This is a genomic window from Arthrobacter oryzae (assembly GCF_031454875.1).
GTDB lineage: Bacteria > Actinomycetota > Actinomycetes > Actinomycetales > Micrococcaceae > Arthrobacter > Arthrobacter oryzae_D.
Genome location: NZ_JAVDRQ010000012.1, coordinates 1 through 57671 on the forward strand (window position 1 = coordinate 1; position 57671 = coordinate 57671).

Genomic DNA, 57671 nt, shown 5'->3' on the forward strand with positions numbered 1-57671 from the left:
GGTGCCGAGTCCGAGGTCTACGACGGCGGCGAGGTCGGTTCCGGTTGTCGCGTTGCCGTTGCCGAGTCCGAGGTCTACGACGGCGGCGAGGTCGGTTTCGGTTGTTCCGGCGTTGCCGGTGCCGAGTCCGAGGTCTACGACGGCGGCGAGGTCGGTTCCGGTTGTCGCGTTGCCGTTGCCGAGTCCGAGGTCTACGACGGCGGCGAGGTCGGCGGTGGTGTTGTCGGTTCCTGCCGTTCCGACGTTGCCGGTGCCGAGTCCGAGGTCTACGGCGGCGGCGAGGTCGGCGGTGGTGTTGTCGGTTCCTGCCGTTCCGACGTTGCCGTTGCTGAGGTTGACGTCCACATCTGCGGCGAGGTCGGTTCCTGCCGATCCAACGTTGCCGGTGCCGAGTCCGAGGTCTACGGCGGCGGCGAGGTCGGTTCCTGCCGTTCCGACGTTGCCGGTGCCGAGGTTGGCATCAACAGCTGCGGCGACGTCGGCGGTGGTGCTGTCGGTTCCGGTTGTTCCGGCGTTGCCGGTGCCGAGTCCGAGGTCTACGACGGCGGCGACATCGGCGGCGGTGTTGTCGGCTCCGGCGGTGCCGGTGCCGAGTCCGAGGTCTACGACGGCGGCGACATCGGCGGCGGTGTTGTCGGCTCCGGCGGTGCCGGTGCCGAGGTTGGCATCCACAGCTGCGGTGACGTCGGCGGTGGTGTTGTCGGTTCCGGTTGTCGCATTGCCGGTGCCGAGTCCGAGGTCTACGACGGCGGCGACATCGGTGGCGGTGGTGTCGGCTCCGGTGGTGCCGGTGCCGGTGCCGTTGCCAAGGTTGACGTCCACAACTGCGGCGACATCCGCCGTGGTGTTGTCGGTTCCTGCCGTTCCAACGTTGCCGTTGCCGAGGTTGACGTCGACGATTGCGCCTAGATCGGCAGTGGTGTTTTCCGGCGTTGAGTCACCCAGTAGGCCCAACGACGAGTTTGCGGCAACCGCCGCTGAGACCGCGGCGGTAGCGCCGGATGTGAGACCATCCGACCCGCTCGTTGTGTCCGCTGCGCTGGCAGCGGTGGTGCCGAGGGCTAATAGCCCTCCGGCAAAGAGGGTGCTGAGCAGCCCTCTGCGGATATGTGCGTGCATTGTGATTCTCCTGAGAGTTGTTGGTGGGCGCCCAAGGCAGCCCGAATGGCCGTTTTCCGCGCTAAGGCGCAGGGAAGGCCCAACTAGTCAGGAGATGAACCGGGGTCGAAAGACACCGGTGCAGGGGGACTTTGCAGGGGGCCACTGACGGGGAATATGCCGGTCAGTGGAACGTTCAGCAGGAAATTTGAGAGCCAGGCGGAGCCGCCGGGGCCGGCGCCTGACGATTGGCTGCTCGCCGAACCTGAGCCCGGCACAGCAGGAAGCTCAAGGATGCCCGGGGTGCCGTCGCCGTTACCGGGGGATTCACTAGTGCCGGCAGGCACGGAGGAAGAATGCGCCGGGCCAAGATTTGCGACCGGCAGTGATAGCGCGGACTTCGGCGTCAACAACAGCCCCGAACTGCCCTGGACAGCGCCTAACTGCGCCACCGGGGCTTGCCCGAGCTCGGTGCCGAAACCGCCGTCGAAAGCAGAGGAATCCGTGACCGCTCGAGCATCTGATGCCACGGCTACATTGCCCGGAAGAGGGAGCGTATCCGTGCCTGTAATCAGTTCATCCACCGGTTCAAGGACCGGCTCAAGAACCGGCAGGACCTCGCTTGCGGCGGGCAAAACGGCCTGAGTCGCTTCTGCCACAGCTGAGTCGGCTGCCGCGACTACCGGTGCTGTGACCGTGCCGACGGTGCCGCTGGGCACAATCTGGTTCACTGCCGGAACAGCTTGGATGACGTAGTCCACGGTGCCGGTGACCGTCGCGGTAACCGGCTGAAGCAAGCCGGCCGGATCGGCGGCCACTGGCTGGGCCGGAAGCACGGCGGCAGGCGGTGCCCCGGCAGCAGCAGGTGCCGGCACCGCGTCGGGGCGGACAGCGTGCGCCACCGAGGCCAGGGTGTCGTTGACGGGGCCTGCCGCTGCACCGGTCATTGAGGAAGCTGTACCGGTTACCGAGGAAACAGACGAGCTAACGCCGCCTAACAGCGAACCTGAATCTGATGGTGAATCGGCGCTGGCAGCAGGGGCTGAAAGTGCCAGCCACGCCGTTGCTGCCGCACCGGCAAGAAACAAGGGACGGAGCGTGCGCCATGGAAAACGGGCTGATTCCATCCGCAACACCCCCCCGATGCTCCTCGAAAAATTCGACGATTGCCTACAGCCTAAACATGACCGAGAGCAGGAGTCCAGAGTTTTTTGCCAATAGTCCGGCGAATTGACTATTTTCCGACGCCGGCCGACCGGCTTAGTGTGCGTCGTTCGGGTAGGTCACGCCGAGCTGGGCACGCACGCCGTCGAACAGCCTCATGACGTTCAGCGAATCGTCAAGCGGCATCACCGGGCTCTCCGTCAGACCCTGCTGGATGCATCGCGTGACCTCGCGGAGCTCGTAGGTGTAGCCACGGCCCACTACGTCGAAATGTTCAACCCGCGGTTCAGCCATGCCGATTCTTACCCGCAGTTCCCTGGGGTTATTGATGGAACCGACCGACTGCAAATATCCCAGGTTCCCGGCGACGGTGGCTGTTCGCGGACCGTAGGCCATGAGCGACGACGTCAGCTGGGCCTGGGCACCGTGGTGGTATCCGAGCGTCAACGCGTTCTGGGAATCCACGCCGTCGTCGTTGACAGTGCCAGTGGCACTGACGGACTGGGGCAGGCCCAACGTTCCCAGCGCCCACAACAGAGGGTAGACGGTCAGGTCAAGGAGTGCGCCGCCGCCGTCCTTGAGGGCCCAAATGCGGGCGGTGGGGGAGTAGGCCGCCGGGAAACCGAGATCGGCGGTAACCCACTGGATGGTGCCGAGTTCCCCGGACGCCGCGATGTCGAAGGCACGCTGCATGCTGGGCAGGAACCGGCTCCACATGGCCTCCATGAGGAAGAGCTTCCGGGACCGTGCGAGGGCCACGAGCTCGCCGGCCTCCCGCGCGTTGATGGTCAGCGCCTTTTCGCAGAGCACGTGCTTGCCGGCATTGAGTGCCGCCAGCGCGACTTCATAGTGATGAGCGTGCGGAGTAGCCACATAGATCACGTCCACCGCGGGGTCCGCCAGCAGCCGCTGGTAGCCGATCCCGCTGTCACCTTCACCGTATGCCTTGGCAAAACCGTACTTGGCCGCGAACGCATCCGCCGTCGCCTGGTTCCGGGAACTGACCGCGTAGAGTTCCGCATCGGCCAGGTGGACGAGGTCCTGCACCACGGACTGGGCAATGCCCCCGGTAGCAACCACTCCCCACCGCAGGGTGCGTCCTGTGGCGGAACGGGGATCCTGATCGGGCTGGCTGAACAGCCACGGCTTCGCGATGGGGGCACTCATTGTGCCATCCTCTCACCCGGCTGAGAGAGCGTTCGGGAAATACGCGCAAGGGCTGAGAGAGCGTCCCGGTATTTGGACCCAAAAGTGAGAGAGGATCGGCGTAAGAGCGGCAGGAACTGAGAGAGGGTTGAACTACCCTCCCTCCGCTCCCTCCGCTCCCGACCTCCCTCCGCTCCCGCCGCTCCCGCCGGTTCTCCCGCTTACGCAGAGGCTCCCGCTGCCACGCGGTTGCGTGCCGGCTCTTCGGTGAGGCGCCCCTGCTGCAGCCGGAACCGGCGGTCCGTCTTGTTGGCGAGCTGGCGGTCGTGCGTCACCACCAGGATGGTGGTGTTGTGGTCCCGGCTCAGCGAGCTGAGGAGCTCGATGATGTGCTCGCCGGTCTGCTCGTCCAGGTTTCCCGGCGGCTGGTCCGCGAGGATGAGCTTGGGCTCGTTGGCCAGGGCCCGGGCAATCGCCACACGCTGCTGCTCGCCGCAGGCGGTTGATGCGGCGCAAGTGCGGCGGGATGGCCGGCGTGCTGATCCCACAGTGGTGCGTGCGGCTGTGCGGAGGACGGGCCGAAGCTATCTTTGAGCTGTGAACGCCGGTGGGTGGGGTCCGGGGAGGACCGGGGAACGCAAAGGCCCCGGTCCCACCCTGTCGGGTGGGCCGGGGCCCATGGCTAGCAGGCGCTAAGCGCGGATTACGCAGTGACCGTTTACGCGGTGGCCGTCTCGCCAGTGATCTACTACTTGGTGATCGGGCCGAGTACCGGATCGTCGACGTAGGCCGTCTTGACGTTCTCCTTGGTCACGATGACCGGATCCAGCAGGTAGGCCGGAACGGTCTTGACCGTGTTGTTGTAGGACTTGTCATCGTTGATCTCAGGCGTCTTGCCGGCCTGGATGTCCTTGACCATGGTGATCGCGTGCTCAACGAGCTTGCGGGTGTCCTTGTTGATGGTGGAGTACTGCTCGCCGGCCATGATGGACTTGACGGACTCAACCTCGGAGTCCTGGCCGGTGATGACCGGAAGCGGCTTGCCGGCAGCCTTGACGGACGTCAGGACGGCACGCGCCAGGGTGTCGTTCGGGGACAGGACGCCGTCCAGGGAAGCGGTGCCGTAGCTGCCGGTCAGCAGGGTGTCGGCCCGGCGCTGGGCGTTCTCGGCCTTCCAGCCCTGGGTAACGGCCTGTTCGAACGTGGTCTGGCCGGAGACAACCTTGAGGGTGCCGTCGTCGATCTTCGGCTTCAGGATGCTCATGGCGCCGTCGAAGAAGACCTTCGCGTTGGCGTCATCCGGGGAACCGGCGAACAGTTCGATGTTGTACGGGCCCGAAGGCTTCTTGGCCTTCATGCCGTCCAGCAGCGCCTGGCCCTGGAGTTCACCCACCTTGAAGTTGTCGTAGGCCACGTAGTAGTCCACGTTTTCGGTGTTCAGGAGCAGGCGGTCGTAGGCGATGATGGTGGCGCCGGAGTCCTTGGCCTGCTTGAGCTGGGTACCCAGCTGGGCGCCGTCGATGGCACCCACGATGATGACCTTTGCACCCTTGGTGACCATGGCGCTGATCTGGTTCTGCTGCTCGGAGACGCCGCCGTTGGCGAACTGCACGTCGGCCTTGAAGCCGGCTCCGTTCAGGCCGTCGTTGAACAGCTTCTCTGCCAGCACCCAGTTTTCACTGGTCTTCTGCGGAAGCGCGACGCCGATCGAGGAGTTCTTGGGGAATGCCTCGCCGCCCGTGTTTCCACCCGTGGTGCCGGTTTCGGAGCGGCCGCAGGCTGTCAGCGCCAGTGCCGCAATAGCAGCGATTGCTGCTGCCTTTCCTGCTTTACCAATCATTTGCATTGCTTGGTTCACTTTCTATAGATGGTGTGCGGAGATTCGTGGGGAAACGCTCAGGCTTCCTTGCGGATGACGTCCTTCGTGGCGGTGGTCTCGTCCGGCTGGAGTTCGGTGCTCTTGCCGCCGAAGTTCTTCATCATCATGCCGATGATCGACTTCTTGCCCTGGGTCTTGTTGTAGACGTCGAAGGCAACGGCGATCAGCAGGACCAGCCCCTTGATGATCTGGGTCAGGTCGGCGCCGACGCCCAGAAGCTGCAGGCCGTTGTTCAGTACGGCCATCACCAGGCCACCGACGATCGAGCCGATCACGGTGCCCACACCGCCGGTCACGGCGGCGCCGCCGATGAACACGGCCGCGATGGCGTCCAGTTCCCAGCCGACGCCGTCGAACGGGCCGGACGCGGTGGAGCGCCCCACGAAGATCATGCCGGCCAGGCCGGCCAGGATGGACATGTTCATCATCACCAGGAAGTTGACCTTCTTGGACTGGACTCCCGAGAGCTCAGCGGCGTGCCGGTTGCCACCGACAGCGTAGATGTGGCGGCCGACGATGGTCTTGGACGAGATGAAGCCGTAGATGATGACCAGGACGGCCAGGATCAGGCCGGGGATGGGGAACGAGGTGCCCGGACGGCCGGTGGCGAACAGGTACGTTGCGTACAGGATGGCGCCGCAGATCAGGACCAGCTTGAGGATCATCACCCAGGACTCGGGGACCTCGGCACCCAGTGCAATGGCCCGGCGGCGTGAACGGACTTCGCTGAAGATCACGAAGGCTACCGCCAGCAGGCCCAGCAGCAGGGTGAGGTTGTTGTACCCGGTGCTGGGTCCCACCTCGGGGAGGTAGCCGGATCCGAGGTACTGGAAGTCGCTGGGGACCGGGATGGTGTTGGACTTGCCGACAAACTGGTTGAAGCCGCGGAAGAGCAGCATGCCGGCGAGGGTCACAATGAAGGCCGGAATGCCCACATAGGCGGTCCAGAACCCTTGCCACGCCCCGATCAGCGCCCCAAGGCCCAGGCCCAGCAGCACACCGGCGTACCAGGGGATGCCCCAGTCACGGATCGCCAGGGCCACGGTGACGCCGACGAAGGCCGCCACGGAGCCGACGGAGAGGTCGATGTGGCCGGCAATGATCACCAGCACCATGCCGATGGCCAGGATCAGGATGTAGGAGTTGCCGTTGAAGAGGTTGATGACGTTGCCCGGGGTGAGCGTGCGGCCCTCAGTGAAAATCTGGAAAAAGACGATCAGTGCAACCAGGGCGAAGATCATGCCGAATTGGCGGGTGTTTCCGCCAAAGAGCTTCTTGAGCGCGTTCATTGTTTCGGTCCTTGTGTCTGGAAGGTTCTGGAAGTATCCACAGGGTCAGGCGGCGGTCTTGCGGGCGGATGTCATGAGCTTCATCAGGCTTTCCTGGCTGGCATCATCCTTGTCCAGGACACCTGTGATGGCGCCTTCGAAGATGGTGTAGATCCGGTCCGAGAGGCCAAGCAGCTCAGGCAGCTCGGAGGAAATCACGATCACTCCCTTGCCCTGGTTGGCCAGCTGCTGGATGATGCCGTAGATCTCGTACTTGGCGCCAACGTCGATGCCGCGGGTGGGTTCATCCAGAATCAGCAGGTCCGGGTCGGTGAACATCCATTTCGCGAGCACCACTTTCTGCTGGTTGCCGCCCGAGAGCTTGGCTACGCCTTCTTCCACCGAGGGCGTCTTGGTCCGGAGCGATTTGCGGTACTGCTCCGCAACCGTGAACTCCTTGTTGGGATCCACCACGCTGTGCTTGCTGATCTTCTTGAGGTTGGCCGCGACAGTGGTGGTCTTGATGTCGTCCAGGAGGTTCAGGCCCAGGGACTTGCGGTCCTCCGTGACGTAGCCCAGCCCGGCGTCGATCGCCTGGCGCACGGAGCGGAGCGTAAGCTCCTTGCCGTCCTTGTAGATGTGGCCCGAGATGAACCGTCCGTATGAGCGGCCGAAAACGGACCGTGCCAGCTCGGTCCGGCCGGCGCCCATCAGCCCGGCGAAGCCGACGATCTCGCCGCGACGGACGAAGAAGTTGGAATTCTTGCAGACCATGCGGTCCTGGATCTGCGGGTGGCCCACATTCCAGTCCTTGACCTCGAAGAACACCTCACCGATCTTGGGTTCGTGGTCCGGGAAACGGGATTCCAGCGTCCGTCCCACCATGCCCTTGATGATCCGGTCCTCGTCAACGCCGTCGGCCTTCACATCCAGGGTTTCGATGGACTTGCCGTCACGGATGATGGTGATGGAGTCGGCGATCTGTTCGATCTCATTGAGCTTGTGGGAAATGATGATGGACGTGATGCCGCGGCCCTTGAGCCCGAGCATGAGGTCCAGCAGGTGCTGGGAATCGGATTCGTTCAGCGCTGCCGTCGGCTCGTCCAGGATCAGGAGCTTGACCGACTTGCTCAGTGCCTTGGCAATTTCCACGAGCTGCTGCTTGCCGACGCCGATCTCCTTGATGGCGGTGTCGGGATCTTCCCGCAATCCCACCCGGGCCAGCAGCTCCGTGGAACGGGTCCGGGCTTCGGCCCAGTCGATCACGCCCCGCTTGGTGGGTTCGTTGCCCAGGAAGATGTTTTCCATGATGGACAGCTCGGGGATAAGCGCGAGCTCCTGGTGGATGATCACGATGCCGGCATGCTCGCTGGCGCGGATGTCCTTGAACTGCTGGACTTCGTTTTGGTAGACGATGTCGCCGTCGTAGCTGCCGTACGGGTACACGCCGGACAGGACTTTCATGAGGGTGGACTTGCCGGCGCCGTTCTCACCACAGATTGCGTGGATCTCGCCGGCCTTCACCCGCAGGCTTACCTCGGACAAAGCTTTAACGCCGGGGAATTCCTTGGTGATGGACCGCATCTCGAGAAGGATCGGATCACTTTGCGTGGTCTGGGACGTCATATGCCCTTACGCCTCCAATGCATGACTTCGTTGTCCGCCCCGCAAACCGCAGGGCCGTCTGATGAAAAAGTAAACTGGATCACAGCCCTTGTCGTCAAGTCTTTAACGCAACAGCCAGATAACGAAACGGTTATGAACGGCGTATTCCCGCGTGCTGGAAGACGAGTGCAGCCGCTCCCAGCGCCTCCGCCCGGTCGCCCAGCGAGGACATGGTCAGCGTGGTGGTCTCGCCGATCACGGGCACCGCATGCCGGACAAGCCCGCGTCGGATGGGGTCCAGGAGCAGGTCTCCCAACCCGGCCAGCGGACCGCCCACCACAATGACTTCCGGGTTGATGAGGTTGGCCACGTTGCCCAGGGCCCGGCCCACGGCAAGGCCTGCGTCGTCCACTACCCGCAGGGTGGCGGAGTCCCGCTCCAGCGCCTTGCGGACGATGTCTTCGGCGCTGAGCGGCTTCTCTTCGCCGCGGCCGAGCAGCTCGACCATGGTGGTTGTGGAGGCAATGGTTTCAAGGCATCCCCTGTTTCCGCAGCGGCAGATGAGGCCGTGCTCATGGATGGTGGCGTGGCCGATTTCGCCGGTGATGCCCACGTTGCCGTAGTACGGGGCACCGTTCAGGATCAGGCCCGCGCCGATGCCCGAACCGATCTTCATGAACATCAGGTTACTGATGCCACTGTGGGGTCCCCAGGTGACTTCGGAGAGCGCGCCCAGATTGGCGTCGTTGTCAACAAAGACGGGGAAATTCAGGGTTTCCTCGAGGTGCTGGAGGATGTTGATTCCCACCCATTCGGGCAGGATCGCCCCCTGCGCAACGGTGCCCGTGCGGCGGTCGATGGGACCGGGAATGCCGACGCCGGCGCCCACCACGGCGCTGCGTTCCACGCCGCTTTCGTCAAGCAGTTTGGCCAGGAGGTCGACGGCGGCGCGGATGCCTTCGTCCGAGTGGTGGCCCAGTGGCAGCAGGACCGACTCTTCGGCGATGATGTGGTAGCTGAGCGTGGCCAGGACTACACGGAGGTGGCGCCGGCCGAAGTCGATTCCCACGGCGACGGCCCCGTTGCTGTTGAGCCGGACGTTCAGTGCGCGGCGGCCGGAACTGGTGATCGGTTCCGTGGATGCCAGCCCGGCGTCCTGCATGATCTTGACGATGTTGGAGATCGTGGCAGTGGACAGGCCGGTCTGGCGGGCGAGTTCAGCCTGGGTCGACGGGCCGTTCAGGAGGCACTCGATGATCCGTTGCTGGTTCAGGTGCCTCAATGCGGACTGTGAACCGGGGTTCTTGGTTCGGCTCCTCGTTGAGCGCGGTGTTGAGGGCATGCAAAGAAGCGTGCACCATCTGCACCGTTGTAGTCAAGAAGTTAACGCAAGGTGCAAGCACGATGCCGCACCTGCGGCTGCGGACGTTCCGCACCGCCGGCCACGGGCTGCGGGTGGAAATGCACCTGGGGCACTGCAGGCAGCGGTGGCTAGGCTGGTAAGTACAGAGAGTCCGCGGGTTCCGCGGGCATCCCCGGAGACGTCTAGAGGTGGTAATGGTGCTGCTGGCCCTGATGCAGGCGAACTCCGCCGTGCTCGATGTGGAAGCCAACTGCAATGCAGTGGATAACGCTGCCCGGGCGGCCGCCGCGGCCGGGGCAGCGGTGCTGCTCACCCCGGAACTGTTCCCCGTGGGTTACGCGCCCCTTCGGGTTCGGGAGGAACTGGACCCCGCCAGGTTGCCGGCCATCCGCCGGGCACTGTCTGACGTTGCCCGGCGGAACGGCATCGCCCTGGTGTACAGCCTGCCGGCCGTGACCGGAGACGGCCGGTGGCAGATCACCTCCACGCTGGTGGACCAGGAGGGTGCGGAGCTGCTGACCTACGCCAAGGTGCACCTGTTCGGCGCCGAGGAGCGAAAGGCCTTCAGCCCTGCAGCCGAGCCGCCGGCCGTGGTGGATTTCCACGGCATCAGGACCTCCATGGTGATCTGCTACGACGTCGAATTTCCGGAGGCCGTGCGTGCTGCCGCAGTCCGCGGCGCGGAGCTGCTCCTGGTTCCCACGGCACTGTCGCAGGGCTTCGATTCCGTCCCGCAGGTCCTGCTGCGCGCGCGGGCCCTGGAGAGCCAGCTGACCGTGGCCTACGCCAATCACTCCGGCGCGGAGGACGGCTGTGAGTTCCTGGGCGGCAGTGTGATCGCCGGGCCCGACGGCTCGCTGCTGGCCGCGGCCGGGGCGGCCCCGGAACTGCTGTTCGCCGAGGTCTCCGCAGCGGCCGCCCGCGAAGCGCGGGATGAAGTGCCGTACCTGCGGGAGCGGCGGCCGGACCTCTACGGTGAATGGGATTCGTCCACGTACTGAAGGGCAAACCAGAGTTCCGCGCGCACCTGCGCCTGGTTGAGGTCGGTGTCCAGCAGCTCGGCCAGGGCATTGATCTGCCGGCGGACACTGTTGCGGTGGAGGCCCAGGGCCTTCGCCGTGGCATCCCAGCTGCCGTTCTCGCCCAGCCATGTCCGCAGGACCGCCAGTTGGGCGGACCTCCGCTCGGGTTCCTCTTGGCTGAGCACCGGCTCCAGGAGCCGGCTTGCAAGCATGGTCCCGGCCTCGCGGCCGAGCAGGCCGGCCACGGACCAAGTCACCTCGTCCACCCGGGCGCTGCGCCCGGTGGCCTGCACCCGCGGGCGCAGCGAAGTAACCCGCTGGTACGCTGACGCAAGCCCCTGGAACTCCGTGGCGTCCCCGATCACCAGCCGCCAGCCAAGCTTCTCCGTCTCGGCAAGCAGCGCATCGTCCACCTTGAGGCGTGTAATGGCCGCGAAGCCGTAGTCGGTGATCTCCACCAGCTTGGTGTCGAACATCCGGCGCCATTGCAGCAGTTCCCGGACCGGGCTGTCACCCGCGGGCCAGTCGGCGTCCGCCTTGATTCCCTGGACCACCCGCAGCGGTGCCGAGCGCGTGGACGAGATGCTCTGCGCCAGGAGGTCCTTGAGCCCGTTGACGTGCCTGGTCCCGCCGGAGGCAACGCTGTCCGGGTGCAGCAGCAGCGCCGTCGCCAGCTGGCTCGGTGCGAGGGAACCGCTGGTCCGCTGCCGCACCAGCAGTTCCAGCAGTCCGACGACGGAGGACACCACACTGTTCTGCGCCGGTGTCAGCGGACCGGCGGATCCCAGGATCAGCGCGCCAAGGTTGGCGTCCCGGGTGCTGCGGAGCGGATGGCCGAACACCAGGGACGAGCCGGGCGCGTCGAGGGAATCCATTTCCACCCGGGGGCCGCTGCCGGCCAGCAGCCGTTTGAGGATCGGCTGCAGGACGGAAAGTTCGACGGCGGCGGGCGGCTTCCGCGGTCCGCTGCCCGGGAGGGCGGCGGCGCTGCTTCCGCCGCCGGCTGCTGCCCGGGCGCGGATCCGGCCATCCGCACCGACAAGCTGGGCCCAGACCGGAACCCGCTGCACCAGCGCCGCGAGGAGTTCGTGTTCCGGCCTGGCCGAAAGGACCGCACGCATCAGCTGCCGGTTGGTATCCGCCAGCTGCCGGAACACCCGGGCGTTGTCCGACTCCAGCAGCTGGGAGAATTCGAGCCCGATCGCGGCAAACGGAACAGTTTGCGGAACCTCCACAAGCGTCAGGTTGTGATGCCGGCACGCATCCACCACGGTGTCCGGCACGGCACCGAAGTACGGTTCCAGCCCGAATCCCAAAGCACCGACCCCGGCACCGACCAGCCGCTCCACGTAGGCGTCCACTTTCGCGCCGGTGCCGCCGTCGCCGAGGAACGGCAGCCCCGCGGTGAGGATGAACTCGCCATCGAGCAGGTAGGGCGTCGGATCCTCCAGCTCACTGGGCTCCACCCAGCGGAGCAGCCCGGCGCCGTTCCCGCCGTCGTGGAGTATTTTCAGCTCCGGCGGCAGCTGTTGCAGGAACTGCTCCAGCGTGACGAAACCGAGCCGCTCGGCGGCCGCCTCAGCCGCCAACGGGACCGGCCTCCTGGTAATCGGGGCACTCGTAGGACCGGGGCAGCCGCGGCGCGATCCGGTTGATGATTTCGTCGCCGTGGCTGCCGATGGCCGCGCCCCAGTCGTCGGCGCTTGCCGCCCCGGTCCGCGGATCGCCAAATAGCACAGCCGTGTCACCAACGGCCACGCCGTGGGAATCCGGGCCCAGGTCCACCATGAACTGGTCCATGCAGACCTTGCCGATCACGGGGACCCGGCGGCCGCCGAGGAGGATGAGGCTCCGGCCCGAGATGCCTTTGGGAATGCCGTCCGCATAGCCGAGGGGGATCAGCCCCAGGTAACGCGGTTCGTGCGTGATGGCCTGGTGCTCGTAGCTCACCCCGGTCCCTGCGGGTACCTTCTTCACCAGCACCACGGGCGCTGTGACGGTCAGTGCCGGGCGCAGGCCGAAATCGGCCGGAGCCAGGTGGTCCGCCGGCGCCAGCCCGTAGAAGGCCAATCCGGCGCGCACCATGTCGAAGGCGAATTCGGGCCGGTCAAGGATGTTGGCGGAACTCGAGACATGCCGGAGCGCCGGCTCCAGCCCGGCCGCCCTGGCCTCACGCACGGCTTCTTCGAAGGCTTCCACAGCGGCCGCGTTGGCCGGGTGCGCGGGCACGTCGGCCCAGGCCAGGTGCGTCCAGACGCCCCGCACCGAGAGCGTGCCGTCCCGCTCCGCGGACCTTGCTGCGGCCACAAGCTCGGCCCAGTCCTCTGCCCGCGCTCCGCCGCGGCTCAGGCCTGTGTCCAGCTCCAGATGGACGACGGCGGGGCGGCCCAGCCGTCGTGCGATGCCGGCCACGACGTTGAGCTGGGCAAGGCTGCCCAGCGACACATCGACGTCGTACTCCAGCGCCTCCCGGATCGTCTCGCTGGAAGCCGCCGCGAGATAAAGCCACGAGAGGACCGGGGCGGTGATACCCGCCCGGCGAAGGGCGATGGCCTCGTGAAGCTGCGCTGTCCCCAGCCAGTCGGCCCCGGCTTCCAGCGCCGTCCTGGCGACGTCCACGAGGCCGTGGCCGTAGGCGTTGCCCTTCACCACCGCCATAAAATGCGGTGCGGCGGAGCGCTCCCGAAGTGTGCGGATGTTGTCTGAAATCGCCGAAAGGTCAACGCTGACCTGTCCGCTGAGCGCCGCGTCCAGCGGGCTCTCGATGTGTGCATTAAGTCTCATGCCAGAACACTATATGTCATTTTGCACAACGGTGAGAGTTGGCTCACACGCCTAAGCTGGACCAGGGAAACCGACAACTACTCACGAACGGACGTCAATGATGACTGTGCCTACACTCACCGGCCGGCAGCCGGCAGCTGCCCGCCGTCCGGGCCTGGCTGCGCAGCTGCTGCGCCGCAAGCCGATCGGCCAGATGGTCAGCGAGGCCGACAACGGCCACGGCGGCCCCAAGCTGGTCCGCAGCTTCGGAGTCCTGCAGCTGACCATGATCAGCGTCGGCGCCACCCTGGGAACAGGCATCCTGGTCATCCTGGGCGAGTCGGTGCCCCTGGCCGGTCCGGCCATTTGGATTTCGTTCGCCATCGCCGGCCTGGCCGCGCTGCTCTCTGCCGTCTCCTACGCCGAAATGGCCGGGCTCGTTCCCGTGGCGGGCTCCAGCTACTCCTATACCTACGCCACGATGGGCGAAGGCATGGCCTGGATCTGCGGCTGGTGCCTCGTGCTGGAGTACGCCGTGTCAGTAGCTGCCGTAGCCGTGGGGGCCGGCCAGTACGTCAACGAAGCCCTGGCGGTCTTCGGGCAGGTCCTGCCGGACTCCTTCTCCCAGCCGCCCGGCGACGGCGGCATCATGAACATTCCGGCCATGGTCATCGTGCTCCTGGCCACAATCCTGCTGGTCCGCGGTGCCCGTGAGAGCGCCTGGATCAACACTTCGATCGTTGTGGTCAAGGTGGGCATCCTCATCTTCTTCTGCGCCGTAGCCTTCACCGCCTTCAACGCCGGAAACTTCGAACCGCTCCTGCCGATGGGCGCAGCCGGGGTCTCGGCCGCCGCGTCCACAGTGTTCTTTTCCTACATCGGCTTCGATGCCGCCTCCACCGCCGGCGAGGAAGCCCGCAATCCCAAACGGGACCTGCCGCGGGCCATCATGCTCTCCATGCTGATCGTCACCACCATCTATGTCCTCGTGGCCGTCGCCGCCATCGGCGCCCGCCCCTGGGGCTGGTTCGACGGCACTGAGGCCGCCCTGGTCAGAATCCTCGAGGAGACCACCGGGCAGCCATGGATTGCGCTGGTCTTCGCCGTCGGCGCCGTACTGGCCATTGCCAGCATCGTCCTGACCGTCCTTTACGGCCAGACCCGCATCCTGCTCTCCATGTCCCGCGACGGCATGATCCCCAGGATCTTCGGCCGCGTCTCGTCCCGCACCGGCACCCCGGTTGCCGGCACCCTGATCGTGGGCGTCGCCGTCGCCGTCACCGCCGGGCTGGTGCCTCTCGGGGCCCTGGCGGACGCCACAAGCATCGGCACGCTCTTCGCCTTCGCCCTGGTCAACGTGGCCGTCATCTACCTCCGGCGCAACCGGCCCGAGCTCAAGCGCACCTTCCGCGTGCCGCTGTTCCCGCTGACGCCCATCCTTGGCGCGCTGATGTGTGCGTTCCTCATGGCCAACCTCGGCGCCGACACCTGGGTGGTCTTCGGCATCTGGATGCTGGTGGGCCTCGCAGCCTACTTCGGCTACGGCCGGCGCCACTCCAAGGTGGCGGCACTCAGCCACGAGGAATACCGTGAACTCAGCGGGCGCGAAACTTCAACACCGTCCACCACCGAACCGACGAAGGCAGACCTTTCATGACCATCGCCACCGAACTGCCGGTAAACGATCCCGCAGCCGTGCCCGGCCCCGCGGCCGCCTCAACACCGCGCCCGGCAGCCGACGCCCCCATCACCATGCTGAACCCGGATTTCCCCTTCAGCTATGACCACTACCTCGCCCACCCGGACGGCCTCGGCTCCGTCCCGCCGGCACTCTACGGCACCGAAGTTGCCGTGGTCGGGGCAGGACTCTCCGGCCTGGTCACGGCCTACGAACTGATGAAGCTCGGCCTCCGCCCGGTCATCTACGAGGCAGACCAGATCGGCGGCCGGCTGCGCACCGCCAGCTTCCCGTCGGCGCCGGGCGTGGTGGCGGACCTCGGCGGCATGCGGTTCCCGGTGTCCGGCAAGGCCTTCTACCACTACGTGGACCTGCTGGGCCTGCAGACCCAGGAATTCCCTAACCCGCTGGCCCCCGCCACCTCAAGCACGGTGATCGAACTGGCCGGGCAGAAGCACTACGCCAGCACTCCGGCGGACCTGCCGCCGTTCTTCCGCGAAGTGGCGGAGGCCTGGAAGGCAGCCGTGAACGACGGCGCCAAGTTCAGCGAGATGCAGGACGCCATCCGGGCGCGGGACACAACCCGGATCAAGGAGATCTGGAACGAACTCCTCCCGCTGATGGACGAACAGACGTTCTACGGCTTCATTGCGGCCAGCGAGTCCTTCAGGAAAGCGGGCTTCGCGCACCGTGAAGCCTTTGGTCAGGTGGGGTTCGGCACCGGCGGCTGGGATACCGACTTCCCCAACTCCATCCTCGAAATCCTGCGTGTGGTCTATACCGACGCCGATGACCAGCACCGCCTCATTGCCGGGGGAGCGCAGCGGCTCCCCGAGGCACTGTGGCAGCATGCGCCGTCGGGCATGGCCCACTGGCCGGAAGGAACGTCACTGGCGTCGTTGCATTCAGGCTCCCCGCGCGGGGCAGTGGACCGGATTAGCCGGGACGCCAACGGCGACCTGCGCCTGCGCGAACGCTGGGGCCGGGAGGCGTCCTATCCGGCCGTGGTCACCACCTGCCAGTCCTGGCTGCTGTCCACCCGGATCCACACTGAAGAGGCCCTGTTCCCGGCGGAGCTGTGGACCGCGATCGAGCGCTCGCACTACATGCAGTCCTCAAAGACCTTCGTAATGGTGGACCGCCCGTTCTGGAAGGACACCGACCCGGCGACCGGCCGCGACGTCCTGTCCATGACCCTGACCGACCGGTTGAACCGCGCCACGTACCTGCTGGATGACGGCCCGGACAAGCCCGCGGTCATCCTGCTCTCCTACACCTGGAACGACGACGCGCTGAAGTGGCTGGCGCTCGACGCCGACCAGCGGGTGGAGCTCATGCTGCACTCACTCGAGCAGATCTACCCGGGCGTGGACATCGCGAGCCACATCATTGGCCAGCCCATCACGGTCTCCTGGGAGGCGGACCCCAACTTCATGGGCGCCTTCAAAGCGAACCTCCCCGGGCACTACCGCTACCAGCAGCGGCTGTTCACGCATTTCAAGCAGGACCGCCTGCCCGAATCCCAGCGCGGGATCTTCCTGGCCGGCGACGACGTTTCCTTTACCGCCGGCTGGGCCGAGGGCGCCGTGACCACCGGCCTCAACGCGGTGTGGGGCGTGGTGAACCACCTTGGCGGGCACTCCGCTGCCGGGAACCCGGGCCCGGGCGAGCTGCTCGACGCACTGGGCCCGATCAGCCTGGACTGAAACAGCTTGAGGACGCAGAATCGGTCCGGGGACACCCGTTTTTGGGCGTCCCCGGACCGATTCCGTGTCCTGGGACGGGAAGCGCGTCCTAGCCGTGCATTTCGCGGTGCGCCTGCGCGAGTTCGCGGTAGTGCGCTGCGTTGCGCTGCACGCCGTCGTACTCCTCGTCGGTGAGCTCGCGCCGGACTTTCGCCGGGACACCGGCCACCAGTGAACGCGGCGGGATCACCGTTCCTTCGAGAACCACGGCGCCGGCCGCCACCAGCGAGCCGGCGCCGATCACCGCGCCGTTGAGGATGGTGGCGCTCATGCCGATGAGGCAGTCGTCCTCAACGGTGCAGCCGTGGACCACCGCACTGTGCCCCACGCTGACCCTGGCGCCCACGGTGCAGGGGAATCCGGGGTCGGCGTGCAGCACCACGTTGTCCTGCAGGTTGCTGCCGGTGCCCACGGTGATGGCGGCGGTGTCGGCACGGACGGAGACGCCGTAGAACGCGCTGGAGTCCTCGGCCAGGGTGGCGTTACCGATCACGGAGGCGCTGGGTGCGACGAAGACTGAGGGATGGACGTCCGGGCTGGTGCCGGCAAAAGGATAAAGGGGAGCCATGAGCCCAGCCTAGGACACTGTTCCCGTCAGCGTTTGGAAGCAGGCTCCGGACGCTGACTTAGTGCCTAGTGACGCCGCTGCTGTGACTCACTAGCATTGGGCCATGGAACTTCGGGGCTTGGACCTTCAGGGTTTGGAACTTCGTGTACCGCAGCTACGGAAGAACGGCGGCGGGCCCAGCCTGTTCCGCCAAGCCGTGGGGCGGCTTGAACGGCTGGAAGCCCTCGACGCGGCCGTCCGGGTGGCCGAGCCGCGGGCCGGCCGCTTGGTCGAAAACGAGCGGATGCGAAGCGTCCTCCATGGCGATGCAACCGGGATACCTTTGCACCCCATCCTGACCGATGTACCTTTCGGCGCGTGGTTCATGGCCATGTATCTCGACCTGTTCTCCGATCCCGGGACGCAGCGGGCTGCAACCCGGCTGGTGGGACTGGGCGTGCTGGCCGCGGCGCCCACTGCTTTGACCGGCTGGGCCGAATGGGCGCTGGCCGGCCGGGCGACTCGGCGGGTGGGCATCGTCCACGCCGGGCTGAACGGTGCGGCTGTGCTGATCTTCCTCGGATCCTGGACCGCGCGGCGCCGGGGCAGGCACAAGCTCGGCGTCCGGCTGGCACGGTTCGGGGGCATCCTGCTGATCGCCGGCGGATTCCTGGGCGGGTACATGGGCAGCGCCCGTCGGGGTGCCTAGGACCTCCCGCCTTCCCCAACTAGGTAGCAGCAGGTGTCGTTATGAGCGCTCATAACGACACCTGCTGCTACCTAGTTGGGTCAGGGCAGGGGAGCCCGGAGGATCAGGAACTGGTAATGCTGCGTCCAGTGCCCCGCACCGGGGCCTGATTCGGCGCCCGTTCCCTCCGGCCACGTGATGAATTCCTCGATCTCGCCGTGCCTGCCGAAGATCTGCAGGACGGACGCGTCGCTGCGACGGCTGAAAAAACGCGGCGGCTCTATTTCGTCTTCGGGGTTAAGCACTTCTTCGTCGTCACCGGACCAGAGTCCGACGGCGATCAGCGCCCCGGGCGCTGCCACCCGCACCAGTTCCCGGACGACGCCGTCAATGTCCCGGTTGGGGATGTGCAGCAGCGTGCTCATGCTCCACACTGCCGGGAACACGCCGTCGGCAAAGGGCAGGCTCCGGACGCTGGCAACCGAGACGTTCAGCCCTTTGGCCGTTGCTATCCGCACATGCTCTTCGGACAGGTCAACACCGGTGTAGTGGATCCCCGCCTGGACGAATTTCAGCCCGTCGAGCCCCAGGCCGGAGCCGATTTCCAGCACGCCGTGCCGGCCTTCGGCCTTCAGCCTGACGATGAACCGCTCCCGCTGCTCCACCCGCTGGGAGGCCAGCGGGTGCTCCGGCTGAAGGACCGCGCGCTGGTTGTAGAACGTGGCGAGGCGGTCCTCGCCGCTGTGGTCCCTGGCGACGTGCTCCCTGGCGACGTGCTCCTCAGCGGGGATCTCCATGGCCGGCGTTACAGACTAGTTGAAGACCACGGTGTTGTTTCCGTCCAGCAGCACCCGGTGCTCCGCGTGCCACTGGACGGCCTGGGCCAGGGTGCGGCCCTCCACATCGCGGCCCATCTGCACGAACTGTTCGGCGGTGCGGCGGTGGTCCACCCGGATGACTTCCTGTTCGATGATGGGTCCCTCGTCCAGCGCGGCCGTGACGTAGTGCGCTGTGGCGCCGATCAGCTTCACTCCGCGGGCGTGGGCCTGGTGGTAGGGCTTCGCGCCCTTAAAGGAAGGGAGGAACGAGTGATGGATGTTGATGGCCTTGCCGGTGAGCTCCGTGCACAGGTCGTTGGACAGGATCTGCATGTAGCGGGCCAGGACGGTCAGCTCCACGCCTTCCTCCGCAATGATCTTCCGCAGCTGGTCCTCGGCCTGGACCTTGGTGTCCGCGGTGACGGGGATGTAGTGGAACGGAATGCCGTAGAACTCCGCCAGTCCGGCGAGGTCCTGGTGGTTGGACACGATGGCCGGGATCTCGATCGGCAGCGTGCCGGAGCGCTGCAGGAACAGCAGATCGTTGAGGCAGTGGGCCGACTTGCTCGCCATCAGCAGCGTGCGGACCTTGCGGCCCGACGGGTTCAGGCTCCACTGCATGCCGAACGCATCCGCTACCGGTTCCAGCGCCGCGTACACGTCAGCCTGCGAGCCGGCCGTCGTTGCCTCCACCCGCATGAAGAACGTGCCGGTGGTCTGGCTGCCGTACTGCTGCGAGTCCGTAATATTGCAGCCCGCCACCAGCAGGGCTCCCGCGACGGCATGCACGATGCCGGGACGGTCCGGGCAGGAAAGGGTCAGTACGTAGGCGGAGGTCAGCTGGTCTTCAGTCACGAAGAACAGCCTACCCGCGGCGGAGGCTGTGCTTTCGACGGGATTCGGCGGGGATTCGAAAAGGTTTTGATAGTCTTAACCGGTCGCAACTGGCGTTGGATGGCTAACCATCAGGGAGCGGCACCTACGAAGACCACGGATCGTACGCCTGGGCCGAGGGTCATGTTTTGCCGGCAGGCAGCTTAACCGCTGCCGTCCCGTGGCGCCATGCTGCCCGTAAGCAGGGCATGCCCGTAACCAAGGGGCAGCGCAACGTTCCAGCCGGTAGCCTGACCTTAGCAGCGCCCATCCCTAGCCAGGAGTTTTTCGTGACTACTTCACCGACTTCCGTCAGCACTTCCTCCACCGTCAGTAACCTGCCGCTGGCTGAGCTCGATCCCGAGATCGCCGCCGTACTGGACCAGGAGCTTGGCCGCCAGCGCGGCACCCTGGAAATGATCGCTTCCGAAAACTTCGCCCCGCGCGCCGTCATGGAAGCCCAGGGCTCCGTCCTGACCAACAAGTACGCCGAGGGCTACCCGGGCCGCCGCTACTACGGCGGCTGCGAATACGTGGACATCGCCGAGCAGCTGGCCATCGACCGCGTCAAGGACCTGTTCGGCGCCGAATACGCCAACGTCCAGCCACATTCCGGTGCACAGGCCAACGCCGCTGCGCTGTCCGCCATGATCACGCCCGGTGACAAGATCCTTGGCCTCTCCCTGGCCCACGGCGGCCACCTGACGCACGGCATGAAGCTCAACTTCTCCGGCAAGCTCTACAACGTGGCTGCCTACCAGGTGGAGCAGGACAGCTTCCGCGTGGACATGGACAAGCTCCGCGAGCAGGCCATCGCCGAGAAGCCCCAGGTCATCATCGCCGGCTGGTCCGCCTACCCGCGCCACCTGGACTTCGCCGCCTTCCGCTCCATTGCCGACGAAGTCGGTGCGCTGCTCTGGACGGACATGGCGCACTTCGCCGGCCTCGTGGCTGCAGGCCTGCACCCGAGCCCGGTGCCGCACTCCGACGTCGTCACCTCCACCGTGCACAAGACCCTCGCCGGCCCCCGCTCCGGTGTAATCCTGGCCAAGCAGGAGTGGGCCAAGAAGCTCAACTCCAACGTCTTCCCGGGCCAGCAGGGCGGCCCGCTCATGCACGTCATCGCTGCCAAGGCCGTTGCCTTCAAGATCGCCGGCACCGAGGAATTCAAGGAGCGCCAGGAGCGCGTCCTCGAAGGCGCCAAGATCATCGCGGACCGCCTGAACCAGGCCGACGTCGCAGAGGCCGGCGTCTCCGTACTCACCGGCGGCACCGACGTGCACCTGGTCCTGGTGGACCTGCGCAACTCGAAGCTGGACGGCCAGCAGGCCGAGGACCTCCTGCACTCCGTGGGCATCACCGTGAACCGCAACGCCGTGCCGTTCGACCCCCGCCCGCCGATGGTCACCTCCGGCCTGCGCATCGGCACCCCGGCCCTGGCCACCCGCGGCTTCGGCGCCGAGGAATTCACCGAGGTTGCCGAGATCATCGCCACCGCCCTGAAGGCCGGCTCCGCAACGGACATCGAAGCCCTGCAGGCCCGCGTGGACAAGCTCGCCGCCGACTTCCCGCTGTACCCGCAGCACGAGCAGTGGTGAACCCGTCCGTGGCCCAGACCGCGAAGATCCTTGACGGCAGGGCCGCCGCTGCCGCCATCAAGTCTGAGCTGACTGAGCGGGTCGCTGCCTTGAAGGCCCGCGGCGTCGTTCCGGGCATCGCCACAGTGCTCGTGGGCGCAGACCCGGCCTCGCAGCTGTACGTGTCCATGAAACACAAGCAGTCGGTGGAGATCGGGATGAACTCGATCCAGCGTGAGCTGCCGGCGGATGCCACCCAGGCCCAGGTTGAGGCCCTCATTGACGAACTCAATGCGGACCCCGCCTGCCACGGTTACATCGTGCAGCTGCCGCTGCCAAAGCACCTGGATACGGACGCCATCCTTGAGCGCATCGACCCCGCCAAGGATGCCGACGGCCTGCACCCGACCAACCTTGGCCGGTTGGTGCTCAACGTCAACGGCGAGATCACCTCGCCGCTGCCGTGCACGCCCCGCGGCGTCATCGAACTCCTGGAGCGCAACGGCTACAGCCTCGCCGGCAAGCACGTTGTGGTGGTCGGCCGCGGCGTCACGATCGGCCGCTCAATCGGCCTGCTGCTCACCCGGCGGGCTGTGAACGCCACGGTGACGCTGACGCATACCGGCACCGAGAACCTCTCGGAGCTGCTGCGGCAGGCGGACGTCATTGTGGGCGCGGCGGGTGTCAAGCACATCGTCAAGGCTGCGGACGTCAAGCCGGGCGCCGCCCTGTTGGACGTTGGCGTCACCCGTGAAAGCGACCCCGAGACGGGCAAGAGCCGGGTCCACGGCGACATTGAACCCGCGGCTGCCGAGGTAGCCGGCTGGATTTCGCCGAACCCCGGCGGCGTGGGTCCCATGACCGTGGCGCTGCTGATGACCAACGTGGTCGAAGCCGCCGAACGGCAGGTGGCAGCAGGCTAAGTGCCGGCCGGCAGCCAAAACTGCAGTAGGGCGCCTACTCCCGCGGGAGTAGGCGCCCTACGCCGTTAAGCCGACGACGCGGGGTGCCCGCCGCGGCTAGGCTCGGAGAATGCCGCGCCGATTCCAGGGTCCGCCCACTGCCTTCGTGGTGATCGCCGTGGCTGTGGTCCAGCTGGTGGGCACGGCATTCGCTGCCGCGCGCCAGCCGGACATGCGGCCCCTGGACGTCCTGGCTTTCGTGCTGCTGGTCGCTGGCCCCGCAGCGTTGTCCCTCCGGCGGCGGGCTCCGGCAGTCATGCTCCCCGCGGTGGCCGCTGCGACGCTCCTGTACCTGGCCGTCGGATATCCCTGGGGTCCCGTGCTGCTGTCCCTCGCGCTGGCCATCGTGTTCTCGGCGGCCGCCGGCAGGCGGTGGCAGACCTGGGCGGTGGCCGGGGCCTGCGCCGCAGCCCTGGCGGCCCACTATGCGGCCAGCGGCGACGACGGTGCACTCATCCGGGCTGTGGCCGGAACCTCGTGGCTGGTAATCCTGGTGCTGCTGGGGGAGGGCGCCAGGCTCCGCCATGAACGTGTGGCGGAAAGGCGCCGCCAGCAGGAAACCCGGGAACAGGCCGCCCGTGATGAATACCGCCTGACCCTGGCCAGGGACATCCATGACGTTGTGGCGCACTCGTTGTCCATGATCAATGTCCGGGCCTCAGTGGCGCTCCACCTGGGGGACCGGGATCCGGATCAGTTTCGCCCGGCACTGGAGGCCATCAAAGCCGCGAGCAAGGAATCCCTGGACGAGGTCCGCCAGTTATTGGGCGTCCTCCGGGATGATGTCCCGCTCCGTCCGGCGGCAGGGCCGGGGTTGCGCAGGATCCCCGAGCTTGCGGAGAATGCGCGCCGTACGGGGCTGGAGGTGAAGCTGCAGATGCTGCCGGAGGCCGGAGCGGCCAGGGCAGTTGCGGGGGTGGTGGAGGAAGCCGCCTACCGGATTGTGCAGGAGGCGCTTACCAATGTGGTGAGGCATGCCGGTGCCGGCCGGGCCGCCGTCGTGCTTGATGTGCCGGAGGACGGGCCCGACGCCGGGCAGCTCACCGTCACGGTCGACGACGACGGCCGCGGTGCGGCCGGGGCGCCGGAGGGCAACGGCCTGACGGGGATGCGGGAACGCGCGGCGGCGCTGGGCGGTACGGTCCGGTTCGGGCCGCTGCACCCGGGCTGGCGGGTCCAGGCGGTCCTGCCGCCTGGCAGCGCCAAGGATACGGGCAACCACCATGAAGGGCAGCAATGATCCGGATCCTGATCTCCGACGACCAGACGCTCATCCGCGCCGGCTTCCGTGCGCTCCTGGACGCCGAACCGGACATGGAAGTCGTGGCCGAATGCGGAACCGGCGACGACGCCGTGCGGCTGGCGGCACGGGAAAAGCCCGACGTCGTACTTATGGACATCCGCATGCCGCAGGGCGACGGACTGGAGGCGACCCGCCGGATCCTGGCCGATCCGGCGGTGCCCGGACCCCGGGTCATCATCCTCACCACCTTCGAGCTGGACGAGTACATCGCCGAGGCCGTCCGGGCGGGCGCGGCCGGATTCCTGGTCAAGGACACCGAACCGGAGGAACTGCTCCGCGCGGTGCGCGTGGTGCACGACGGCGATGCCCTCCTCTCGCCGTCCGTGACCCGCAGGATCATGGCCCAGCTGGCCCTGCAGCAACCCGCGGCCGGCAAGCCGGCCGACGCCGTGCTGGACCGGATCACCGACCGTGAACGCGAGGTGCTTGGACTGGTGGGGGAGGGACTGAACAACGCGGAAATCGCCGCCCGGCTCTTCATCACACCGCTGACCGCCAAGACCCACGTCTCACGGATCATGGCGAAGCTGCAGGTCCGCGACCGCGCGCAACTGGTGGTGCTGGCCTACGAAACTGGCCTGGTCCGGCCCGGCTGGAGCAGCTGACGCGGGCCCGCTGCCGCCAAGGGGGGAGTCTCCCGGGGGAGTACGGCGCGGGCCGCAAGTGCCTCCCCTCGCCGGACGACGGCGGGGCGTCCCAAAACCAGACTTGGAGCAGAGCCGAAATACGGCCCGTTGAGAAGTTTGGAGCTGACATGTTGACAGCAATGAGCACCGCCATCAGCACCGCGGCTGTGCAGGCGGCCGCACAGGCCGGGCAACTTCCGGCCGGCGTGGCCGCGCATGCCCCGTGGTACGACGGCGGTTTCTGGCCCTGGTTCCTGCTGTTTCCGCTGTTCTGGATTCTGGTGATCGGCCTGATCATTTTCGTCGCCCGCCGGACGTGGCGGACCAACCACCGCTGGGCGGCGCGGCAGGGCGGTGAAGGAGTGCTCCGGGAACGGTACGCGCGAGGGGAAATCGACGAAACGGAGTACCGTCAGCGCCTGGAGGTCCTCCGCGCGGAGGAAAAGTAGGTCCGCCTCCGGCGCCCTCCCCAACAGGGCGCCGGGACGGGGCCGGGCCTGAGAAAATCGAATGGATTTTTTGAGATTCAACTCTTTCTTTGTTCGAACGTGAGTACTAACGTTGTGTGGGTGCCTGAACTTGTGTCCAACGAAGAACTGTCAAGCAAACCATCCCGCAGCCAGACCCAAGGCGATCAGATGCAATACGTCATCACCGCCGAAAACCTCACCAAAACGTATGGCGACGTTACCGCCGTCGACGGTATTTCCTTCAGCGTTCCGGCCGGAGAGGCCTTCGGCCTGCTTGGCCCCAACGGGGCGGGCAAGTCCACCACCATGAAGATGATCGGCGGCGTCTCGCAGCGCACCTCGGGGAGCCTGTCCATCATGGGGCTGGACCCGGAGAGCCACGGGCCGGAAGTCCGCGCCCACCTGGGTGTCGTGCCGCAGCAGGACAACCTCGACGAAGAGCTCAAGGTCCGCGACAACCTGCTGGTCTACGGGCGGTACTTCGGGCTGCCCATGAGCTACCTGCGTCCCAAGGCGGACGAGCTGCTGGAATTCGCCCAGCTGACGGATAAGGCCAAGTCCAAGGTGGACGCCCTCTCCGGCGGCATGAAACGGCGGCTGACCATTGCGCGCTCGCTGATCAACGAACCCCGGATCCTGCTGCTGGACGAGCCCACCACGGGCCTTGACCCGCAGGCCCGGCACATTCTCTGGGACAGGCTGTTCCGGCTCAAGGAACAGGGCGTCACGCTGATCCTGACCACGCACTACATGGACGAGGCCGAGCAGCTGTGCGACCGGTTGATCGTGGTGGACAAGGGGCGGATCATGGCCGAGGGCTCGCCGGCCAGCCTTATCCGTGAATACTCCACCCGTGAAGTGCTGGAGCTGCGTTTCGGCTCGGAACGCAACGCCACGATCGGTGCCGAGCTCGAGGGCATCGGCGAGCGGCTGGAGACACTTCCGGACCGCGTGCTGATCTACGCGAACGACGGCGAGGCCGCCCTGGAGCAGGTGTCCGCCCGCGGACTGCATCCGCTCACCTCACTGGTCCGGCGGTCCTCCCTGGAGGACGTCTTCCTCCGCCTCACCGGCAGGAGCCTCGTTGACTGAGCAGCCCGCACCTTCCGTTTCGGATGCCGGCAGCGGTCCTGCCGCGCCCGTCCTGCTCCGCGCCCACTCACCGGCGGTGTCCGCCGCCCGGGCCCGCCGCTGGGGATCCTTCTACTATGCCGAGCAGGTCCTTCGCGTCATGAAGGGCTATGGCTGGACCATCGTGATGTACGGCGTGGGCCAGCCGGTGGCGTACCTGTTTGCCATGGGCGTCGGCCTGGCCACCCTCGTGGACACGAACAGCGAGGCGGCATTCGGCGGAGTCAGCTACCTTGCCTTCATCGCGCCGGCCCTGCTGATCTCGGCCGCCGTTATGACGGCAGCCAACGAATTCACGTTCCCGGTCATGGACGGGTTCAAGTGGAGGCGCGTGTACTACGGGCCGCACGCTTCGCCGCTCACCCCTGAACAGATTGCCTCCGGACACATCATGGCCGTGTCCCTGCGGTTCCTGCTGCAGTCCGTCATCTACTTCGTGGTGGTGGCGCTCTTCGGTGCGTCGCCGAGCGGCTGGGGCTGGGTGTCTGTCCTGGTGGCCACATTGGCCGGGCTCTCGTTCGGCCTGCCCCTGATGGCCTATGCCGCGTCCATCAAGGAGGACAAGGGGCAGTTCGCCATGGTGATGAGGTTCATCGTGACTCCGTTGTTCCTGTTCTCGGGGACGTTCTTCCCGCTCGATTCGCTGCCGCTTGCGGTGCGGTGGATCGGCTGGATCTCTCCGATCTGGCACGGCACGGAACTGGGCCGGGTCTTCAGCTACGGCTACGAGGAGCCGCCCCTGCTGACCATCGCCCACGTCGGGTTCCTGGTGGGCCTGGCCGTTGCCGGCTGGATGCTCACCAAGCGGCAATTCGTCAGGAGGCTGGGCCAATGAGCACGCTTACCGACGGCCACAGCGTCACCGAAGCGGCGCGGAACCGCCGCTTCGGCCCCATGTACTCGCGGAACGTCAAGGCAGTCATCGCCCGCGGGCTCATGGCCACCAAAAGCAGCAACTGGATGGTGATGCTGTCCGGTTTCTTCGAGCCGGTGCTCTACCTGATCTCCATGGGTGTGGGCCTGGGTGCCATCGTGGGTGCCGTTCAGGGTCCCGGCGGCCAGGAAATCAGCTACGCCGCGTACATTGCGCCGGCGCTCCTGGCCGTGTCCGCGATGAATGGCGCCGTGTACGACTCCACGTGGAACGTTTTCTTCAAGATGAACTTCGCCAAGCTGTACCAGGGCATGCTCTACACCTCCCTGGGCCCGCTGGACGTGGCCATGGGGGAGATCTTCCTGGCGCTGCTGCGGGGCCTGCTCTACGCCACCGGGTTCACCGCCGTCATGGGAGTCATGGGGCTCATCACCACGCCGTGGGCCATCCTGATGATTCCGGCCGCGGTGCTGATTGCCTTTGGCTTTGCCAGCTTCGGGATGGGGATCACCAGCTTCATGAAGACTTTCCAGCAGATGGACTGGATCAACTTCGTGATGCTCCCGATGTTCCTTTTCAGCGCCACGTTCTACCCGCTCAGCGTGTACCCGCAGTACATCCAGTGGCTCATACAGGCCATGCCCCTGTGGCATGGGGTGGAGCTGCTCCGGCAGATCAGTGTGGGGATTTTCAGCCCCGCCACCGCCATCCATGTCGGGTACTACCTCGTGATGATCGTGCTGGGGGTCATGCTCACCACCGGGCGGCTGCGCAAGCTGTTCCTGAAGTAGCGTTCGCCGGGGGTGGAAGCGGCCATTTTCACCTTCGCGCGTTTGAGACAATGGAGGCATGCGAACTCTGGGTAACCCTAACTCTGCGTCCAACCCGGCCAAGGGCGGGTTCTCCATGCTCCGGATCAGCGGCCCGGGAATGATGGTGTTCGTCATTGCCTTCGTCGTCGCCGTCATCTTTGCCGCAAACCAGAACGACGTCGTCGGCTGGGTTGTGGCGATCATTGCCGCGTTCTGGCTCGCACTGGCCGCGTTCGTCGTCTTCAGCATCCAGAAGGCGGCCAAAAAGGCCACTGCAAAACTCAACGAGGCGCAGAACGCCTTCAACGCGGCGACCGGCCGCGCGCCGTCGTCGGGCAGTGCCGATCACGGCGGCACCCGCCTGGTGCAGTCACGCAGCGAGGCTGACGAAGTCCGGGACCTGAAGCTGGACCACTCCTTCAAGATCGTCCAGGTCCAGGTCCGGGTTGTGGAGCAGGAACGGGCCAAGGGCGACGCGGCAGACCAGGACACCATCCGGCGCGCACTGGAAACCATCGAAATCACGGCCACCAACGCCCGGGACATGATCAAGTTCTCCGGCGGCGCTGACGAACCGGTCAGCGGAACCATCATCGACTAGAGTGGAGCGGGTGAGCTCGGCATTGAAGAAGGACCACCTTCGCATCGCATCAGTCAACGTCAACGGCCTTCGCGCTGCCTACAAGAACGGCATGGCGGAGTGGCTTGAACCGCGCGAGGTGGACATCCTTTGCCTCCAGGAGGTCAGGGCGCCCGACGCGATCGTCCGGCAGCTGCTGGGTGAGGGCTGGTTTATCCTGCATGAGGAAGCCGAGGCCAAGGGCCGTGCAGGCGTTGCCATCGCCTCCCGCACCGAGCCGCTGGCAACCCGCTCCCACATCGGCGACGACTACTTTGCCACCGCAGGCCGCTGGGTCGAGGCGGACTTCCGGGTGAGGGACGCGGCCGGGGCCGCCGCCACGCTGACAGTGGTGAGCGCCTACGTCCATTCCGGCGAGGCAGGGACACCCAAACAGGACGACAAATTCCGTTTCCTCGACGTCATGGTCAACCGGCTGCCCGAGCTGGCAAAGCACAGCGACCATGCCCTCGTGGTGGGCGACCTGAACGTGGGCCACACGGAACTGGACATCAGGAACTGGAAGGGCAACGTCAAGCGTGCCGGCTTCCTTCCGGAGGAGCGTGCTTACTTTGACCGTTTCTTCGGCGAAGAAATCGGATGGAGGGATGTCCACAGGGGCCTGGCGGGAAACGTCGACGGCCCCTACACCTGGTGGTCGCAGCGCGGAAAGGCCTTTGACAATGACACAGGCTGGCGCATCGACTACCACATGGCCACTCCCGCCCTCGCCGCCGCCGCCATCTCGGCAGTGGTGGACCGGGCGCCGTCATGGGACACCCGCTTCTCCGACCACGCACCGCTGGTAGTGGACTACCAGCTCTGAGCCCCGAAGGTTTTTTTCACAATGACTAGCTCGACTTCTCCCGTGACCAAGAAACGCATCCTCTCCGGCGCCAAGCCCACAGCGGACTCGCTGCACCTCGGCAACTACATTGGCGCGGTCCGCAACTGGGTCGACATGCAGGCCGAATACGATGCCGTGTTCTTCATCCCCGACCTCCACGCGATCACGGTGGATTTCGAACCCGGCGAGCTGGCCAAGCGCACCCGCGTGGTTGCCGCGCAGTACATCGCCGCCGGCATCGACCCGGACAAGAGCATCTTCTTTGTGCAGTCCCATGTGCCCGAACACGCCCAGCTGGCCTGGGCGCTGAACTGCATCACCGGCTTCGGCGAGGCCTCCCGCATGACGCAGTTCAAGGACAAGACGCAGAAGTCCGGGGCGGACGCCGCAACCCTCGGCCTGTTCGCCTACCCCACCCTGATGGCCGCGGACATCCTCCTGTACCAGACGGATCTGGTGCCGGTGGGCGAGGACCAGCGGCAGCACCTGGAACTCACCCGAAACCTGGCCCAACGCTTCAATACCCGCTTTGGCCACACGTTCACGGTTCCCGAGGCCACCATCCTCAAAGCCACCGCCAAGATCTATGACCTCCAGAGCCCGACGGCCAAGATGTCCAAGACGGGCGGGTCGCCACACGGTTCCATCCAGCTCCTGGAAGACCCCAAGCTCGCCGCGAAGCGCATCAAGTCAGCGGTGACTGACACCGGTACGGAGATCCGGTTCGACGCGGAAGCCAAGCCTGGTGTGTCCAACCTGCTCACCATTTACTCGACGCTCACCGGGAAGTCCGTGGCCGAGCTCGAGGCGGAGTACCAGGGCAAGATGTACGGCCACCTCAAGAAGGACCTCGCAGACGTCATGGTGGACTTCATCACGCCACTCCGGGACCGCACCAACGAACTGATGGCGGACCCGGCGGAGCTGGACAGGCTCCTGGCCCGGGGCGCCGAACGCGCCCGGGAAATCGCCGCCGTGACCCTCGGCCAGGTCTATGAGCGCATGGGCTTCCTGCCGTCCCTCAGCCTCGCAGGAGTCCGCTAGCCCCATGTCATCCGTCAGCAAAGTCACTGCAAACAACGACTCCCCTGCGTACCGCGGAGAGGGACAATTCGTTGACGCCGATGATAACGCTGCCGTGGTCCGGGGCACTGCGCCAGGCAACCGCCAGGCCAGGACCGACGGCATGAGCGTCGGTGTCATCCTGGGGTTCCCGCCGGATATCGCCGAGGAACTGCAGCGCTGGCGGGCCTCCTTCGGCGACCCCATGGCCGGTGTCATCCCCGCGCACATCACGCTGGTCACCACTACGCCCACCAAGGACTGGGAAGCCACCCGCAGCCACGTCCGCGAGGTGGCGCGCAAGCAGGAGCCGTTTACCGTCACCATCGCGGGGACCGGCTCATTCCGGCCGGTTTCTCCGGTGGTCTTCCTGAACGTCGAGGATGGCTTCGGCGATTGCGTGAACCTGCACGAACAGCTGCAGACCGGGCCGCTGGAGCGGGAGCTGCCGTTTGCCTACCACCCGCACGTGACCATCGCCCATGACGTGGCGCCGGAGAGCCTGGATGAGGCCGAAACGGTGCTCAAGGATTACCGGGCCACGTTCCCTGTGGTTAGCATGGGGCTGTACGAGCACGACATCAACGGCATTTGGCAGCTACGGGAAGAGCTCGACTTTGGCATCGAAACTGACCACGCCCGAGGCAGGTCCGGCGCGGAACGGCGCTGAGCCTCCGCTTCCCACGGAGCATGCCCGGCTCAAGCTGGAAGTGAGCCGGAAGCGGGTCGAATGGAGCAAGGCCCGTAGGTCCGGCAACGGGGCTGTCGCCGGGCTTCTGGCCATGTTCCAGTGGCTGCTCGCCCGCTTGAATGCCTTCCGTCCCATGCGGGCGTTCCAGCATTACACCCTGCAGCACGGGCCTCTCATGGCCGCCGGCATCGGCTTCAACATGTTCTTTTCCATCACCGGCCTGCTGGCCACCGGCTTCTCCGTTGCCGGCCTGCTGCTCAGCGGTCAGCCCGCCTTGCTGGACCGGATCGTCAGCAGCGTCGCGGTCAGCGCGCCGGGCCTTGTGAAGGTGGACGGCGGCGACGGCCTGGTGGACCCGCAGGAACTGCTGAATCCGGCCGGCCTCGGTTGGACCGCCGTGATCGCGGCCGTGGTTACCGTCGTGACCTCCCTGGGCTGGATAGCCGGCGTCCGGGAAGGACTGCGCGGAGTCATGCGGTTGGGTCCGCGGAAGCTGAACCCCCTGATCCAAAAACTGCGCGACGCCGGCATCCTGCTGCTGCTCGGTGTGGCGCTCGTGCTGAGCGCGGGTGCGTCGTTGATTTTCGGCACCGCAGCAGGCTGGGTCACTGAACAGCTGCAGCTGGATCCGGTGATGGCGTGGCCGCTGACCACCTCCATCAAGGTGGGTGTCCCGCTGGCCTTGGGCTGGGTCACGGCTGTCATCATGTTCCGGCTGGCCGCGGGTCTGAAGCTGAGCCGGCGGGCGCTGCTGGAGGGGACCATCCTCTCCGCCGCAGGTACCACGGTGCTGCAGATCTTCAGTACGGAGCTCCTCGCCAGTGCCGGCCGCAACCCCATCCTGGCGCCTTTTGCCATCATCATCGGGCTACTCATCTGGTTCAACCTGGTCAGCCAGGTGTACCTGGTTTCCGCCGCATGGTCCGCTGTACGGGACGAGGACCTCAAGAATGCGCCCGCGCCGAAGACCGCCGGCTGGGGCTCCCGCCAGGTCCAGCCGGGCAAGACGCCCGTGGAGCGGGAGCGGCAGGCCGCTACCGTCCGGCGTCGAGGTACTGATCGGCCCACGCGGAAATAATCAGCGCGGCACGGGCCGCCTGGCCTTTTCCGGTCAGCAGGTGGTCGCTGCCTTCGAGGGAGACGAAGCTGCGAGGGTGCCGGGCCGTCTGGAAGATGGTGCTGGCATTCTCGATCCCCACGGTGTTGTCAGTGGGGGAGTGCAGCACCATCAGCGGCTTGTGCAGGCTCTTGATGCAGTCGGTCAGGTCAGCATTCTCAAGGTCCTCCACAAAGTGCCGGCGGATCTCCACGCGCTTGCCGCCCAGATCCACCTCCGCGCTTCCTTCACTGAGGATCCGGTCCAGCGCGGCATCAAAGACGTGGGCCACATGCTTGGGCGAAAACGGGGCACCCACGGTGGCGACGGCGTCGAGTTCGGGGATTTCCCGGGCCGCCGCCAGGACGGCGGCGCCGCCGAACGAGTGTCCCACGAGCAGCGAGACGGAGCGGCCCTCGGCGCGCATGAACTCCGCCGCCCGGACAGTGTCCGCCACCTTGTGGCTGAACGATCCTTCGGACCACAGGCCGGCGGACTCGCCCAGGCCCACGTTGTCGAAGCGCAGCATGCCCACCCCGTTGTCCGCCAGGGCCTTGCACATCCGCGACGCGGAAGGGTGGTCCTTGCCGAGGGTGAAGCCGTGCGAGAAGACTCCCCAGCCCTTCACCGGCCCGTCGGGGCGGTCCAGGATGCCGGAGAGCAGTTCTCCCGTAGATCCTTCGAACGAGACTTTTTCGGAGCGGGACACGGTCTCCCCTTTCGTTGTGGCTGGCGTGTATTAAAACGAACGACGGCGCCCATCACCGTGAGGTGAATGACGCCGTCGGCCGTTACGTCCGTTGGTAAACGGTGAACTAGATCTTGCGGGAGAGGATTGCCTGCTTGACCTCGGCAATGGCCTGCGTGACCTGGATGCCGCGGGGGCATGCTTCCGAGCAGTTGAAGGTGGTGCGGCAGCGCCACACACCTTCCTTGTCGTTGAGGATTTCCAAACGCATGTCGCCGGCATCATCACGGGAATCGAAGATGAAGCGGTGGGCGTTCACGATCGCTGCCGGGCCGAAGTACTGGCCGTCGGTCCAGAAGACCGGGCAGGAGGACGTGCACGCGGCGCAGAGGATGCACTTGGTGGTGTCGTCGAAGCGCTCACGGTCCTCGGCGGACTGCAGGCGTTCCTTGGTGGGCTCGTGGCCCTTGTTGATGAGGAACGGCATGACTTCACGGAAGGACTGGAAGAACGGCTCCATGTCCACGATCAGGTCCTTTTCCACCGGCAGGCCCTTGATGGGTTCGACCGTGATGGGCTTGGACGTGTCCAGGTCCTTCAGCAGGGTCTTGCAGGCGAGGCGGTTGCGGCCGTTGATGCGCATGGCATCGGAACCGCAGACGCCGTGGGCGCAGGAACGGCGGAAGGAGACGCTGCCGTCAATTTCCCACTTGACCTTGTGCAGGGCATCCAGCACACGGTCGGTGCCGTACATGGTGACTTTGAAGTCGTCCCAGGTGGCGTCCTCGGACACCTCGGGGTTGTAGCGGCGCACGCGCAGCGTGACGTCGAATGTGGGGATCTCGCCGCCGCCACCGATGTGTGCGGGCAGTTCGATCTTTGAGGCTGGCTCAGCAAGTTCGGCGGACAATTTAGTACTTCCTCACCATCGGCTCGTAGCGGGTAAAGACAACCGGCTTCGTGGCCAGGCGGATGCCGGCGATTGCTTCAGCCGATCCGTCAGCCGGGGCGTGGTCATCCTTGTACGCCATGGAGTGCTTCATGAATTTTTCGTCGTCGCGGTCCGGGAAGTCCTCGCGGAAGTGTCCGCCGCGGGATTCCTCACGGTGCAGGGCAGCAACCGTCATGACCTTGGCCAGTTCCAGCAGGAAGCCCAGTTCAACGGCCTCGAGGAGGTCCAGGTTGAAGCGCTTGCCCTTGTCCTGGACACTGATGTTCTTGTAGCGGGCTTCGAAGGACTCGATGTCCCTGAGGACCTGGTTCAGCGTGTCGGCTGTGCGGAACACCTGCATATTGGCGTCCATGGTGTCCTGGAGTTCCTTGCGGATCACGGCCACCTTCTCGTCGCCGTTGCCGTTGCGGGCGATGTCCAGCAGTTCGATGGTGTACGCCTCGGGATCCTCCGGGAGCTCCACGAAGTCTGCCGTCTTGGCGTACTCCGCCGCAGCGATGCCGGCGCGCTTGCCGAACACGTTGATGTCCAGCAGCGAGTTGGTGCCCAGGCGGTTGGAGCCGTGGACCGAAACACAGGCCACTTCACCGGCTGCGTAGAGGCCCGGCACCACGGTGTCGTTGTCCTGCAGCACTTCGGTGGTGATGTTGGTGGGGATGCCGCCCATGGCGTAGTGCGCCGTCGGGAACACCGGTACCGGTTCCGTGTACGGTTCAACGCCGAGGTAGGTGCGGGCAAACTCGGTGATGTCCGGCAGTTTCGCGTCGATGTGCGCCGGTTCGAGGTGCGTCAGGTCCAGGAGGACGTAGTCCTTGTTCGGCCCGCAGCCACGCCCTTCGCGGACCTCGTTGGCCATGGAACGGGCCACGATGTCACGGGGTGCGAGGTCCTTGATGGTGGGGGCGTAGCGCTCCATGAAGCGCTCACCCTCGGAGTTACGCAGGATGGCACCTTCGCCACGTGCAGCTTCCGAAAGCAGGATGCCAAGCCCGGCAAGGCCTGTCGGGTGGAACTGGAAGAACTCCATGTCCTCCAGCGGGATGCCGCGGCGGAACGCGATGCCCATGCCGTCACCGGTCAGGGTGTGCGCGTTCGAGGTGGTCTTGAAGACCTTGCCCGCACCGCCGGAGGCGAATACCACGGACTTGGCCTGGAAGACGTGCAGTTCACCCGAGGCGAGGTCGTAGGACACGACGCCGGCAACGCGCTTCTGCTTGTACGGGGTGCCGTCTTCGCGAACGGCGTCTTCCTCGACCGTCAGCAGGTCCAGGACGTAGTACTCGTTGTAGAACTCCACGTTGTGCTTGACGCAGTTTTGGTACAGCGTCTGCAGGATCATGTGACCTGTGCGGTCGGCAGCGTAGCAGGCCCGGCGGACGGGTGCCTTGCCGTGGTCACGGGTGTGGCCGCCGAAGCGGCGCTGGTCGATGCGGCCTTCGGGCGTGCGGTTGAACGGCAGGCCCATCTTTTCCAGGTCCAGCACGGCGTCGATGGCTTCCTTGGCCATGACCTCGGCGGCGTCCTGGTCAACCAGGTAGTCGCCGCCCTTAATGGTGTCGAATGTGTGCCACTCCCAGTTGTCTTCCTCGACATTGGCCAGTGCCGCACACATGCCACCCTGCGCCGCACCGGTGTGCGAGCGGGTGGGGTAGAGCTTGGTCAGTACTGCTGTGCGCGCGCGCTGACCGGATTCGATCGCGGCGCGCATGCCAGCGCCACCGGCACCGACGATGACGACGTCGTACTTATGGACCTGCATACCAGACGCTCTTTCTCTCAAAATTCGCAATAAAACGACGGGCGGGCGGAGCCTGCTCCGTAAAACCGCTGCCCGCACACTGTGCGGGCGCAGCTGATCCCCCGAGGGGGAAAGGTGCCGCTAAGGGGCCGGGCAGAAGCCGCCCGGCAGCGGTACGCCGTTGGCGTCCAGCGGGCACGGGTTGAAGGTGAAGATCACCAGGGTGCCCAGGATGATGATGACGGTGGTGGCGGCGTAGAGGACGATCTTCAGCCAGAAGCGCGTGGAGTCCTTCTCGGCGTAGTCGTTGATGATGGTGCGGACGCCGTTGGTGCCGTGCAGCATGGCCAGCCAGAGCATGGCCAGGTCCCAGATCTGCCAGAACGGATCTGCCCACTTGCCGGCAACAAAGCCGAAGTCAATGGCGTGGATGCCTTCGCCTGCCAGGAGGTTAACGAAGAGGTGGCCGAAGATCAGCACCACCAGGACAACCCCCGACAGCCGCATGAACAGCCAGGCCGCCATCTCGAAGTTGCCCTTCGAGCCGCCGGTCCGGCGGTACTTCGGGGCGATCAGTCCGGCGCCCGGCTTGCCGCTGCGCGGACTCTGAATCTGGGTAGCAGTCATGGCTTAGTGACCTCCGAAGGCGAGGGAAAGGTGGCGGATGGAGAAGCCGACCATGACGATGACCCAAAGGATCAGGACCGTCCACAGCATTTGGCGCTGGTACTTTGCGCCCTTCTTCCAGAAGTCGACGGCGATGATTCGCAGGCCGTTGAAGGCGTGGAAAACGATCGCTGCGACGAGGCCCGTTTCACCCAGGGCCATGAGGGGGTTCTTGTAGGCGCCGATCACGGCGGTATATGCCTCTGGGGACACGCGCACCAATGAGGTGTCCAGCACATGGACCAACAAGAAGAAGAAAATCACTACACCGGTAATGCGGTGTCCAACCCAGGACCACATGCCTTCACGGCCGCGGTACAAGGTGCCAGCTGGTTTTGTCGGCACTGAATAAACCTCCCTGCAACACAGCGGCGCTGGCATGGGATCCACGCGGGGGGAACGCCTGCTGCGAGAGCACTCGTAAGCTCAAGCCTAAATCTAGGCTTCGCTCACAGCTTATTCAATTTAGGAACTCCTTGGTGTCGCCTGCCTGCGCGGTTTTTGTCCATATTTGAGACGAACGCCACATATCGGCTGCCGCGGGGGCGTTGCAGGGGCCGCATCTGCCCGTGTCAGGGCGGTGGTCGGCTAAAGTAGGCCTTGATGACTACAGACATAGCGACACGCCGGGATTCACCGCTGGACCGTTTTATAGCGGTAATCCCCGCAGGCGGCGTGGGGACCCGCCTCTGGCCCCTGTCACGTGCAGCAGCCCCCAAATTCCTCCACGATCTCACCGGTTCCGGCAGCACGCTGCTGCGGGCAACCTACGACCGCCTGGAGCCGCTTGCCGGCAAGGGCGTACTGGTTGTTACCGGTAACGCCCACCGGAACGCGGTGTGCAGCCAGCTTCCCGAGATCCAGGATTCCGACCTGGTGCTCGAAAGCGAGCCCAAGGACTCCGGCGCGGCCATTGGCCTTGCGGCCGCCATCCTGTACCAGCGGGATCCGGAGATCATCATGGGTTCCTTCGCCGCGGACCAGGTGATCAGCCCCGACGATCTCTTCCAGGAGGCCGTGCGCGAGGCCATTCATACGGCCGCGCTGGGCAAGATCGTCACCATCGGCATCAAGCCCACGCACCCGTCCACCGGGTTCGGCTACATCCGGTCCGGCGAGAACCTTTCCATCGCGAAGGCGCCGAGTGCGCAGGCTGTGGTGGAGTTCGTTGAGAAGCCCAGCGAGGACGTTGCCCAGCAGTACGTGGACAGCGGCGAGTACGTATGGAACGCGGGCATGTTCGTGGCCCCCGTGTCACTGATGCTCAAGCACCTCGAAGCAAACCAGCCTGAACTCTTCAAGGGGCTCACGGAGATCGCCGAGGCCTGGGACACACCGGAGCGTGACGAGGTCACCGCCCGCGTCTGGCCCACGCTGCCGAAGATCGCCATCGACTACGCGGTGGCCGAACCCGCCGCCGCCGCCGGGGACGTCGCCGTCGTGCCCGGCGCCTTCCGCTGGGACGACGTCGGGGACTTCGCCTCGGTGGGCCGGCTCAACAGTGCCAAGGAAGTGGACGATGTCACCGTCCTCGGCGAAGGTGCCCGGGTGTTCACGGAAAACGCCAGCGGCGTTGTGGTCACGGACACCAAACGCGTCATAGCGCTGATCGGCATCAAGGACGTTGTCATTGTTGACACGCCGGACGCTTTGCTGGTTACCACCATGGCGCACTCGCAGCGGGTCAAGGCCGCTGTGGATGCGCTCAAGGCCAGCGGCGACACCGACGTCCTTTAATCAGTCCGTATTCTTCGGAAGCTGCCCACCCTGACCGGCCCCGCCCCGCCGGTGCGGTGGGCAGCACTGTTTCCCGACTGTTTTCCGGCCGTTTGTTGCCGGAAGCAGGCTCCCGGATCCGTAACCCGCAGACCCTGATGCGGGTATTCGCGGCACCCTCGCTAGAGTTGTTCCGTGCGCAATTACACTACTGAAGCTGAACCCACCGCCCTCGTGGGGCCGTGGCTGGAGCCGCTGCTGCCGGAACTCATTGATTTCCGCCGTGACCTCCATGCGCATCCCGAGTTGTCCTTCAAGGAGTTCCGGACCACCAACAAGCTCGCGGAACGGCTGGAAGCTGCCGGCCTGAAGCCGCGCCGGCTCGAAGGCACAGGCCTCACGGTCGACGTCGGCGAAGGTCCCATCGCCACGGCACTGCGCGGCGATATCGACGCCCTCCCGATCATCGAGGAAACCGGCCTGCCGTTCGCGTCAAAAAACCACGGCGTCACCCACGCCTGCGGCCACGACGTCCACACCACCACCATGCTTGGCATCGCCCTGGTGCTGCATCGCATGCACCAGGAATCGCCGCTGGGCGGCAGTGTGCGCATCATTTTCCAGCCTGCCGAGGAAACCATGCCCGGCGGAGCGCATGCCTGCATTGAGCAGGGAGTACTCGAAGGCGTGCCCCGCATCCTGGCCCTGCACTGCGATCCGCGCATCGACGTCGGGAAGATCGGCACCCGGATCGGCGCCATCACCTCGGCCTCGGACACCATCAGGATCGAACTTTCCGGACGCGGCGGGCATACCTCGCGCCCGCACCTGACCGAGGACCTTGTGTTCGCGCTGGCGCAGATCGCCGTGAACGTGCCGGCAGTGCTGTCCCGCCGCGTGGATGTGCGGAGCGGCGTCTCCGTGGTCTGGGGGCACATTTCCGCAGGGTCGGCACCCAATGCCATTCCGGGCACGGGCTACATGGCCGGAACCATGCGGTGCCTGGACCGTGACGCCTGGCACAGTGCCGGCAAGCTGCTGGACGAAGTGGTCCATCAGGTGGCCGCGCCGTACGGGGTGGATGTCCGGCTCGAGCACACCCGCGGCGTTCCCCCGGTCGTGAACTCCGAACATGAGACGGCCCTTATTGAAGCAGCGGCACGCGCCGAAATCGCCGAAGGGGCCGTGGTGCTCACCCCGCAGTCCATGGGCGGCGAGGATTTCGCCTGGTTCCTGGCTGAGCTTCCCGGCGCCATGATGCGGCTGGGCACCAAGACCCCCGGCGGCGAGGAATACGACCTGCACCGCGGCGACTACATCCTGGACGAGAGAGCCCTGGGCTACGGTATCCAGGTCCTCACGGCTGCGGCGCTTCGCACCATCCGCGACCTCTAAGCAGCGCACCCACCCTCCTGACGGCGCGAACGGACACTTAAGCACCGCCTTCTCAGCGCGAACGGACAGTTGAGCCCCTGAACAAGGGCCTCAACTGTCCGTTCGCGCTTGTGCCGGGCCTCAACTGTCCGTTCGCACTCTTTGTGGGGCAGATAAGTTGTGCGCAATGTAATTGTGCGCTATTGTTTTTTCATGACCGACGCTCCCATATCCAACACCGCCCGGCTCGACGCCCCGAGGCTCAATCGCCAGGTGTGCTTTGCGCTGTACTCCGCGTCGAAGGCAGCCACCGCCGTGTACCGGCCCATGCTGGACGAGCTGGGACTGACCTATCCCCAGTACCTCGTCATGCTGGTGCTCTGGGAAGACCAGCCCCGCAGCGTCCGCGAACTGGGGGAGGAGCTGGGCCTGGACTCAGGCACCCTCTCCCCGCTGCTGAAGCGCCTTGAAGCGCTGGGGCTGGTGGAGCGCAGGCGTTCGGCGGAGGACGAACGTCGGGTCGAGGTCTTCCTCACGGACTCCGGCGCCGCCCTCAGTGCCAAGTCCAGCGCCATTCCCCAGCAGCTCGCAGACGCCGCCGGGCTGTCCGCGGCTGAACTCGACCAGCTCCGGGAGACCTTGGGCAGGCTCACTGCCGCCCTCCATTCCTCCCGCTAGGCAGACTCCTCCAGCACCAGACTTTCCATCAACAGAACGGAACCACGTGAAGACTCTCTACACCGCAGAAGCCCTTGCCTCAGGCGAGGGCCGGGACGGCAACGCCCGCACCAAGGACGGCAAGCTCGACGTCGCATTGGCCAGCCCCGTGGAACTCGGCGGCAACGGCCAGGGCACCAACCCGGAACAGCTGTTCGCAGCCGGATACGCTGCCTGTTTCCATTCCGCCCTTCGCCTGGTGGGCCGCAAGGAAAAGGCCGACCTCACGGATTCCGCCGTCGCGGCAAAGATCCACTTCGGTGCCCTCGATGACGGCGTGGGCTACGGCCTGGCCGCCGAGCTCGAAATCGCCCTGCCCGCGCTCGACCTGGCCACGGCGGAGGCCCTCGTGGCCCAGGCGCACCGGATTTGCCCCTACTCCAACGCCACCCGCGGCAACATCAACGTCGACATCAAGATCCTGGAAGTAGCCGCATGAGCACCAACACCGAAACCGCAACCCTTCCGCTGACCACCCGCGAGATCCAGCTGGCGTCCCGTCCGCACGGCCGCCCGGTGCCGGAGAACTTCCGCCTCGCCGAGTCGGAACTCCCGGAGCTCGGGGACGGCCAGGTGCTGGTTCGCAACCGCTTCATCTCCGTCGACCCCTACATGCGCGGCCGCATGAACGACGTCAAGTCCTACTCCGCGCCGTTTGCGCTGGATGCGGCGCTCGACGGCGGTGCCGTCGGTGAGGTGATCGCGTCCAGGTCGGACGAACGCAAGGTGGGGGACATCGTCGTGCATTCCCTGGGCTGGCGTGAGTTCGCCGTGTTGGACGCCGCCGCCACCTCAACGGCGCGCACCGACCTGGCGCCCGCCTCGGCGTTCCTGGGAGCACTGGGCATGACCGGCCTGACCGCCTACGCCGGCCTGCTGAAAGTTGCGGAGTTCAAGGCCGGCGAGGTTGTCTTCGTTTCCGGAGCCGCCGGTGCCGTCGGGTCCCTCGTGGGCCAGATCGCCAAAGCCATGGGCGCCTCCCGGGTGATCGGCAGCGCAGGGTCCCCGGACAAGGTGGCACGCCTCCTGGAGCTCGGCTTCGACGCCGCATTCAACTACAACGACGGCCCGGTGGCCGATCAGCTTGCCGCAGCAGCGGGTGAACGCGGGATCGACGTGTACTTCGACAACGTCGGCGGTGAACACCTTGAAGCGGCGCTCTCCGCGCTTACCGTCGGCGGCCGCGTGGCCATGTGTGGCGCCATTGCCCAGTACAACTCGACCGAACCCACTCCCGCTCCCCGGAACCTCATGCTGGCCATCGGCAAGCAGCTGACCCTCAAGGGCTTCCTGGTCGGCGGCTACTGGCAGCACATGGGGGAATTCGTGGAGGCCGTGTCCGGCTGGGTTGCTGACGGGACAATCCGCTATGACGAAACCATAGTGGACGGCCTCGAGAACGCCCCGCAGGCCTTTATGGACCTCCTCGACGGCGCCAACACCGGGAAGATGCTGGTCCGGATCTAAGGAAATGGAAATGACTTGCGGGAGCGGCTACCGGTAGGTAACAAGTTCTCAACAATCTTTGCGTCCGGGTGCCGGTGTGGTACCCGGACGTGTTCCAGGACACTAAAGTAGCTGTCATCAGTGCGCCTCGGCGCAGTGCTGCGAACCCATCAGTGAAAACAGAATTTCAGTGTGGAGCATTCGAAACGGACACTCATTGAACTCCCGTCGTAGCGCCTATCTCTTTGTTCCTGGAGGAAAATTGAAGAACTCACTGCGTGCAACCCTGAAGCGCGGTTCAATGACCGGAGTTGCCACCGCCGGTGCCGCGGCACTCCTGCTGACCGGCTGCGGAGCTGCCCCGGAAGCCGGCAGCACCGCAAGCGCCACCGCCAGCGACTACACGGGCTGCATCGTGTCCGACTCCGGCGGGTTCGACGACCAGTCGTTCAACCAGTCTTCCTACGAAGGCCTGAAGAAGGCTGAGAAGGACCTCGGGATCAAGGTCAACCAGGTCGAATCCAAGACCAACAACGACTTCGAACCGAACCTCCGTGCCATGGTCACCGCAGGCTGCGACCTGACCGTCACGGTGGGCTTCCTGCTCGGCGATACCACCAAGGCACAGGCCACCGCTAACCCGGACAGCCACTTCGCCATCGTCGACTTCGGCTACGAGACGCCCATCAGCAACGTCAAGCCGATCATCTACGACACCGCGCAGGCTGCCTTCCTGGCCGGCTACCTTGCAGCCGGCTCCACGAAGACCGGCACCGTGGCCACCTTCGGCGGCATCAAGATCCCCACGGTCACCATCTTCATGGACGGCTACGCCGACGGCGTGAAGTACTACAACGAGCAGAAGGGCAAGGACGTCAAGCTCCTTGGCTGGGACAAGGCCACGCAGGACGGCAGCTTCACCGGCGACTTCGAAAAGCAGGACAAAGGCAAGCAGCTGACCCAGAACTTCCTGGACCAGGGCGCCGACATCGTGATGCCCGTTGCCGGCCCGGTCGGCAAGGGCGCAGGCGCAGCGCTCAAGGAAGCCAAGGCTGCCGGCAAGGATGTCAAACTCATCTGGGTCGACTCCGACGGCTTCCTCACTGCGCCCGATTACAAGGACATCATGCTCTCGTCCGTCATGAAGCAGATGGGCGACGCTGTTGAGACTGTCGTTAAGGAAGACAAGGAAGGCAAGTTCAGCAACACCCCGTACGTCGGCACCCTCGCGAACGACGGCGTGCAGCTGGCCCCGTTCCACGACCTGGATTCCCAGGTTCCCGCGGAACTGAAGACCGAGCTCGACCAGATCAAGAAGGACATCGTTGACGGCAAGCTGAAGGTCGAGTCGGCAGCGAGCCCGAAGGCCTAGCTTCCTCCGTAAAAGCGCCACCACCCGGTTGGTCATTGACTTCCGGGCGGTGGCGCTTTTCGTTGGGTCAGATTTCCGACGGGTTTTCCCCGTTCTGCCAAAGGCTGCAGGCTAGGCTGGTGCTGCAGTCACATATCCCGTCCGGGCACATTCTCCGGACGCTTCGAGATTGGTCAGAGTTTTGAAACTTGAACTCAGAGGGATCACCAAACGCTTCGGCTCCCTGATTGCCAACGATCACATCGATGTGGTTGTTGAACCGGGGCAAATTCATTGTCTCCTTGGTGAAAACGGCGCCGGCAAGTCCACGCTGATGAATGTCCTTTACGGTCTGTACGAGCCCAGTGAGGGCGAAATCCTGGTGGACGGCAAAGCCGTCACCTTCCGCGGCCCGGGCGACGCCATGGCGGCAGGCATCGGCATGGTGCACCAGCACTTCATGCTGGTCCCCGTGTTTACGGTCGCGGAGAACGTGGCGCTCGGCGCCGAAACCACCAAGGCCGGCGGCTTCCTCAACCTGGATGACACCCGCCGGAAAATCAAGGAGATCTCCGATAAATACGGCTTCGACGTCGACCCCGATGCCCTGATCGAGGACCTCCCCGTGGGCGTCCAGCAGCGCGTGGAAATCATCAAGGCCCTGGTTCGCGATGCGAAGGTGCTCATCCTTGACGAGCCCACGGCCGTGCTGACACCGCAGGACACCGATGAGCTCCTGGACATCATGCGCCAGCTGAAGAGCAGCGGCACGTCGATCGTCTTCATCTCCCACAAGCTCCGCGAAGTGAAGGCCGTGTCCGACACGATCACCGTCATTCGGCGCGGCAAGGTGGTGGGCAGCGCGGATCCCGGTGCGTCCACCACCGAGCTTGCCTCCATGATGGTGGGCCGCGCGGTCAGCCTGACCCTGGACAAGGCACCGGCCAAGCCGCAGGAAACGACGTTCCAGGTCAAGGACCTCACCGTCATCGCCCCGACAGGCCAGCATGTTGTGGACGGCATCAGCTTCGACATCGCGCGCGGCGAAATCCTCGCCGTGGCAGGGGTGCAGGGCAACGGCCAGACGGAACTCACCGAGGCCATTCTCGGCCTGCAGGAACGCTGTGACGGATCGATCCTGCTCGACGGCGAGGAACTCCTGGGCCACAGCGTCAAGGAAGTGCTCAGGGCCGGCGTCGGCTTCGTCCCGGAAGACCGGACGGTTGACGGGCTCATCGGCACGTTCTCCATTGCGGAGAACCTGGTGCTGGACCTCTACGACCAGCCGCCCTTCGCCAAAGGCATCAGTATGAGCCCCGCCAAGATCCTGGAGAACGCCAAGTCCCGGATCGGCGAGTTCGACGTCCGCACCCCGTCCGGGTCGCTGGCCGCGGGAACGCTCTCCGGCGGAAACCAGCAGAAGGTGGTCATGGCCCGGGAGCTGTCCCGGCCGCTCCGCCTGTTTATAGCCTCCCAGCCCACCCGTGGGGTGGACGTGGGGTCCATCGAATTCCTGCACAAACGCATCGTGGCTGAACGCGACCGGGGCACACCGGTGATGATCGTCTCCACGGAACTCGACGAAGTGATTGAACTCGCCGACCGCATTGCCGTGCTTTACAAGGGCAAGCTGGTGGGCATCGTGCCGGCCGGCACCGGGCGTGATGTCCTGGGCCTGATGATGGCCGGGCTTTCCCCGGAAAGCGCCCAGGCGGACGCGGCCCATGCCCACAAGCCCGCAGAGACTTCCACCTCCGGTGCCGAAGGAGGCGACCATGACTGAACAGGACAAGCCCAAACACATGGCTGACGAAAACGCGGAGGAAAACCGCGACACGCAAGCCCGCGAAACGCAGGAACCACCGGCCCCGGCCGACGACGCAGCAGCCGCAACCGCGCTGGACACAGCCGGCGGCGCCATGCAGCCCTCGGCCGTTCCCGTCTCGGCCCAGAGCGGCACCGTCCCGGGCGGGCCGGACACCCTGGTCCGGCGGATCTTCACCGGCAGCGGCATGGTGTCGGTCCTGGCAGTCCTGCTCGCCCTGATCCTCGGCGGTCTCCTGATCGCCAGCACGGACAAGCAGGTCGGAGCCACGGCCAGCTACCTCTTTGCCCGGCCTTCGGACTTCTTCTCGGCTGTCTGGACCGCTGCGACCCGCTCGTACGTCGCGCTCTTCCAGGGTTCCGTGTTCAATCCCCGCGGCTCCAGCATTGCCGTGCAGTTTGCGCCCCTAATGGAAACCCTGACCATCGCGACACCGCTCATCACAGCTGGCCTGGGCGTGGCACTGGCCTTCCGTGCCGGCCTGTTCAACATCGGTGCCCAGGGCCAGATCATCATGGCCGGCATCCTCGCCGCCTGGGTGGGCTTTGCGCTGCACCTGCCCGTGGGCCTGCACCTGCTGCTGGTCCTGGTCGCCGGCATCGTGGGCGGTGCCATCTGGGGCGGCCTGGTGGGCCTGCTCAAGGCACGCACAGGAGCCCACGAAGTCATCCTGACCATCATGTTCAACTACATCGCCCTGTACTTCCTGCGCTACCTGCTGAACACGCCGGCGTTCCAGCGGCCGGGGGAGTCAAACCCCATCTCGCCGATCCTGGATCCCTCCGCCGTGTACCCGCAGATTTTCGGGACCCAGTACAGGCTCCACCTGGGCTTTGTCCTGGCCATCGCGGCAACGGTCTTTGTCTGGTGGCTGCTGAACCGCTCCACCGTAGGCTTCGAATTCCGTGCCGTCGGGGCAAACCCCAAGGCGGCGCTTACCGCCGGCATCAACGTGCCCCGTGCCACCATCCTGGTCATGGCGCTCGCCGGTGCACTGGCGGGCATGTCGGGTGTGGCTCAGGTGGCGGGAACCGAAAAGGTCCTGACCGACGGCGTCGCCGCCACTTACGGCTTTGACGCCATCACCGTTGCGCTCCTGGGACGCTCGACGCCGTGGGGCACCTTCGCAGCCGGCCTGCTGTTCGGCGCCTTCCGCGCCGGGGCGGTGCAGATGCAGATCCAGACCGGAACCCCCATCGACATCGTGCTGGTGGTCCAGTCGCTGATCGTCCTGTTCATCGCGGCGCCGCCGCTGGTGCGTGCCCTCTTCGGGCTCAATCCCCGCAAGAAGAAGGCCGCTACGGCCGGCAAGTCCAAGACGGCAGCAACCACCGGAGGTGCAGCATGAGCACAACAGCAACGTCGCCCGTTCCGGGCGCGCCGCAGCCGGGAACACCGCAGTCGGCCAAGGAAAAGGCCCCCGCGATTTCAGCGAAGCCCGTGACCTGGAAGGTGCCGGTCCTGCTGGCCGTCCTCGGCGTCGTGGCGTTCATCTTCTTCGGCGTAATGGGACCCAACCAGACAGCCAGGTTCGGGATCTCCTCGAGCGGTGACTTCTTCCAGCTTCCGGCCATCCAGGTGCCGGCCTTCCTCGGCGGCATCGTGCTGTCGGTCCTGATGCTGGGTTTGGCCGCCTACGCGGTGTACCTCAAGACCCGGAACCAACCATCACCCGGCTGGCTCCCCATCGTCTTCATCGTCCTTTTCGTGGCCGCCTTCCTGATCTGGGTGGTGGGCGGCGCACGCACCCCCAGCATCTCGCTGGCAGGGCTCATTGCCGGTTCCGTGACGCTCGCGGTTCCCCTGGTGTTCGGCTCCCTCTCGGGTGTGCTGTGCGAACGCGTCGGCGTGGTGAACATCGCCATCGAGGGCCAGTTGCTTGGCGGTGCGTTCACCGCCGCAATGGTGGCCACCCTGACCAAGAGCCCCTTCGTCGGGCTCCTGGCCGCGGCTGTCGCCGGCGCCATCGTCTCGATGGTGCTGGCAGTCTTCAGCATCAGGTACCTGGTCAACCAGATCATCGTGGGCGTGGTGCTCAACGTCCTGGTCTCAGGCCTGACCGGTTTCCTTTTCAGCACCGTGATGCAGGCTGACAAGGCACAGTTCAACTCTCCCGGCCGGTTGCCCATTATCGACATTCCCGTGCTGTCCAGCATCCCCGTGATCGGCCCCATCCTGTTCAAGCAGTCCGTGGTGGGATACCTGATGTACATAGCGGTCATCGTGGTGTGGATCGGCCTGTACAAAACCAAATGGGGCCTCCGCGTCAGGGCAGTCGGCGAACACCCGCAGGCCGCCGACACCATGGGCATCAAGGTCAACGCCACGCGATTCTGGAACGTCACCCTCGGCGGCGCCGTTGCAGGCATCGGCGGTTCCTTCTTCACCCTGGTGGCGATCGACAGTTTCACGAAGGAGATCTCGGGCGGACGCGGCTTCATTGCCCTCGCCGCGCTGATCTTCGGCCGCTGGAACCCGATCGGTGCGTTCTTTGCCGCGCTGCTGTTCGGCTTTGCTGACAACCTGCAGAGCATCGTGACCATCATCGGTACCCCGGTTCCGAGCCAGTTCATGGCCATGCTTCCGTACCTGGTGACGGTGCTCGCCGTCGCCGGACTGGTGGGCCGCTCCCGGCCGCCGGCGGCCAGCGGCATACCGTACGTCAAGGGTTGACGGCCGTGGACGAAGTATGGCCGCGGCAGGTCACCGGCAACAAGGGCACCAGCGGCGAAGGCGCCGTGGACTGGGCAGCCTTGGAAGCCGCCGCCGTTTCAGCCATGAAGAAGGCGTACGCCCCGTATTCGAAGTTCCCGGTGGGGGCAGCGGCCCTCACGGCGGACGGCAGGATGGTCAGCGGCTGCAACGTCGAGAACGCCAGCTACGGCCTGACGCTGTGCGCCGAATGCGCCTTGGTGGGCAATCTGCACATGACCGGCGGTGGGTTGCTGCGCGCCTTCTATTGTGTGGATGCCGGCGGCGACATCCTGATGCCGTGCGGGCGCTGCCGCCAGCTGCTCTACGAATTCCGTGCCCCCGACATGGAGCTGATGACAACGCAGGGAATCAAAACCATGGACCAGGTGCTACCCGATGCCTTCGGTCCCCAACACCTGGAGGAACCCCGGTGACACAAACCCCGAGCAACACCGAGGCGTTCGACGCCGTCGACATCATCCGCATCAAGCGGGACAGGGGCGTCCTGACCCCGGCGCAGATCGACTGGACCATCGACGCCTACACGCGCGGCGCGATCGCCGACGAGCAGATGGCCGCCCTGAACATGGCCATCCTGCTCAACGGCATGGACCGCACGGAGATCTCGCGCTGGACTGCAGCGATGATCGCGTCCGGCGAACGGATGGACTTCTCCGGACTGCGGCGTCCCGACGGCGGCGTGAAAGCGACGACGGACAAGCACTCCACGGGGGGCGTGGGGGACAAGATCACCCTCCCGCTGGCGCCTTTGGTCGCTGTGTTCGGGGTAGCCGTCCCGCAGCTGTCCGGGCGCGGGCTGGGCCACACCGGTGGCACCCTGGACAAGCTGGAATCGATCCCCGGGTGGCGGGCAGCGCTGAGCAACGACGAGATGATGTCCCAGCTGCAGGACGTTGGGGCGGTGATCTGCGCCGCGGGCGCCGGGCTGGCGCCTGCGGACAAGAAGCTTTATGCCTTGCGGGACGTCACCGGAACGGTGGAGGCAATTCCGCTCATCGCGTCCTCCATCATGAGCAAGAAAATCGCTGAAGGCACCGGCTCGCTGGTCCTGGACGTCAAGGTGGGAAGCGGCGCCTTCATGAAGGACGAGGCCCGGGCCAGGGAACTGGCGGAGACGATGGTAGCCCTGGGCAAGGACGCCGGCGTCAACACGGTTGCCCTGCTGACCAACATGGACACGCCGCTGGGGCTCACGGCCGGTAACGCCATCGAGGTGGAGGAATCGGTCGAGGTGCTGGCCGGCGGCGGTCCGGAAGACGTCGTCGAACTGACCGTCCGCCTGGCCGAGGAAATGCTCGCCTGCGCTGGAGTGCACGACGCCGACCCGCGAGCCGCACTCAAGGACGGCCGCGCCATGGACGTCTGGAACCGCATGATCGAGGCCCAAGGCGGTGACCCCCGAGCCAAACTGCCCGTTGCCAAGGAATCAGAGGTGATCTACGCGCCGGCCGACGGCGTCCTCGTGGAGCTTGATGCCCTGGCCGTCGGTGTGGCCGCCTGGCGGCTGGGCGCCGGCCGGGCCCGCAAGGAGGACCAGGTCCAGGCAGGGGCCGGCGTCAGGCTGCACGCCAAGCCCGGTGCCGTGGTCCGCGCCGGCGAGCCGCTGATGACGCTGCTGACGGACACCCCGGAGAAGTTCGGACGTGCCAAGGAAGCCCTCGACGGGGCCGTTGTGGTCGCGCCGGAAGGTTCCCGGCCGGCGCAGAAACTCATCATCGACCGCATCGCCTGACCGCCTCAATCTCCCCGGCCGGGTCCCTTTGGCGGCGCCGGCTGCCGCCAATGGAAACGGCCGGGGAGAAAACGGGGCGCCCCGGCCGTTAGGAAACTGTGCAGGCTATCAACGACTTTATTCTTGCGGCAGCCGGGCAGCCCTGGGTCCTCCTGCTGGTGCTGGCCTGCTGCGTGATAGACGGGTTCTTCCCGCCGATCCCCAGCGAGTCCGTGGTCGTGGGCCTGGCCGCCGTGGCAGCAACCGCCGATGTCCCCAACCCCTGGCTGCTGATGCTTATGGCGGCGCTGGGCGCATTCGGCGGTGACAACATCGCCTACCTGATCGGACGCCGGGTAGGCACGCGGCGCTGGCGGTGGATGCGCGGAAAACGAATGCAAACTGCCTTTCACTGGGCCGGGAATGAACTCAGGAAGCGGCCGGCGTCCCTGGTGCTCGTGGCCCGTTTCGTTCCGATTGGCCGGGTGGCGGTGAACCTCACGGCCGGGGCCACGCACTTTCCGCACCTGCGGTTCGTGGGGCTGACGGTATTGTCCGCAGCCCTGTGGTCCTCGTATTCCGTAGCGATCGGGCTGTTCTTCGGGCAGTGGTTCGAGGACAACCACCTGCTGGGCGCCACCATTGCCATTGTCTGCGCCATCCTGCTCGGGATCATCGTGGACATCCTGATCAGCCGCTTGCGTGGCCGGCTCCCCGAGGAACCGGCGGAGGAGCCCGCATCAGGTCGTTAGCGAAGGCCCGTTCAGCGGGTCAGGGAGCGGCACGCGCCGGCCCGGGGGGAGCCTCCAATGAATTGTTTTTCTCCGCCAGGAGCGTAGCGAATCATGCTTCTGCCATGCGACACTAAATAGGATTTCCATCACTTCATAGGAGCAGGGCCCCGCGTGGAATTTATCAATGAGGCAGTGCTCCATGCCGCAGGCCAATGGTGGATCTATCCCATCCTGCTGGTGTTCTTTTTCGTTGACGGTTTCGCGATGGTGGTACCCAGCGAAACGCTCATCGTCGCCCTCGCTGCGTTCTCCCGCCAGAGCGGCGAACCCAACCTATGGATTCTCGGCGCCACCGCGCTGGTCGGCGCCATTGCCGGCGACAACATGGCGTACATGCTGGGCCGGAGAATCGGGCTGGAACGGTGGCGCTGGATGCGCAAACCCAAGGTCCAGAAAGTCTTCGCGTGGGCCCACTACGAGCTGGAAAAGCGCGGTGCCGTCCTGATCTTCACCGCCCGGTACATCCCTTGGGGCCGTGTGGCCGTCAACTACGTTGCCGGCACCACTGCCTTCCCGCACCGCAGGTTCTTCATCCTGGACGCCTTTGCGTGCGTGACCTGGGTGGGTTACTCGATCGGGATAGGCCTGCTGGCCAGTTCCTTCCCCCTGCTGCATGACAATCCGCTGCTCGGCGCCGGCATTGCCGTGGTGTTCGCCATCATCCTCGGAATCATCATCGACCACCTGCTGCGTTGGTGGCACAAGCGGCTCGGACGGCATGACGCCGAAGTCGTGGACGAGTGGCTGGACGGCGGAACCGGCAAGCACGCTGCCCCGGAAGAGGCCGCGCGTCCCGAGCGGGACGCCGTCGTCGACGTCGCCCCGGTGACCGTGGCCGCCGTCGCCGAAGTGGAAACGGGCCGCTGAACCACGGCCGCGCCAAAGCGGCCGCTTACCGGGTGGCGCCGGACGCCGTCCGACCCTAAGGTGGGAACCGTGACTGAGCCTATTCTTGACGCTGCCCCTGCCATCGACTTCGACCTCAAGAGCCTCCCCAAGGTATCCCTGCACGACCACCTGGACGGCGGCCTGCGCCCGGCCACCATCATCGAACTGGCGGAAGCCGTTGGACACACCCTGCCCTCCACCGATCCGGTGGCGCTGGGGGAATGGTTCCGCGAATCCGCCGACTCCGGCTCGCTGGTCCGCTACCTCGAGACCTTCGACCACACCATCGCCGTGATGCAGACCAAAGAGGGTCTCTTCCGGGTGGCCCAGGAATTCGTTGAGGACCTTGCCGACGACGGCGTGGTGTACGGCGAAGTGCGCTGGGCGCCGGAGCAGCACCTGCAGAAGGGGCTGACCCTGGACGAAGCGGTCGAAGCCATCCAGGCCGGGCTGGACGCCGGCGTGGACGCCGTCGCCGAAACCGGCCGGGAAATCCAGGTGGGCCAGCTCATCACGGCCATGCGCCATGCGGACCGCGGCCAGGAAATTGCCGAACTGGCAGTCCGCCACCGCAACAACGGCGCCGTGGGCTTCGACATTGCCGGAGCCGAGGACGGCTTCCTGCCGGCCCGCTTCCGCGATGCCTTCACATACCTGGCCCAGCACAATTTCCCGGCCACGGTCCACGCCGGCGAAGCCGCCGGACTGGAAAGCATCCAGTCCGCCCTTGTTGACGGCCGTGCCCTTCGTCTGGGCCACGGGGTGCGCATCGCCGAGGACATCACGGTTGAATTCGACGACGAAGACTCCGCCGTTGAAGGCAGCGACGCAGACGAAGCCGACGACAACATCGGCATGGTGACCCTTGGCGAGCTGGCCAGCTGGGTCCGGGACCGCGGCATCGCCCTGGAGATCTGCCCGTCCTCCAACCTGCAGACCGGCGCCATCGCAGGCTTCGGAGAGGGCATTGAAAGCCACCCGCTGGACATGCTGTACCAGATCGGCTTCAACGTCACCATCAACACGGACAACCGGCTGATGAGCGGCGTGACCCTCACCGACGAGTTCGAACTGCTCGTGGAGACCTTCGACTACGATCTTGACGACCTCCTGGAGCTGACGCTCAACGCTGCCGAGGCTGCCTTCCTGCCGCTGGAGGAAAAGGAAGCCCTCGTTGAGTACATCAACGACGCCTACGCCAACCTTGCCTAAAGACGGTTCGGGCCCGGTTGCCGCCGGGGTCCCTGGCCGGGCACTCGAGGTGGGGGAGCTGCTGGGGAAGATAGCCGCCCTCCGGGAGCACTGCCCCTGGATGGGTGCACTGACCCACGAGTCCCTGGTGGAGTACCTCCTTGAGGAGGCCTTTGAGGTGGCCGAAACAATCGAAACCGGCGCCGACGAGGCAGAACTCCGCGCTGAACTGGGCGATGTCCTGCTCCAGGTGGTGCTGCATGCCCGCCTGGCAGAGGAACGTGGAAGCTTCGGCTTCGACGACGTTGTCCAAGGGCTTGAGGAGAAGCTGGTCCGCAGGAATCCGCACGTGTTCCGGCCGGATGGCTCGCTGCAGGACAGCTTCCCGGCCAGCGTGGAGGAGATCGTCCGCAAGTGGGACTCGATCAAACGGGCCGAGAAGCCGGAACGCGGGGATCCTTTCGAAGGGATTCCGCAGGCGCTTCCGGCCCTCGCCCGGGCCCAAAAGTCACTGGACCGGGCCGAGCGGGCGGGCATCACGGCCGCCCCGCCGATCACAGCAGCAGGTGATCTTGTCGAGGGCATGGCCTCCGAGGATGAGCTCGGCGAGCTCCTCCTCGGGCTCGTCGCCGCCGCCCGAACCAGGGATTTCGACGCCGAACGCGCCCTCCGCGGGGCCATCCGCCGGTACCAGGACAGCCACCGCCTTATTCAGCCCGATACACCCCGGACGGGATCATGACGTCCGTGGGCTGGATAGGTTTCCGTAACGTGCACCACTCTCGACTACGCTAGTCCCTGACGAGGACGTCGAGTCTTTCCGCTACAGTTCCCCAGTAGATTGCCCATAAGGAGCATATTCATGGCGCTTATCGATGCCATCCACGCCCGCGAGATCCTCGATTCCCGTGGCAACCCGACCGTAGAAGTTGAAGTTCTGCTGTCCGACGGCCAGATCGGCCGCGCGGCAGTTCCCTCCGGTGCTTCCACCGGCGAGCACGAGGCCGTTGAACTCCGCGACGGAGACAAGGGACGCTACCTCGGCAAGGGTGTCCAGAAGGCCGTTGACGCCGTCATCGACCAGATCGCTCCGGCCCTGACCGGCTTCGATGCCACTGACCAGCGCAGCATCGACCAGGCCATGATCGACCTGGACGGCACCGCCAACAAGGGCAAGCTCGGCGCCAATGCCATCCTGGGTGTATCCCTGGCCGTGGCCAACGCCGCCGCAGCTTCCGCTGACCTGCCGCTGTACAAGTACCTCGGCGGCCCCAACGCGCACGTCCTCCCGGTACCGCTGATGAACATCCTCAACGGCGGCTCGCACGCCGACTCCGACGTGGACATCCAGGAGTTCATGATTGTCCCGATCGGCGCCGAGACCTTCTCCGAAGGCCTGCGCTGGGGCGTTGAGGTCTACCACAACCTCAAGTCGGTCCTGCAGGCCAAGGGCCTCTCCACCGGCCTCGGCGACGAGGGCGGCTTCGCTCCGAACCTGCCCTCCAACCGTGCGGCCCTGGACCTGATCCAGGAAGCCATCAAGAACGCCGGCTACACCCCGGGCAAGGACATCGCCCTGGCACTGGACGTCGCCTCTTCCGAGTTCTTCACGGACGGCGCCTACCAGTTCGAAGGCAAGGCACTTTCCGCCACCGAGATGAGCGCGTACTACGCCGAGCTCGTGGCCGACTACCCGCTGGTTTCCATCGAGGACCCGCTGGATGAAAACGACTGGGAAGGCTGGAAGACCCTCACCGACACCATCGGTGACAAGGTCCAGCTCGTTGGCGATGACCTCTTCGTCACCAACCCGTCCATCCTGCAGCGCGGCATCGACACCAAGACCGCCAACTCGCTGCTGGTGAAGGTCAACCAGATCGGCTCCCTGACGGAGACGCTGGACGCCGTGTCCCTGGCCCAGCGTGCCGGCTACACCACCATCACCTCGCACCGCTCCGGCGAAACCGAGGACACCACCATTGCTGACATCTCCGTTGCCACCAACGCGGGCCAGATCAAGACCGGTGCCCCGGCGCGCTCCGAGCGTGTTGCCAAGTACAACCAGCTGCTGCGCATCGAAGAGGAACTCGACGACGCCGCACGCTACGCCGGACGCAGCGCATTCCCGCGTTTCAAGGGCTAGCCTCCAAAAAAACAGCTGACCGGTGGCTATGGTTGAAAGACCATGGCCACCGGTTCTGTTTGTGCCAAGGACCGGTTTGCGGCCAGAGCTGAGCACAGCACGGACCATTCATTACAGGAGTGTCATGGCCACCCGCCGTCCCAAGGTTCCCCGGGCTACGCCCGCGGTGCGTCAGTCCAAGGACGCCGACGACGGCGCTGAAGTCATCCGCGCGGACTTCGGCGCGACGCGGCACCTGCCCGCAGCCGAGGCCAAGCCCGCCGCCGGGACCAAGCCGGCCGGTGCACCCGGCAAAAGCACCACTGCAAGCCGTTTGGGGGCCTCGGTCAAAGCCGGGGTTGCCGCCGGCAAGCAGGCCGCTGGCCGTCCGTCCGGCAGCCAGGCTCTCGGCCAGCCCACCCGGGCGTCCGGAAAAAACGCAGGGGACACCCAGGATCCCGTCCCCGCCAAGGCTTTTTCCGGCCGGATGCTTGCCTTGGCAGTGGTCATGATTGCCATCACCATCATGCTTGCCCCCACGGTCAAGATCTTCATCGACAAACGGGCCGAGATTGCCGCGCTGGAGGCGGATATCGCGGCACGGGAGGCCGAACGGGACAACCTTAAACTCCAGGTCTCCCGCTGGCAGGATCCCAACTACGTGAAACAGCAGGCCCGCGACCGCATTAACATGGTTATGCCGGGAGAAACCGGCTACTGGGTGTTTGGCAGCGATCTGCCGGCCGGGACCGCCAGTGGCCAGTCCGGCGCAGGATCAGCAGAGGACCCGGCCAACCTGCCATGGGTGGACTCGCTTTGGGAGTCCATCAGGCGTTCGGCAACAGACTAGAGGCGGTGCCCTCCGCCGGCTGTCCCACGGGGCAGCCTCCTAAGGGCAGGAAGGCGGCCGCGCCAGTGGACCAGCATGCAGTGGGCGACAATGCCCTGGACGGGAAACCCGTGACGGAAGACGCCGCAAACGCGCCGGCTCCCAGCCACCCGTCTGCCCGGGACCTGGACGTCCTGAGCCGCCAGTTGGGGCGTCCGGTCCGCGACGTCGTTGAGATCCCGGCCCGCTGCGTCTGCGGAAACCCCCTGGTCGCGGCGACGTCACCGCGGCTCAGCAACGGAACGCCGTTCCCCACCACGTTCTACTTGACCCATCCGGTGGTCACGTCCGCTGTTTCCCGCCTCGAGGCCGCCGGCCTGATGAACCGGATGAACGAGCGCCTTGCCGAAGACTCCCGCCTCGCTGCGGACTATCGTTCGGCACACGAGGCGTACCTCGTTTCCCGGGCAGAGATAGGCGAGCGGTCAGGCATAGGCGCCGTCCCCGAAATTGACGGCGTATCCGCCGGTGGGATGCCAACCCGCGTGAAGTGCCTCCACGTCCTGGTGGGCCATTCCCTCGCAGCCGGCCCCGGAGTCAACCCGCTGGGCGATGAGGCCATTGCCGCCATCAGTGAATGGTGGACAGCGGACCGCTGCTATTGCGACGGCGCCTGGGACACCGGGGGAGAGGCGCCTTCAAAGGACCTCAGCCGCCACGGGCCGCAGGGGCTCCCCGACATCGTGGGCCGTCCTGCGCCGGTGCGCAAGACGCAGCGGCACGCAGAAGAGCACGCCGAAGATAATACCGAAGAATCCACGGAGGCCGCCCAGTGACCCGAGTTGCCGCCATCGACTGCGGAACGAACTCCATCCGGCTCCTGATCGCGGACGTGAACGGGAACGGGAGCGGTGCCCAGCTCACCGACGTCGTGCGTGAAATGCGCGTGGTCCGGCTGGGCCAGGGCGTGGACGCAACCGGCGAACTGGCGCAGGAGGCACTCGAACGGACCTTTGCCGCAACATCCGATTACGCCGGGCTCATCCGTGAGCACGGGGCCGGAAAGGTCCGCTTCGTTGCCACGTCCGCGACCCGCGACGCCCGTAACCGGAAGGTGTTCGTGGACGGCATCCGCGAGATCCTCGGCGTGGAACCTGAAGTTATTACGGGCGACGAAGAGGCGGCGCTCTCCTTCGCCGGTGCCAGCAGTGTCCTCCCGTCCCGGGGTTCCGACCCTGTGCTCGTGGTGGACCTTGGCGGCGGAAGCACCGAATTTGTCCTCGGCGACGCCAGCGGCGTCATCGCCGCCAAATCTGTGGATGTCGGCTGTGTCCGGATGACGGAACGGCACCTTCGCAGCGACCCGCCGTCGCCGGAGCAGATCGCTGCGGCGGAGGCCGACGTCGACGCCGCCATCAGCGAGGCCGGACGGACCGTTCCGCTGGACCGCACCGCCGTCGTGGTGGGTGTGGCGGGGTCTGTCACCACCATTACGGCCCACGCGCTCCGGCTGCCGGAATACTCGCCGGCCGCCATTCACGGTACGGAGCTTCCCCTCGGCACTTTTGGCGAAGCCTGCACCGACCTCCTGGAGATGTCCAAGGCCCATCGTGCCGGACTGCCGTATATGCACCCCGGCCGGGTGGACGTCATCGGTGCCGGCGGACTGGTCTGGCGCCGGATTTTGGAACGCCTGGCCGACGTAACGGACGGCAGGATCACTTCGGCGGTGGCCAGCGAGCACGATATTCTCGACGGAATTGCCCTGAGCATCAGCTAATGACTTCGCCTGTAGAGCCGATTGGACCCGAATGACCAGAGCAACAACCCGCTGGGGCCGGACGGCTTCCGCCGTGACTGCGATGGCCCTTGCCGCAGGCAGCTTGGCGACGTCGCTGATCGCTGCGCCGGAAGCCCGGGCCGATTCGTGGCGGGACAAGCAATACTGGCTGTCCGAATCAGGCATCACCAAGGCGTGGGAGGTCTCCAAGGGCGCCAACGTCAAGGTCGCGGTCATCGACAGCGGCGTGGATGCCAAGCACCCGGACCTGAAAGGCGTGGTTGTGGGCGGCAGTGATGCCTCCGGGGCCGGCAGCGCCGACGGGCAGAAGAGCATCGGGTCGAAACCTGAACACGGCACGCTGGTGGCCACAATGCTGGCCGGCCGCGGCCACCAGCCGCCGAAGTCCACAGCCAGTCCCACCCCCGGCGCCGCACCGGCTCCCGGCCCGGACGGCATAGTGGGCGTCGCCCCCGAAGCGCAGATCCTCTCGGTTTCCACGTGGCTGGGCTCCGCGAATCCAGGCGGAAAGACCGATCAGGAACAGATTCCTGCCGCTGTCCGCTGGGCCGTGGACAATGGCGCACGCGTGATCAACATTTCCCTGGGCAGCACATCGCCTGAATGGCCGCAGAGCTGGGACGCAGCGTTTCTCTACGCTGAACAAAAGGACGTTGTGATCGTGGCCGCGGCGGGCAACCGCGTGGGCGGCAACGTGCAGGTGGGCGCCCCGGCAACGATTCCGGGTGTCCTGACTGTCGCCGGGCTGGACCGCAAGGGCAATGCCAGTGTGGACGCCTCATCCCAGGGCATCAGCATCGGCGTGGCCGCGCCGGCGGAAAACCTGATCGGCGGGATGCCCGGCGACGGTTATGCAGAATGGGCCGGCACCTCCGGGTCCACGCCCATAGTGTCCGGCGTGGCGGCCTTGATCCGCTCCAAGTGGCCGGAGATGACAGCCAGCCAGGTCATCAACCGGATTATTACCACGGCCAAGGACGCCGGCGCGCCGGGCAAGGACCCCATCTACGGATTTGGCGTGCTCAACGCCGAGGGGGCGCTGAAGGACGACGTGCCCGAAGCAAAAGTGAATCCGCTCGGCACCGTGGCCGACTGGATCAGGGTCCACCGCCGCGGCGAGGCCGCTGCGAGCACGCCCGCCGCAGCGCCGGGCGACAGTCCCACGAGTGCGCCGCCCACACTGCCCGCCGCCACGATACCTGTGGCGGAGGCCCCGTCCCGGCTGGACAGTGCAGTGCCCGCGATGGTGGTGATCGGCTTCGGACTGCTGTTCGTGGGCATCGTCGCGGGTGCCGCCTTCCAGCTCCGAAGGGCATCCCGGAACCCGCGCGGCCTGAGTGACGAGGCCGAATCCGGAGTGCTGGACACGGTGGACTCCAGCGGACGTAACGGGTCCGAGACAAGTTAGTGAAGATTTTCA

54 protein-coding genes and 1 pseudogene are annotated in these 57671 nt (G+C 65.8%); 37 read left to right on the top strand and 18 right to left on the bottom strand.

Annotated elements, in window-relative coordinates; translation table 11 throughout:
- From J2805_RS19275 to J2805_RS19310, 8 genes and pseudogenes are all read right to left on the bottom strand, one after another.
- On the bottom strand, positions 1-1119 hold a 1119-nt coding region (locus J2805_RS19275; protein WP_309979139.1), incomplete at its 3' end, for a beta strand repeat-containing protein.
- 83 nt (positions 1120-1202) lie between these two features.
- Positions 1203-2045, bottom strand: a complete 843-nt coding sequence (locus J2805_RS19280) for a hypothetical protein (RefSeq protein WP_309979141.1) — start codon at positions 2043-2045, stop codon at positions 1203-1205.
- Positions 2046-2358: 313 nt separating this feature from the next.
- Positions 2359-3429, bottom strand: coding sequence for a Gfo/Idh/MocA family protein (locus tag J2805_RS19285; protein ID WP_309979143.1), 1071 nt, complete (start codon positions 3427-3429; stop codon positions 2359-2361).
- A gap of 200 nt (positions 3430-3629) precedes the next feature.
- A pseudogene (locus tag J2805_RS19290) lies at positions 3630-3902 on the bottom strand (ABC transporter ATP-binding protein); the annotation flags it as partial.
- 254 nt (positions 3903-4156) lie between these two features.
- Positions 4157-5254 carry a substrate-binding domain-containing protein gene (locus J2805_RS19295; RefSeq protein WP_309979145.1) on the bottom strand — a complete coding sequence of 366 codons (1098 nt, stop codon included), beginning with the start codon at positions 5252-5254 and terminating at the stop codon, positions 4157-4159.
- A gap of 50 nt (positions 5255-5304) precedes the next feature.
- Entirely contained in the window at positions 5305-6576 is a 1272-nt protein-coding gene (gene mmsB / locus J2805_RS19300) for a multiple monosaccharide ABC transporter permease (protein WP_309979147.1), read from the bottom strand.
- 45 nt (positions 6577-6621) lie between these two features.
- On the bottom strand, positions 6622-8181 hold the full coding sequence (gene mmsA, locus J2805_RS19305) for a multiple monosaccharide ABC transporter ATP-binding protein (protein ID WP_309979149.1): 1560 nt from the start codon (positions 8179-8181) through the stop codon (positions 6622-6624).
- Positions 8182-8311: 130 nt separating this feature from the next.
- On the bottom strand, positions 8312-9502 hold the full coding sequence (locus tag J2805_RS19310) for an ROK family transcriptional regulator (RefSeq protein WP_309979150.1): 1191 nt from the start codon (positions 9500-9502) through the stop codon (positions 8312-8314).
- Positions 9503-9717: 215 nt separating this feature from the next.
- Here J2805_RS19310 and J2805_RS19315 point away from each other — a divergent pair, with 215 nt between their 5' ends.
- A complete protein-coding gene (locus tag J2805_RS19315; RefSeq protein WP_309979152.1) occupies positions 9718-10524 on the top strand; it encodes a nitrilase-related carbon-nitrogen hydrolase in 807 nt (268 codons plus the stop codon).
- On the opposite strand, the gene J2805_RS19320 is transcribed toward J2805_RS19315, so the two are convergent.
- Both J2805_RS19320 and alr read right to left on the bottom strand, forming a co-directional pair.
- A complete protein-coding gene (locus tag J2805_RS19320; RefSeq protein ID WP_309979153.1) occupies positions 10494-12134 on the bottom strand; it encodes a PucR family transcriptional regulator in 1641 nt (546 codons plus the stop codon). The two genes, J2805_RS19315 and J2805_RS19320, sit on opposite strands and share 31 nt — an antisense overlap.
- Positions 12124-13329: an alanine racemase gene (alr, locus tag J2805_RS19325; protein ID WP_309979155.1), complete on the bottom strand. Its 1206-nt coding sequence runs from the start codon at positions 13327-13329 to the stop codon at positions 12124-12126. Before alr ends, J2805_RS19320 begins: the two co-directional genes overlap by 11 nt.
- A 100-nt stretch (positions 13330-13429) precedes the next feature.
- Between alr and J2805_RS19330 the strand changes: the two genes are divergently transcribed.
- Positions 13430-14965, top strand: coding sequence for an amino acid permease (locus J2805_RS19330; protein WP_309979158.1), 1536 nt, complete (start codon positions 13430-13432; stop codon positions 14963-14965).
- Complete coding sequence (locus J2805_RS19335) at positions 14962-16692, top strand: flavin monoamine oxidase family protein (protein WP_309979161.1); 1731 nt, start codon at positions 14962-14964, stop codon at positions 16690-16692. The genes J2805_RS19330 and J2805_RS19335 overlap by 4 nt, the downstream gene beginning before the upstream one ends.
- Before the next feature lie 88 nt (positions 16693-16780).
- On the opposite strand, the gene J2805_RS19340 is transcribed toward J2805_RS19335, so the two are convergent.
- Complete coding sequence (locus J2805_RS19340) at positions 16781-17299, bottom strand: gamma carbonic anhydrase family protein (protein ID WP_309979163.1); 519 nt, start codon at positions 17297-17299, stop codon at positions 16781-16783.
- Positions 17300-17402: 103 nt separating this feature from the next.
- Between J2805_RS19340 and J2805_RS19345 the strand changes: the two genes are divergently transcribed.
- The gene (locus J2805_RS19345) at positions 17403-17987 is read left to right on the top strand and encodes a DUF2231 domain-containing protein (protein ID WP_309979165.1); all 585 of its coding nucleotides are present in this window, start codon (positions 17403-17405) and stop codon (positions 17985-17987) included.
- An 80-nt stretch (positions 17988-18067) separates the two neighbouring features.
- Here J2805_RS19345 and J2805_RS19350 read toward each other — a convergent pair whose 3' ends face one another.
- Both J2805_RS19350 and purU read right to left on the bottom strand, forming a co-directional pair.
- A complete protein-coding gene (locus J2805_RS19350) occupies positions 18068-18763 on the bottom strand; it encodes a class I SAM-dependent methyltransferase (protein WP_309979167.1) in 696 nt (231 codons plus the stop codon).
- A 15-nt stretch (positions 18764-18778) separates the two neighbouring features.
- Positions 18779-19639 carry a formyltetrahydrofolate deformylase gene (gene purU, locus J2805_RS19355; protein ID WP_309979169.1) on the bottom strand — a complete coding sequence of 287 codons (861 nt, stop codon included), beginning with the start codon at positions 19637-19639 and terminating at the stop codon, positions 18779-18781.
- 308 nt (positions 19640-19947) lie between these two features.
- Here purU and glyA point away from each other — a divergent pair, with 308 nt between their 5' ends.
- From glyA to J2805_RS19420, 13 genes are all read left to right on the top strand, one after another.
- On the top strand, positions 19948-21255 hold the full coding sequence (gene glyA / locus J2805_RS19360) for a serine hydroxymethyltransferase (protein ID WP_309979170.1): 1308 nt from the start codon (positions 19948-19950) through the stop codon (positions 21253-21255).
- An 8-nt stretch (positions 21256-21263) separates the two neighbouring features.
- Positions 21264-22157: a bifunctional methylenetetrahydrofolate dehydrogenase/methenyltetrahydrofolate cyclohydrolase gene (locus J2805_RS19365; protein ID WP_309979375.1), complete on the top strand. Its 894-nt coding sequence runs from the start codon at positions 21264-21266 to the stop codon at positions 22155-22157.
- Between the two features lie 109 nt (positions 22158-22266).
- The gene (locus tag J2805_RS19370; protein ID WP_309979172.1) at positions 22267-23436 is read left to right on the top strand and encodes a sensor histidine kinase; all 1170 of its coding nucleotides are present in this window, start codon (positions 22267-22269) and stop codon (positions 23434-23436) included.
- Positions 23433-24104 carry a response regulator transcription factor gene (locus tag J2805_RS19375; protein WP_309979174.1) on the top strand — a complete coding sequence of 224 codons (672 nt, stop codon included), beginning with the start codon at positions 23433-23435 and terminating at the stop codon, positions 24102-24104. The genes J2805_RS19370 and J2805_RS19375 overlap by 4 nt, the downstream gene beginning before the upstream one ends.
- Before the next feature lie 149 nt (positions 24105-24253).
- Complete coding sequence (locus tag J2805_RS19380; RefSeq protein ID WP_309979175.1) at positions 24254-24574, top strand: SHOCT domain-containing protein; 321 nt, start codon at positions 24254-24256, stop codon at positions 24572-24574.
- A gap of 189 nt (positions 24575-24763) precedes the next feature.
- Positions 24764-25687 carry an ABC transporter ATP-binding protein gene (locus J2805_RS19385; RefSeq protein ID WP_309979377.1) on the top strand — a complete coding sequence of 308 codons (924 nt, stop codon included), beginning with the start codon at positions 24764-24766 and terminating at the stop codon, positions 25685-25687.
- Positions 25680-26561 (top strand): ABC transporter permease, encoded by an 882-nt coding sequence (locus tag J2805_RS19390; RefSeq protein WP_396134433.1) that lies wholly within the window; start codon positions 25680-25682, stop codon positions 26559-26561. Before J2805_RS19385 ends, J2805_RS19390 begins: the two co-directional genes overlap by 8 nt.
- A complete protein-coding gene (locus J2805_RS19395; RefSeq protein WP_309979178.1) occupies positions 26558-27391 on the top strand; it encodes an ABC transporter permease in 834 nt (277 codons plus the stop codon). The genes J2805_RS19390 and J2805_RS19395 overlap by 4 nt, the downstream gene beginning before the upstream one ends.
- 58 nt (positions 27392-27449) lie before the next feature.
- A complete protein-coding gene (locus J2805_RS19400; protein WP_309979180.1) occupies positions 27450-28013 on the top strand; it encodes a hypothetical protein in 564 nt (187 codons plus the stop codon).
- Positions 28014-28023: 10 nt separating this feature from the next.
- Positions 28024-28857 carry an exodeoxyribonuclease III gene (locus tag J2805_RS19405; RefSeq protein ID WP_309979182.1) on the top strand — a complete coding sequence of 278 codons (834 nt, stop codon included), beginning with the start codon at positions 28024-28026 and terminating at the stop codon, positions 28855-28857.
- 21 nt (positions 28858-28878) lie between these two features.
- Entirely contained in the window at positions 28879-29922 is a 1044-nt protein-coding gene (gene trpS, locus J2805_RS19410; protein ID WP_309979184.1) for a tryptophan--tRNA ligase, read from the top strand.
- A 142-nt stretch (positions 29923-30064) separates the two neighbouring features.
- The gene (locus J2805_RS19415) at positions 30065-30610 is read left to right on the top strand and encodes a 2'-5' RNA ligase family protein (RefSeq protein WP_309979381.1); all 546 of its coding nucleotides are present in this window, start codon (positions 30065-30067) and stop codon (positions 30608-30610) included.
- Entirely contained in the window at positions 30558-31709 is a 1152-nt protein-coding gene (locus tag J2805_RS19420) for a YihY/virulence factor BrkB family protein (RefSeq protein WP_309979186.1), read from the top strand. The genes J2805_RS19415 and J2805_RS19420 overlap by 53 nt, the downstream gene beginning before the upstream one ends.
- Here the strand turns inward: J2805_RS19420 and J2805_RS19425 are convergent.
- From J2805_RS19425 to sdhC, 5 genes are all read right to left on the bottom strand, one after another.
- Complete coding sequence (locus J2805_RS19425; RefSeq protein ID WP_309979188.1) at positions 31666-32436, bottom strand: alpha/beta hydrolase family protein; 771 nt, start codon at positions 32434-32436, stop codon at positions 31666-31668. The two genes, J2805_RS19420 and J2805_RS19425, sit on opposite strands and share 44 nt — an antisense overlap.
- A 106-nt stretch (positions 32437-32542) precedes the next feature.
- The gene (locus J2805_RS19430; protein WP_307051608.1) at positions 32543-33325 is read right to left on the bottom strand and encodes a succinate dehydrogenase iron-sulfur subunit; all 783 of its coding nucleotides are present in this window, start codon (positions 33323-33325) and stop codon (positions 32543-32545) included.
- Position 33326: 1 nt separating this feature from the next.
- Entirely contained in the window at positions 33327-35126 is a 1800-nt protein-coding gene (gene sdhA / locus J2805_RS19435; RefSeq protein ID WP_309979190.1) for a succinate dehydrogenase flavoprotein subunit, read from the bottom strand.
- A gap of 120 nt (positions 35127-35246) precedes the next feature.
- A complete protein-coding gene (locus tag J2805_RS19440; RefSeq protein ID WP_309979192.1) occupies positions 35247-35732 on the bottom strand; it encodes a succinate dehydrogenase hydrophobic membrane anchor subunit in 486 nt (161 codons plus the stop codon).
- Positions 35733-35735: 3 nt separating this feature from the next.
- Complete coding sequence (gene sdhC / locus J2805_RS19445; protein WP_081818859.1) at positions 35736-36116, bottom strand: succinate dehydrogenase, cytochrome b556 subunit; 381 nt, start codon at positions 36114-36116, stop codon at positions 35736-35738.
- 258 nt (positions 36117-36374) lie between these two features.
- On the opposite strand from sdhC, the gene J2805_RS19450 reads away from it, so the two are divergent.
- From J2805_RS19450 to J2805_RS19545, 20 genes are all read left to right on the top strand, one after another.
- Positions 36375-37508 carry a mannose-1-phosphate guanylyltransferase gene (locus J2805_RS19450; protein WP_309979194.1) on the top strand — a complete coding sequence of 378 codons (1134 nt, stop codon included), beginning with the start codon at positions 36375-36377 and terminating at the stop codon, positions 37506-37508.
- Between the two features lie 174 nt (positions 37509-37682).
- The gene (locus tag J2805_RS19455) at positions 37683-38882 is read left to right on the top strand and encodes an amidohydrolase (RefSeq protein WP_104172765.1); all 1200 of its coding nucleotides are present in this window, start codon (positions 37683-37685) and stop codon (positions 38880-38882) included.
- A 192-nt stretch (positions 38883-39074) separates the two neighbouring features.
- Positions 39075-39539, top strand: coding sequence for a MarR family winged helix-turn-helix transcriptional regulator (locus J2805_RS19460; protein ID WP_309979197.1), 465 nt, complete (start codon positions 39075-39077; stop codon positions 39537-39539).
- Between the two features lie 46 nt (positions 39540-39585).
- A complete protein-coding gene (locus tag J2805_RS19465; RefSeq protein ID WP_309979198.1) occupies positions 39586-40017 on the top strand; it encodes an organic hydroperoxide resistance protein in 432 nt (143 codons plus the stop codon).
- On the top strand, positions 40014-41045 hold the full coding sequence (locus J2805_RS19470) for an NADP-dependent oxidoreductase (RefSeq protein WP_309979200.1): 1032 nt from the start codon (positions 40014-40016) through the stop codon (positions 41043-41045). Before J2805_RS19465 ends, J2805_RS19470 begins: the two co-directional genes overlap by 4 nt.
- 241 nt (positions 41046-41286) lie before the next feature.
- Complete coding sequence (locus tag J2805_RS19475; RefSeq protein WP_463675099.1) at positions 41287-42396, top strand: BMP family lipoprotein; 1110 nt, start codon at positions 41287-41289, stop codon at positions 42394-42396.
- Positions 42397-42577: 181 nt separating this feature from the next.
- The gene (locus J2805_RS19480; RefSeq protein ID WP_309979201.1) at positions 42578-44158 is read left to right on the top strand and encodes an ABC transporter ATP-binding protein; all 1581 of its coding nucleotides are present in this window, start codon (positions 42578-42580) and stop codon (positions 44156-44158) included.
- The gene (locus J2805_RS19485) at positions 44151-45548 is read left to right on the top strand and encodes an ABC transporter permease (RefSeq protein WP_309979203.1); all 1398 of its coding nucleotides are present in this window, start codon (positions 44151-44153) and stop codon (positions 45546-45548) included. The genes J2805_RS19480 and J2805_RS19485 overlap by 8 nt, the downstream gene beginning before the upstream one ends.
- On the top strand, positions 45545-46873 hold the full coding sequence (locus tag J2805_RS19490; protein WP_309979205.1) for an ABC transporter permease: 1329 nt from the start codon (positions 45545-45547) through the stop codon (positions 46871-46873). Before J2805_RS19485 ends, J2805_RS19490 begins: the two co-directional genes overlap by 4 nt.
- A gap of 5 nt (positions 46874-46878) precedes the next feature.
- Positions 46879-47328 (top strand): cytidine deaminase, encoded by a 450-nt coding sequence (locus J2805_RS19495; protein WP_309979207.1) that lies wholly within the window; start codon positions 46879-46881, stop codon positions 47326-47328.
- Entirely contained in the window at positions 47325-48647 is a 1323-nt protein-coding gene (locus J2805_RS19500; protein ID WP_309979209.1) for a thymidine phosphorylase, read from the top strand. The genes J2805_RS19495 and J2805_RS19500 overlap by 4 nt, the downstream gene beginning before the upstream one ends.
- A gap of 98 nt (positions 48648-48745) precedes the next feature.
- Positions 48746-49378 carry a DedA family protein gene (locus J2805_RS19505; protein WP_309979211.1) on the top strand — a complete coding sequence of 211 codons (633 nt, stop codon included), beginning with the start codon at positions 48746-48748 and terminating at the stop codon, positions 49376-49378.
- 153 nt (positions 49379-49531) lie between these two features.
- Positions 49532-50287, top strand: a complete 756-nt coding sequence (locus J2805_RS19510; protein ID WP_309979212.1) for a DedA family protein — start codon at positions 49532-49534, stop codon at positions 50285-50287.
- A 69-nt stretch (positions 50288-50356) separates the two neighbouring features.
- Entirely contained in the window at positions 50357-51520 is a 1164-nt protein-coding gene (locus tag J2805_RS19515) for an adenosine deaminase (protein WP_309979213.1), read from the top strand.
- Positions 51521-51620: 100 nt separating this feature from the next.
- Complete coding sequence (locus J2805_RS19520; RefSeq protein WP_309979385.1) at positions 51621-52241, top strand: MazG nucleotide pyrophosphohydrolase domain-containing protein; 621 nt, start codon at positions 51621-51623, stop codon at positions 52239-52241.
- A 120-nt stretch (positions 52242-52361) separates the two neighbouring features.
- Positions 52362-53642 carry a phosphopyruvate hydratase gene (gene eno / locus J2805_RS19525; RefSeq protein ID WP_309979215.1) on the top strand — a complete coding sequence of 427 codons (1281 nt, stop codon included), beginning with the start codon at positions 52362-52364 and terminating at the stop codon, positions 53640-53642.
- A 124-nt stretch (positions 53643-53766) separates the two neighbouring features.
- Positions 53767-54471 (top strand): FtsB family cell division protein, encoded by a 705-nt coding sequence (locus tag J2805_RS19530; protein WP_309979217.1) that lies wholly within the window; start codon positions 53767-53769, stop codon positions 54469-54471.
- A 110-nt stretch (positions 54472-54581) separates the two neighbouring features.
- Positions 54582-55286: a DUF501 domain-containing protein gene (locus tag J2805_RS19535; protein WP_309979387.1), complete on the top strand. Its 705-nt coding sequence runs from the start codon at positions 54582-54584 to the stop codon at positions 55284-55286.
- Positions 55283-56230, top strand: a complete 948-nt coding sequence (locus tag J2805_RS19540) for a Ppx/GppA phosphatase family protein (protein ID WP_309979218.1) — start codon at positions 55283-55285, stop codon at positions 56228-56230. The genes J2805_RS19535 and J2805_RS19540 overlap by 4 nt, the downstream gene beginning before the upstream one ends.
- Before the next feature lie 31 nt (positions 56231-56261).
- Positions 56262-57659, top strand: coding sequence for a S8 family serine peptidase (locus tag J2805_RS19545; protein ID WP_309979219.1), 1398 nt, complete (start codon positions 56262-56264; stop codon positions 57657-57659).
- The last annotated feature ends 12 nt before the right edge of the window (positions 57660-57671 follow it).

Excerpts from the sequence above, each read along its gene's own strand:
- J2805_RS19280 (WP_309979141.1), bottom strand. The coding sequence starts at position 2,045 with ATGACCGGTGCAGCGGCAGGCCCCGTCAACGACACCCTGGCCTCGGTG.
- J2805_RS19285 (WP_309979143.1), bottom strand. The coding sequence starts at position 3,429 with ATGAGTGCCCCCATCGCGAAGCCGTGGCTGTTCAGCCAGCCCGATCAG.
- J2805_RS19295 (WP_309979145.1), bottom strand. The coding sequence starts at position 5,254 with ATGCAAATGATTGGTAAAGCAGGAAAGGCAGCAGCAATCGCTGCTATT.
- mmsB (WP_309979147.1), bottom strand. The coding sequence starts at position 6,576 with ATGAACGCGCTCAAGAAGCTCTTTGGCGGAAACACCCGCCAATTCGGC.
- mmsA (WP_309979149.1), bottom strand. The coding sequence starts at position 8,181 with ATGACGTCCCAGACCACGCAAAGTGATCCGATCCTTCTCGAGATGCGG.
- J2805_RS19310 (WP_309979150.1), bottom strand. The coding sequence starts at position 9,502 with ATGCCCTCAACACCGCGCTCAACGAGGAGCCGAACCAAGAACCCCGGT.
- J2805_RS19315 (WP_309979152.1), top strand. The coding sequence starts at position 9,718 with ATGGTGCTGCTGGCCCTGATGCAGGCGAACTCCGCCGTGCTCGATGTG.
- alr (WP_309979155.1), bottom strand. The coding sequence starts at position 13,329 with ATGAGACTTAATGCACACATCGAGAGCCCGCTGGACGCGGCGCTCAGC.
- J2805_RS19330 (WP_309979158.1), top strand. The coding sequence starts at position 13,430 with ATGACTGTGCCTACACTCACCGGCCGGCAGCCGGCAGCTGCCCGCCGT.
- J2805_RS19335 (WP_309979161.1), top strand. The coding sequence starts at position 14,962 with ATGACCATCGCCACCGAACTGCCGGTAAACGATCCCGCAGCCGTGCCC.
- J2805_RS19340 (WP_309979163.1), bottom strand. The coding sequence starts at position 17,299 with ATGGCTCCCCTTTATCCTTTTGCCGGCACCAGCCCGGACGTCCATCCC.
- J2805_RS19345 (WP_309979165.1), top strand. The coding sequence starts at position 17,403 with ATGGAACTTCGGGGCTTGGACCTTCAGGGTTTGGAACTTCGTGTACCG.
- J2805_RS19350 (WP_309979167.1), bottom strand. The coding sequence starts at position 18,763 with ATGGAGATCCCCGCTGAGGAGCACGTCGCCAGGGAGCACGTCGCCAGG.
- J2805_RS19370 (WP_309979172.1), top strand. The coding sequence starts at position 22,267 with ATGCCGCGCCGATTCCAGGGTCCGCCCACTGCCTTCGTGGTGATCGCC.
- J2805_RS19375 (WP_309979174.1), top strand. The coding sequence starts at position 23,433 with ATGATCCGGATCCTGATCTCCGACGACCAGACGCTCATCCGCGCCGGC.
- J2805_RS19380 (WP_309979175.1), top strand. The coding sequence starts at position 24,254 with ATGTTGACAGCAATGAGCACCGCCATCAGCACCGCGGCTGTGCAGGCG.
- J2805_RS19385 (WP_309979377.1), top strand. The coding sequence starts at position 24,764 with ATGCAATACGTCATCACCGCCGAAAACCTCACCAAAACGTATGGCGAC.
- J2805_RS19395 (WP_309979178.1), top strand. The coding sequence starts at position 26,558 with ATGAGCACGCTTACCGACGGCCACAGCGTCACCGAAGCGGCGCGGAAC.
- J2805_RS19400 (WP_309979180.1), top strand. The coding sequence starts at position 27,450 with ATGCGAACTCTGGGTAACCCTAACTCTGCGTCCAACCCGGCCAAGGGC.
- trpS (WP_309979184.1), top strand. The coding sequence starts at position 28,879 with ATGACTAGCTCGACTTCTCCCGTGACCAAGAAACGCATCCTCTCCGGC.
- J2805_RS19415 (WP_309979381.1), top strand. The coding sequence starts at position 30,065 with ATGAGCGTCGGTGTCATCCTGGGGTTCCCGCCGGATATCGCCGAGGAA.
- sdhA (WP_309979190.1), bottom strand. The coding sequence starts at position 35,126 with ATGCAGGTCCATAAGTACGACGTCGTCATCGTCGGTGCCGGTGGCGCT.
- J2805_RS19440 (WP_309979192.1), bottom strand. The coding sequence starts at position 35,732 with ATGACTGCTACCCAGATTCAGAGTCCGCGCAGCGGCAAGCCGGGCGCC.
- J2805_RS19450 (WP_309979194.1), top strand. The coding sequence starts at position 36,375 with ATGACTACAGACATAGCGACACGCCGGGATTCACCGCTGGACCGTTTT.
- J2805_RS19460 (WP_309979197.1), top strand. The coding sequence starts at position 39,075 with ATGACCGACGCTCCCATATCCAACACCGCCCGGCTCGACGCCCCGAGG.
- J2805_RS19470 (WP_309979200.1), top strand. The coding sequence starts at position 40,014 with ATGAGCACCAACACCGAAACCGCAACCCTTCCGCTGACCACCCGCGAG.
- J2805_RS19485 (WP_309979203.1), top strand. The coding sequence starts at position 44,151 with ATGACTGAACAGGACAAGCCCAAACACATGGCTGACGAAAACGCGGAG.
- J2805_RS19490 (WP_309979205.1), top strand. The coding sequence starts at position 45,545 with ATGAGCACAACAGCAACGTCGCCCGTTCCGGGCGCGCCGCAGCCGGGA.
- J2805_RS19520 (WP_309979385.1), top strand. The coding sequence starts at position 51,621 with ATGGGTGCACTGACCCACGAGTCCCTGGTGGAGTACCTCCTTGAGGAG.
- eno (WP_309979215.1), top strand. The coding sequence starts at position 52,362 with ATGGCGCTTATCGATGCCATCCACGCCCGCGAGATCCTCGATTCCCGT.
- J2805_RS19530 (WP_309979217.1), top strand. The coding sequence starts at position 53,767 with ATGGCCACCCGCCGTCCCAAGGTTCCCCGGGCTACGCCCGCGGTGCGT.
- J2805_RS19545 (WP_309979219.1), top strand. The coding sequence starts at position 56,262 with ATGACCAGAGCAACAACCCGCTGGGGCCGGACGGCTTCCGCCGTGACT.